Below are 57,671 nucleotides of genomic sequence, written 5' to 3'. Positions count from 1 at the left end.
ATTAAAGCGTGTCAATACTTCGGAAACGGATTCTTTGACCTTACTACGGCACCTGTAACTGATTACAGCCCGGTAGTGAAAAAGTTCTACCCTACTCAAGCAGATCTTATTGCAGGAACTAATGAAATTACAAATCCTACGAACTATTTCTCAGGTGCCGGGTTTGTTTATGTACGTGTAACTACAAGTGAAGGATGTATTGGTACAGCCAAAATTACTTTAGATTTCTACCCTGTTCCAATAGTAATTGATGCTACTTTAACAGAATGTTTCTTAGAAAATAATGAGACTAAAGGTGAATTTGATCTTACAAGTGCTGTAGTCAGCAATCAGACACCTATCACGAAGAAGTTTTACCCTACTTTCGTAGATGCAAGCAACGGAACCAACGAGATTGTGACAGCAGTAGATCAATACGTTTCATCAAACAGCATTTTATATGTGAGAGTTTACAGTGATTTAGGATGTTATGCTATTGCTAAAATTACTTTAAAAGTTACACCTCCAAAAAGATCACCTCTATTGGTAGACAAGTATATTTGTATTGATGACAGAACTGGTCTTGATGCAGGTCCTGGTTATCAGGCTTATACTTGGAGTACGGGTGCAACAACGCAAGCTGTCACAGGCTTACCTGTAGGAGATTATTGGGTGATTCTGAAAGACAACGGATGTTCTGTAAAGCAGTTTGTGAGCATCAAAAAATCGGTAACTCCTATCATTACTTCAATTGAAATTTCAAATACTACAGCAACTGTCATCGTAAGTGGAGGTAAAGCACCTTACAAATATGCAGTAGATGGTACAACGACATGGCAGGATTCTAATGTATTCACAGGTCTTTCCAGAGGGCAACATATTTTCTATGTAAAGGATGCCTACAATTGTACTCCTGTAGCAGTTGAAATCACAGTTCCGAATCTGATCAACGCAATCACTCCAAATGGTGATAATGTGAATGATTATATTGATTACAGCGAACTGAAATACAAAGGTGACCTTAGCTTCGTGATCTACGACAGATACGGTAACAAAATTTTTACAGGAGATAAATTCAACAACTATAAATGGGATGGTAAATTCTTTGACAAAAGTATCGTAACGGGAACGTACTGGTATCACATCAATTGGACTGAGCCAAACGCCCAGAAGACACCAATCAAATACACAGGTTGGATTTTAGTTAAAAACAGAGAATAAAAAATCTCAGAAATATTAAATGCCGTGATTGTGAATCACGGCATTTTTAATTATTAAAGATTTAATATTGAACTTAAACTGATTATATGAATTAATTTTAAAACTAAATTAACTAAAAACAGTTACAGCTGAGTTCGTTTGGAAATATCATTTTTAGTTTAATTTTTATTTCTTCGATGATGTTTTTTATAATTATATGAAATAATTTATATTTTAATCTTAACATATTTAAAATTAAAACCTTATCATTACGAAAAATTCATTATTTTTGCGAAAATCCTAATTCTGCTTATGAAAAAATTTCTACTAATTCTACTACTAATGATCTCGTCGGCCAATCTATTTGCCCAGCGGGATACAGAGCACTGGATTGCACCTTATTATGCATCCACATCCGTTACAGCACAGTCACTTTATCTTTCTACAGATTCTGTAACGCCCGTTGTAGTAACGGTAAACAGCAACAATGCTGTTTTGGGAACAGTGACAATCAGCAAAAACAATCCTCAGACCTATATAGTACCTGGAGGAAATATTGCAGCTACAGTTGCTGGAGAAGCCTTTACTGTTATCAACAAAGGCTTATATCTGAATGGCACAAAGCCTTTCTATTGTACCTTGAGAATGGTCAACAGCACACAGCATGCTGAAGTTTTGACAAGCAAAGGTAAAGCAGGTATCGGAACAGAGTTTTTTGTTGCGAACACTCCATCTGTTACAAGCCGTCCCGCTGACAATTTTACAGCAGGAGTTTTAGCCACAGAAGATAACACAACAGTTACCGCCACCTGGAGTGCAATTACTCCGATTACTTTTCTGGGAGCAACACCTACGACCAATACACATACTTTTACTTTGAACAAGGGACAGTCTTTTGTTTTTGCAGGAACTATTGGTCCAGCAGCACCATTTATGGGAGCAAAAATCGTTGCCAGCAAGCCTATCACTCTTACAAACGGAAACGTGACAGGAAATTTTGGTGCCACAACTTCTTCTGGTACTGATATTATCTTAGACCAGTCTGTTCCACTTAGCAGATTAGGGAATGAATTTGCTATGGTAAAGACAAGATCAACTACTGCGCAGGAACTTGAAGGAGGAATCGTGATTGCTACAGAAAATAATACTGAAGTATACCTGAACGGATCTGCTACTCCTGCAGCGACTTTAAATGCCGGTCAATGGCACAGAATTTCAGGAAGCAGTTATATAACGCAACCTGGAGGGCACCCGAACATGTACATCAGCGCAACTAAAAATATTTATTTGTACCAACTTGTATCGGTAAATAATGACAATGCCACTTGTGGTTTTAATTACATTCCACCATTGAACTGCTTTTTACCAAGAAAAATTGATGAGATTGGTAAAGTAGGTGAGATGCCGACGGGCACAAATGGCGCAAGTACTGTACCAAGTGGTACAATTGTAAAACTGAATATCCTTACAGAAGTAGGAGCTACCGTAACTTATACCGTAAATGGAGGTGCACCTTTAACTCCTACAGCCGCACAGGGACCTTTTCCTTTAACAGGAAACAGCAACTGGGTAACGTACGCTATTCAGCCAATCAACGGAAACATCGCAATACAGTCTAACAAAGCTGTAACTGCAGGGATTAACGGAGGTCACAGTACTTCAGGTTATGGAGGATATTTTGCAGGTTTCTCATCAATTCCATTAATCGCTAAACAGACGGGTGACTGTATTCCGGGACTTGTTTTGGAAGTGGATGATGGTTATGATACTTATCAGTGGTTTAGAAACGACGTTGCGATTCCTGGTGCGAATTCGTATTCTTACACACCAACAATTGCAGGAAATTATACGGTAAGAATTACAGTAGGATCATGTGTACCTGCTACTACTCCGGCGTATAAAGTTTTCACTTGTCTAAAAGTTTCCACAGATGCAAAAACAGTTTGCGAGGGTTACTACAACGTTGTACCTCTATTTACAAATTCTGCACAAACCTATGTTCCTTCTACTGTTACAATTATAACACCTCCAGCGAACGGAACAGCAATCATTAACCCGACTACTGGTGTAATAGGATATACTCCAAATTTCGGATATGTAGGTACAGATACAATCACGTATAAATTCTGTGGAAACGATCCAGAATTTGTAGACTGTGAGCAAATTACGCTTACTTTCACGATTTCAGAAAGCCCAACGGTTACTAATGCTACTTTGAGATCTTGCTTCCTGACAAGCAATGTTTCTACAGGATTATTTGATCTTACATCAGCAAACGTAACTCTTCAGACAGGTACTACTAAGAAGTACTACCCTTCTTTGACGGATGCTCAGAATCAGACTAACGAAATTACAGTTCCCGATACTTACATTGCTCCAAATGGAGTTGTTTATGTGAGGGTAAGCAACGCAAACGGATGTTACAGAGTCGCAGTAATTACATTAATTGTACTACCTCCTGTTCATTCTACAGTTTTGGTTGATAAAGAAATTTGTATTGAAGACAGAACTACTTTGGATGCTGGAGCAGGATTCGATGCATACACATGGAGCAACGGAGATACTACGCAAACAATAAATAATGTAACCGTTGGCAATTATTGGGTTGATTTGACAACTGGGAACTGTACTACAAGACAAAACGTAACTGTTTACCCTACACAACAGCCGGTAATTTCTAATATTGAGGTGTCTAATACAACAATTACTGTAAACGTTGTTGGAGGAACAGCTCCTTATCAATATTCGACGGATAATATCAACTGGCAGGATTCTAATATCTTCCCTGATTTAACAAGAGGTGATATAACTGTATATGTGAGAGACAGTTTCAACTGTGTACCTCAACAGGTGAATGTTACGATACCAAATATCATCAACGTAATTACTCCAAACAATGACGGTGTAAATGATGTTTTGGATTACTCTTCACTGGCAAACAAGCCTAATCTTACCTTCTCTATCTTCGACCGTTACGGCGTGAAAATCTTTGAAGGGAACAAAGACAAAGGGTACAAATGGGACGGAACTGTAGTCGGCAAGAGAATCTCTACCGGAAATTACTGGTTCAGCATCTCATGGAACGAAAACAACAGAACTCAAACTCCTGTGAAATTCTCAGGATGGGTTCTTGTCAAAAACAGAGAATAATACTTAATTTTCATCAATAATTCAAAACCACAGTCTTTTGGCTGTGGTTTTTTATGTTATTTTAAACATTTAATATAAATTAATTATTAAATTTGTAGAAACCGTATCACCGATGAAGAAAATTCTATCCTTTTTTCTTTTAATCTTCATATATTCCGTTTCGCTTGCACAGCTTGACCGTGAACACTGGTTTGCGCCAATGGTAGACCGTACCGGAAATCCAAATCCTTATCAGACATTATATCTTTCTACAAGCAGAACAACACCGTTTCCCGTTACCATTTACAATAACAATACAGTAATTGGTACAGTAATCATCAGTAAAAATAATCCTCAAAAATTTGATGTTTTAAGGAATTACATCATCACAACAGTTCAATCTGAATTATTCACAACTTCTACAAAAGGTTTATATTTAAAAGCAGAATTTCCGTTTTATGCCAATTTAAGGTTTTCTGTATTTAATCACGGAGAAATTATTACCTCAAAAGGAATTCCCTCTACCGGAAACACGTTTCATGTGGCTTCAGCTCCTATTACCGTAAGCAACGGCATTCTCAACTTTATGACGAGTGTTTTGGCTACAGAAGACAATACACAGGTTACAATTTCGGGGTATAAAAGTACCGTTCAGTTCTCTAATGGAACAACCGGACTTACCAACCCAACTTTAAGTTTCACTTTAAATAAAGGTCAGTCTTACATCCTCGACGGAAACGGAAGCATTGCAGGAAACTGGGATGGCTTTATCGGAGCCAAAATACAATCGAACAAACCCGTTAACGTCACCAACGGAAACTTCAACGGTCAGTATGCAGGAAACATTCCGCTGAGCTCGGATATTCTGATGGATCAGTCTGTTCCGGTCAACCGTCTGGGAAGTGAGTTCGCCCTTGTAAAAGGAAATGGAAGCATTACCTCTAATATGGAAGGTGCGCTGGTAATTGCCACGGAAAACAATACTTTGGTTTATGTAAATAATGAAATCCCACCTGTTGCGACACTGAACATCGGACAATACTATATTGTGCCAAGCTCTAAATATATTTTGCAAGGCTCGGGACACTATAATTTATATTTAAAAACAAGCAAAAACGCTTATGTCTATCAAATGCTAGCCGGAAATTCTTCGGCTGCAGATGAAGTGGCTACCGGAGGTTTCAATTTTATACCGGCACTCAACTGTTATCTTCCGAAACAGATCAATGAGCTTGGATTTATCAATGAAAATTTTGTTCATACCGGAGTCAATCCTTCAGGAATTTTAAATATTCCAACCAAATTAAATTTAATAACAGAAAGAGATGCCGTTGTAACCATCAACGGAGCCCCACCGCCAGCAGGAACAGGCCCTTTCACCATGACCGGAACTACAAATTGGGTAACCTATGGAATTCCAAACGTCACTGGAACACTTACCATTCTTTCTACCAAAGCAATCACAGCGGGAATTAATGCCGGAAGTGACGCAGTAGGTTATGGTGGATTCTTTGCAGGATTCCCTACGCAACCTGTTATTTTAAAAGCTGGAACATGCATTCCCGGAGTTGCGCTTACAGTAGATCCAATAATTTACGATACTTATCAATGGTATAGAAACGGTAACATAATTCCTGGAGCTAACGGAACTTCTTACACCCCAGTTCAGTCTGGAAATTATACCGTTTCGGTGACGATGGGAAGTTGTGCTCCTTTAGTTTCAGTAGCAGTTCCTGTACAAAACTGTACGAAACTGACCAGCGAAAGCTATAATATCTGTACTACAAAAACATTCACGCCGGCATTTTCAAGTTCAGCTCAAACACCTGTTCCATCAACGGTTTCAATTGTAACCAATCCTTCGCTTGGAACGGCTGTACTTAACACTACTACCGGAGCAATCAATTATACCGTTACTAATCCTAATGCTTCAGGAACCGATACTTTCTCGTACACTTTCTGCGGAAATGATTCCAATTTCCCTGATTGCGAAACAGTGACAGTAACTTTAAATATTGCACCCGTGACGGTGAACAACACTACGCTCACAGCTTGCAGTGTAAACGGAATCGGTACTTTTAATCTTACAACAGCTAACGTTACAAACAACAACCCGATTGTAAAAACTTATTACACAAGCTTTACAGCAGCCCAAACAGAAAATGCGGCAGGATTAATTACTGTTCCTACAAGCTATCCTGCAGCTGCGGGAACAATTGTTTATGTACTTGTAAAAAACAACACCGGATGCAGCAATATTGCACAAATTACGCTTAATCATTTTCCTACTATCAATATTTTACCCAATCACAACAATGCACTCTGTGACGAAAATTTAGACGGAACAGTAAATGTTGTTTTATCCGACATCACTCCGATCATCCTTACCAATTCTGCATATTTTACCAACGTTAGTTATTATGCAAATCTTGCAGATGCGATGAACGGTAACAACAATATTTTACCAAACAACTGGAGCTATACTACCAACACAACAATATATGTAAGGGTGACATCTCCTGATGGTTGTGGTTCTGTGGTACAATGGGTATCCTTCAGTGTGGGAACTAAACTTTCTTTACTAAAAACATCCGCTGCCCAAAACTATTGTGATGATGATTTGGATGGCACAAAACAATTGAATCTATCACAATTTGTAAATCAGTTTACTGCCGACCCTTTGGTTGCTGTAAGTTATCACGCAACGTTGGCTGATGCTCAAAATGATGTGGCTCCTATCAGTAGCACCGTGAATCTTACAGGAACGCAAACCTATTTTTTAAGATTTAAAAAGAGTGGATTCTGTTCAAATGTTGCGTCTATTACGCTTACTTTAAAAATTCCAAAAAAATCTGATATCCTTACCGACAAAGTAATTTGTCCGAAAGCGACAACTACATTAGACGCAGGTTCAGGTTTCACGTCATACAACTGGAGCACAGGAGCAACTACACCAAGCATTTCAAATGTTTCTGCAGGAAATTACTGGGTAGATCTTACTTTTGATGGATGTACATACAGACAATTTGTAACTGTATCAGATTCTTCGCCGCTCGTAATAACTTCTATTGACATCAACGGAACTAAAGTAACCATTGGTGTAAGTGGTGGAAAACCTCCTTATGAATTCTCATTGGATGGATTCAACTGGCAGGCTTCAAACGTCTTCACTGATGTTGCAACTGGAAATCACACCGTTTATGTAAGAGATTCTGAGCAGTGTGAAGTGGTGCAACAGACGTTCGTCATGATCAATCTTATCAACACAATTACCCCTAACGGTGATACTTTGAACGACGTGATTGATTATTCTGCATTAATGAATAAAGATAATCTTGTTTTCAGAATATTCGACAGATATGGAGCAGAGCAGTTCCGTGGAACACCACAAAACAGATTTATCTGGGACGGAATGGTGAAAGGGAGACATGTCTCTACAGCCACATACTGGTATTTTATTTCATGGACAGAAAATAAAATTATCAACGTAAAATACACGAGTTGGCTGCTGGTGAAAAACCGTAACGACAGTCTTTGGGACAAGTAAAATACAGTTTAATAACAATAATTAACAGTTTGTCTTTAAGTTTAATATAACTTTAACCCGTTTTCAAGCTTTAGAAAGCAAAAAATAAATATAATGTTATGTAATTTTGCATCATTATATGAAGAAGTTTATTACTCTTTTGTTTTTGGGTTTTATCGCTCAAATCAATGCGCAACTCTATTCCGGTGAAGTTTTTTTAAGAGACAATTCGCAGATGTATCTTAATCAGGTTTATGTGACCAATCTCAAGACCATGCAGACTGTATTGGCCAATTATAATGGTAATTTTCAGTTAAATGCCAGCGCAGGAGACGTTATCAGATTCACAAGTATTGTTACTGAAAGAAAAGATGTAAAAATTACTCCCAATATGCTTTCGGGAAATAATCTTGTAGAATTGATGATTGCCTATTACGACATTCAGGAAGTTGTCATCAGCAGGTTCAGACCAACCGGAAATCTTCGGTTTGACGTAAATTCTATCCGAAAAGAAGACAAAAAATATGCACTGAAAAAAGTAATCGGACTTCCCGAGCCTAAAGGAGACGGAACATCACCGCAACTTCCTATCGCTGGCTTCCGTGATGGCGGACTTACATTCAGTATCGAAAGTATTTTTGATGTACTTTCCGGAGAAAGGAAGAAAAAACAACGTTACGTAGCTTACGAGAGAATGAGTTCTTCGGTCACTCAAATAAAAGATGTACTGGGTGTAGACTATTTCACAAAACTAAAAATCCCTGAAAATTTAATAGATAATTTTCTACATTTCGTTTATACTTCAGAAAACGTAGAAGTTTATGTACAGACCGGAAATTTTGATGCTGTAAAAATGCCAATTGAAAAGTATCTGCCAATATACCAGAGAAGATTAAAAAACTCTCATTTACAGGATATTATCAAGAATTAAAATTAGTCTTAATTTTAACATTTCTCTCTTTTAAAAATCAAAAACAGTAAAAACCGAAAAAAAATTATCTGAAAATAAAATTTTAGATCACAAAATATTGATTAACAAACCTTAAGGTTAAATTTAAATATTACTTAACCCTGTTACCACAAGTCTATAACTTTTAAAATCCTTATTTTTGACAAAATTTTAAGCAATAAATCATTCAAAACATGAAAAACCTTTTAATTTTTCTTTTGACCTTATCTTTCGCAGGATTATCGGCACAAAAAAAAGGAAAAGACTACAGCAATATTCTGAAGAGTAAAAATATTTACGAAATCAATGCTTTTTTGAGAGACGCTCACCCCGATGATCCTAAAAGAGTAATCCTCAAACCCAGAGTGATGGAAATGATGAGAGAATACATCAGCAGTGCTGCCGATCCTAATGACAAACGGGTAAAAGAGATGCAGGAAGATTTGGCAATGCTGAAGAGAAAACCTTCTACAAAAATCAGTTTTGAAGAGTTTAATCAGAAAATTAAAGACAAGCAAATTGCAAAGTACCGTGCAATTTTGGCTACCAATAAAGTTCCGGTAAATTACACTAAAAGTAACCGTCAGAATGTTTATGTAACTGCTACTCCCGCCAACGCAAAAGCACCAGTAATTGCAGATACTGAAGCAGATGAATTCAACATGCTGATGGGAATGAGCTCAGCTGAGCATAAAGATAAAACAGTAAAAATCCTGAACTCTCTTTTCGATAACGACCCGAATTCTAAAGAGGCGATTGTGATGATTGAAAATAAATCAGACTGCAACATTATCGTAAGAATGGAAGGCATCGGCAACACAAAATACAGACTTGCAGTACCCGCTCATGACGACAACTCTGTAGTAATCGCAAAAGGAAATTATCTGTTTACCAGCATCGTTTGTGGAGCACAATACGCATCACAGAAAACCATTCAAAAGCCAATTATGGTGGCATTGGGAAGTTCAAAATAATTATTTTACCATCTTAATATCAACTAAAAGAGACGCTTGCTGTCTCTTTTTTTGTATTTTTGCACCTTTGAAAATTGAAATATGGGTAAAAATAAATTAGCAAGATTTGCAGAAAACAAAACACTTCCAAACGTCGTTCAACCCACGAGAGAGGAAGCTTTAAACGGTTTTCCGCTGAAAGGAAACTGGAATAAAGATTTCTTTAAAAATGATAATCCGATTGTACTTGAATTAGGTTGTGGAAAAGGCGAATACTCTGTAGGTCTGGCAAAAACTTTTACCGATAAGAATTTTATAGGAATTGACATTAAAGGTGCAAGATTCTGGTTCGGAGCCAAGGAGGCGGTAGAAAACAACATGCATAATGTTGGTTTTCTGAGAAGTCAAATTGAATTGGTAGAACATTATTTTGCCGAAAACGAAGTAGATGAAATCTGGATTACTTTCCCGGATCCACAGATAAAATACCGCAGAACCAAACACAGACTTACCCACCCGGATTTTCTGGAACGTTATAAAAAATTTCTCAAACCTGGTGGAATTATCCATCTGAAAACAGATTCTGAGTTTTTGCATGGCTATACTTTAGGGTATCTGCAAGGTGCAGGGCACGAGATTATTTCTGCTCATCATGATATCTACGGAGCCACAGAATTTGACCCGAATACCCCTCATTTACGGGACATCAAAACCTATTACGAGGAACTATTTTCCGCGAAAGGTAAGACGATTACTTATATAAAATTTAGAATTAAAGAATAATTTCCAAAAAACACAATTCGATGAAGAAAACATTGTTTCCTCTTGTTTTCTTTAGTCTCATCATTCAGTCTTGCGCTTCTAACGAGCACAAAGACAACATTTTAAACAGTACAAACATTGCTGAGATTGAAGATTACATTTCTAAAGCACACCCCGAAGACCCCAAAAGACGGGTTTTAAAGCAACGCGTTGTAGCTCTTAAAAATGCAGATTGGGTAAAGGGCAGAAAAGATGCTAAACCAATGGCTGCCAGACCCGTATTTTTAGACTTACCATCAAAAAATGCTTTCAGAAAAAACTCTCCGGAATCTGAAGCCGTTTTCAAACAGCTTTTAGCCGAAACTCCGGAAGAACACAAACAGAAAACAACGAAACTTCTGAATGCTATTTTCAATCAGGATATTTCAAGCAATGAGGTGATTTTACTTCTGAAAAATAATTCAGACTGCAATCTTGTACTGGAAATTTCGGGTAAGAAATTTTATAATCTTCCCGTTCCTGCCAAAAGTGAAAACTCTTTGGTTTTAGACAAAGACACCTACACTTTATCCGGAAGCGTTTGCGATATACCTTACAAAAGCGTGAAGGAATTCAGTAAAGGAGCGGTTATTATTTTGAGCAATCCAGAAACAGTTAAAAAAGAATCTTTAGAGAAAGAAATACAGAAAACAACTGTTTCTAAGAAAAAGAAAATTTCTCCCAAGGCAAAAAAGAAAAAATAAACCTCTCCAGACTAATTTAGGTTTAGAAAAAATTACTACCTCTACCCTTTCGTAATGCTTATTGCGAAAGGTTTTTTTGTTTTTCATTTTATCAAATTGATATTGTAATTTAAATTAATGTCAATTTATCTTAATAAAATATTAAATTTGATGAAAATTTCATACAGCCATGCCAAGCCTTTTACCCAAAACGACCGCCTTGGGATTTTCGAATGCGTATCATCTTTTGAGACGTACTACGTATAATTTAACCAAAGCAAAAATTATTGAATTTTCTACGAAGACACCGCAAGAAGCCATCACGGCACTCTTGACTTTTACGGCTCCGAGTCCACCTTCTCCGTTAAACAATATTGGAGAAACTATTGTTCCTACAGTTGCAAATCCTACGATCACAGATACTCAGGCAACGGCAAACAGTGTGAGGAACGATCTGTACTGGTGGTTGCACAGCGCGTTGAAAGACCAGTCGGCTCAGCATAAAATTGCTTTTTTTCTGCATCTTCTTTTTGTAACTGATGATGATACATCATTTTGGACGAATTATGATTATAAAGAACTTTTGAGATATCACGTGAACGGAAGCCTGAAAGATTTAGCTGTGAGGGTGACTCAAAATCCGAGGATGCTGATTTACCTGAATAATAATGTTAATCAGAATACAAGCCCAAATCAAAACTATGCCCGTGAATTCCTGGAGCTTTTCACTATTTTAAAAGGGCCACAGATAGCAACTGGAAACTATACAAATTATACAGAAACCGATGTACAACAAGCTGCAAAAGTACTTACAGGTTTTTCAGTTACATCAGCTATTCATTTAGATAAAACGGCAAGGCTAACTTCGCTGGATCCTGCAACTAACCTTACGAGAGGTGAAATAAAATTGAATAAGCACGATACAGGAACCAAAATTTTTTCATCCGCATTTGGAGGCCAGACTATCACCGGAGGAACTACCGAGGCAACCATCAGAGCAGAATTGCAGAATTTCGTGAATATGATTTTTGATAAGGATGAGACAGCAAAAGCATATTGCAGAAGAATGTACCGCTATTTTGTAGGAAGAGAAATTACTACTGAAATCGAAAATGATATTATCGTTCCGCTCGCCGTAGGTTTAAAGGCGGATAACTACAATATTCTCCCCACGCTTACTACTCTTCTGAAAAGTAAACATTTTTATGACGAAGAAGATGCTATCATCGGCGATAAAATAATAGGAAGTTTGGTAAGAAGTCCTTTGGAGCTCTATCTGCACATGTTTTCACTGTTAAATTTATCATTGCCGCTTTACACTGTAAATCCTTCGGCAATCCACAGTTTAATGAATGTGGTTTACACCTATTCCAATAATGCGGGAATGCCGATTTTCAGGCCACAGTCTGTGAATGGATATTCGGGATACTCCAGCAGTCCGCATTACGATAAAAACTGGATCACAACTTCATCTTTAAGAATCAGATATAACAATACAATTGATTATATTATCAATGGTCTAACATATAACGGTTTTAGTTTTAAACTGAATAATGCAGCTTTCGTAAAAGACAGTGGTTATTTTTCAAACCCCGGAAATGCAGATATCTTGGTTACCGAGTTTCTTCAGATGATGATGGTAGAAGTTCCGGACGGCGACCGTTACGTTTATTTTAAAACGGTTTTTCTGAATAATTTAAGCACAACCAACTGGCTTAATGAATGGACAAATTATGTCAATACCGGCGTTGCAACCAATGTAAAAATCCCTATTGACAGACTCGTAAAAGCTATTATCAAATCTCCGGAATTCCAAATAATTTAAAATCATGAACAGAAAAGACTTTCTAAAATTAGTTTCTTTGGCAGGTATAGGAACTCCGTTTTATCTAAATGGAATGCCTTCAAGGTTTATGAATCAGTTTATGGATCTGCAGATGAATTGCGATACTGTAAACGACAGAGTTTTGGTCATTCTGAGACTTGCCGGAGCCAATGATGGATTAAATACCGTAATTCCCGTAAGCCAATACAGTACTTATGCTGCTTTAAGACCTAATATTAAAATTAATAATACGGGAACAGGAAGTTATATTCCTTTGGACAGTACTGTTCCCTCAGGAAAATTAGTGGGCTTAAATCCTTCTATGACAGGTTTTAAAGACCTTTATGATTCAGGTAAACTTTTGTTGATGAACGGCGTAGGCTATCCGAATCCGAATTATTCGCATTTCAGATCAGAAAATTTGATGTTTTCAGGAAAAGACGGTTCTACAAGTGCTGATCTTCTGGATGGTATGTTTGGAAGATATTTAGGCGCACTTTATCCGGGTCTGGCTGGGAATCCTACCACTTTGAGTCCGGATCCGTTGGCCATTCAGATGGGAAACCTAAATCCATGTCTGTTTTACGAGCATACGACAGAGAAAAATATTGAATACAATCTATCGGGTTTTCAGAATCAGATGTTTACGAATTTAAATCTTATCAATTCTGAATATCAGGATCTGCTAACTTACATCAGAGGCGTTGCAACAAGTATGGATGCTTATTACAACCGTGTGATGTCAGTTTTCAATACAGGTGTAAATTCTACCACAACCTACCCGAACTCTTCTTTGGGAAAACAACTGAAAACCGTTGCAAGAATGATTCAGGGAGGAAGCAAAACGAAGATTTTTCAGGTGAATATCAGTGGCTTTGATACCCACGTGAGTCAGGTACAGACCGGAAGCACACATTTGGGAACTCATGCCAATCTTTTGGGTGATATTTCCAATTCAATTGCGGCATTTCAGGCGGACATTCAGCAGCTTGGAATTGCCAATAAAATCATGACCGTTACCTTCAGCGAGTTTGGAAGACAGGTTCGTGAAAATGGAAGTGTAGGAACAGATCACGGTGATCTCGCCCCATTTTTCGTTGTCGGAAACGGCGCTGCAGCAGGAATTTTAGGTGATCACCCTGTATTTACCAATGCAACCAGCTATTATTACAATCAAAACCAAAGAAGATATGATTACCGACAGATTTTCGCTTCACTTCTGCAGGATTGGTTGGGTGCAAGTACAAGTTTAATGGTAACTTCAGAACTCGATTATTATGTAACGGGAGCACAAAAAGTAAACATTATTAAAGATACCCAAAAAGCAGATGTGGTCTGTGCAACGCTCGGAACTACGGATATAAAAGCTCAAAATGGAATTAAAGTTTATCCCGTGCCGGCAAACCAATATGTTTATGTTGAGTTTGAAAACAGAAGACAAACCGATGTAAACTATCAGATTTTAGATATGAGCGGAAGAATTGTCATTCAAAAATCTGAGCACGTAGTTTCAAACCGTTTGGAGATTAATGTATCGTCAATTTCTGAAGGAACGTACATGTTGAGAGTAAAAAGCAGTTCTGACGAATTGACCAAAAAGATTATAATTTCACATTAAATATAAGGTAAAACGAATTAAATTATTTAGCTTTAAATCTTTATTTAATTCAATGAAGAATCTTTTTGCTGTATTAATTTTACTTTCAATCATAGGATGTGAAAAAAGGCATTCTGTTCAGAAAACAGTCCGGACAAATTCTACAAAAACATCTGCGCCTGTGGTTATCAGGCAGACTGAAACAGAATTTGAGCAGCTCATGAAAACCCATAAACCTGAAACTGCAAAAGTGTTGGAAGACTTATTGAATGGCTCGGATGGAAACCAAAACACATCCATCAGTGTCGAAAATAAATCGGCCTGCAATATGGTTTTAACAGTGAGCGGCCCCAATTTTTTCAAAAAAATCCCAATTCCGGCAGGTAAAATAGGAAGTACAATGGTTCCGAAAAATCAGAAATACAATTTATCTGGAATGGTTTGCAAGGCGGTGTATCAGAATACGAAGTTTGTGAGCACGTCGTATTCTATAACGATCTCGAATTAATTTTTATCACATTAGATTCGGATCAAAGATAACGTTCATTCGGAACGCACCTTTTGCACGAACGCTTTTTTCTACACAGATTTTGCTCCGATGGAGCCTTAGCAATGCAGCTTTAAGTTTAAATATATTTCATTAATTTTGATTTAAATTAAGCCCAAATGAACTTACAGTATATACAAGATGCAAAAGGCAAAACAACTGGCATTTATATTCCGATTGAGGAGTGGCAATTGCTCAAAGAGAAATATAATGATTTAGAGCAGCTGGAGCCTGATATGATAGACATTCCGGACTGGCATAAGAAGATCTTGGATGAAAGATTAGAAGATTACAAAAAAGATCCAGCCAATAATGCCGATTTTGAAGCTACACTTAATGAGATCAGATCGAAATACGGTTTATGAATCTTGTTTTTAAAAACAGACCCCGCGTTTATGATGATATAACAGAAGCTGTAGAATATTATCTCAACATCAGCCCTAAACTGGCATCGCAGTTTCTTGACAGGATTGAAGAGGCAAAATAAAGAATATTAAAGTCGCGCCCAAAGGCTTTCAGATAAAGCATCCAGAAAATGTCAGGACAGTCTTATTAAAGCAATTTGACTATCACATTTACTATATTCTGGAATAAAATCAAATTGTAATTCTTGCTATACTTCACGCTCACAGTGGCGAAGAGAAAATTGGCAAAGTTTAGAAAATAAGACTTCCTGCATAAAAAATTACTGATCAAAAAAAACCGCAGACAAAATCTGCGGTTCTAATATTTTAAAGATAATCTTCAATTATTCAGCGTCGAAGTCTGCATCTTTATCAGCAGAAACTACATCACCTTCTTCTTTAGATTTTTCTTTATCAGCTTTTCTCTGAGTCTGACCTTCTTTGATAGATTCTGAAACTACGCTCAAAATCATATCGATAGACTTAGAAGCATCATCGTTTCCTGGGATAACGAAGTCAACTTTTCTTGGGTCAGAGTTTGTATCAACAATACCGAAAACTGGAATACCTAATTTCTTAGCTTCAGTTACAGCGATGTGTTCTCTCATGATATCTACAACGAAGATTGCAGAAGGAAGACGCACCATGTCTGAGATAGAACCTAAGTTTTTCTCTAAGTTAGCTCTTTGTCTGTCAACCTGTAATCTTTCTTTTTTAGATAAAGTTTCGAACGTACCGTCTTTTTTCATTTTGTCGATATGGTTCATTTTCTTTACCGCCTTTCTGATAGTAACGAAGTTCGTCAACATACCTCCTGGCCATCTTTCAGTAATATAAGGCATATTAAGTTCAGCAGCATGCTTAGCAACTACTTCTTTCGCTTGCTTCTTAGTAGCTACGAAAAGAACTTTTTTACCTGCAGAAGTTAATTTCTCTAAAGCGCTACAAGCTTCATCCAATTTAACAGCTGTTTTATGTAAGTCTACGATGTGAATACCGTTTTTCTCCATAAAAATGTATGGAGCCATATTTGGGTTCCACTTTCTAGTCATGTGACCGAAGTGTACGCCAGCCTCTAGAAGGTCTTTTACATTTGCTTTTGCCATGTTTTTGTTTTTTGTTAGTTTACTTTCCGCTTTTTAAACAATCAACGCATTCTTTAGATGGGAGAAGCGTTTGGATGCTAAACATAACGGGCAATTGGCGTTTGGCTTTTTGCTTTTGGCAATTGGCTTTTCGCCGGGATTAAGTTTAAATAAAATTTAATAAATTCCTGTAGCCAATAGCCAGAAGCCATTCGCCAGCAGCAAATCTTAACGTTTTGAGAACTGGAATCTCTTTCTTGCTTTTTTCTGACCTGGTTTCTTTCTTTCCACCATTCTTGCGTCTCTTGTAAGTAAACCAGCTGGCTTTAAAGCTAATCTGAATTCAGCATTGATTTCGCATAGAGCTCTGGAAATACCCAATCTGATAGCTTCTGCCTGACCTGTATTACCACCACCGAAAACATTTACGGTAACGTCGTACTGACCAACAGTTTCAGAAAGGATGAACGGCTGGTTTAATTTGTAAACCATCACGTCTGTAGAGAAATAAGTTGCAGCCTCTTTACCGTTTACTGTAATCACACCAGTTCCTGGCTTTACGTAAACTCTTGCTACAGAAGTTTTTCTTCTTCCGATTTTGTGAACTATAGACATAATTTAATTATTTAAATTCGTTAACATTAATTGTTTTCGGCTGTTGAGCTTCGTGCTTGTGCTCAGTTCCCTCATATAAATAAAGGTTTTTAAGCAATGCAGATCCTAATCTGTTTTTTGGAAGCATACCTTTTACAGATTTTTCCAATACTTTTAAAGAATCTTTTTTCTGAAGTTCAAGAGCTGTCATAGACTTCTGTCCACCAGGGTAACCTGTATGCCAGATGTAAGTCTTATCGTTCCACTTGTTTCCGGAAAGAGTAACTTTCCCAGCATTCAAAACGATTACATTATCACCACAATCTACGTGAGGTGTGTAATTCGTTTTGTGCTTACCTCTCAAAATCTTTGCAACCGTAGAAGCTAGTCTTCCTAACGGCTGTCCTTCAGCGTCTACCACAACCCATTCTTTATTTGCAGTAGCTTTGTTCGCTGAAACAGTTTTGTAACTTAATGTATTCACACGTTTTAGTTAAAGATTAAACATAATTTTCCCTTAAAAGGGTGTGCAAAGGTACACTTTATTTTTTGAACAGAAAAATATTATTTAAAATGTCTTGAGAATATCTTTCATCTTCATTTTCACCTCTTTACTTTCAGGAAGCTCTGTTTGATCTGAAACTTGCAATAAAATAATAAGCAACAAAGACCGTAGAAAATTTCAGAATAGACGGAATGGCAAGTTCAACATTAAAGATCAAAACACCCACAACAACCAAAATAATCATCGCTAAAAACGAGAAACTCATTTTCTGAACCAGTTTAAAATCACCCATATCAAGATAATAGGCCAATCCCCAGGCGACCCCGAATGATAATGCATAATAAACTTCCAACCCCAGATCTTTGGTCTCTGTGAAAAAATAATTAATCAGGAAACTGACAACCGTTCCAAGAGCGAAATACAATAATGATTTTTTCATACCTTATATAATGGTGCAAAAATAAAGTTTTTTTCAAAGAATAAATTTTAAACTAAATAATCTGTGCCCCGAACTATCAAATATTAGGCTTTAAGTGAAATCTCAATTTGACAAATTAAATTAAATGACTCAAAATCAATTAAATATATTATTAAATTCAATTTTTATTAAATTGTTATATTTGAAAACTTAGAAATTTTCTACAAACAATATGGAAACCCAAAAATATACTCCAACAAACAAAGTAAGAATTGTAACCGCAGCTTCCCTATTCGACGGGCACGATGCAGCCATCAATATTATGCGTCGTGTGATCCAGGGAACAGGATGCGAAGTTATCCACCTTGGCCACGACAAATCTGCTGAAGAAGTGGTGAATACAGCCATTCAGGAAGATGCCAATGCCATTGCATTAACTTCTTATCAAGGCGGTCACAACGAATATTTCAAATACATCTACGACCTTTTAAGAGAGAAAAACTCACCGCAAATCAAAATTTTTGGCGGCGGCGGTGGTGTAATTCTGCCGGAAGAAATCGAAGATATTATGTCTTACGGAATCGACAGAATTTATTCTCCGGACGACGGCCGTGAACTTGGTTTACAGGGAATGATCGATGATTTGGTGAAAAGATCAGACTTTGCAACAGGAAAAGAAGTAACTGCTGAAGATTTAAATAATATCAGTTTTGAAAACTCGACCAGCATTGCAAAAATCATCTCTGCGGTTGAAAACTTTTCAGAAGAAAAACCTGATTTGGTAAAAGCCATTGACGAAAAATCAAAAGATTTAAACATTCCAATCATCGGTATCACAGGTACAGGTGGAGCAGGAAAATCTTCTTTGACAGACGAATTGGTAAGACGTTTCTTACGTTCGAACACTGATAAAAAAATTGCGATCATCTCAATCGACCCTTCGAAAAAGAAAACTGGCGGTGCATTATTAGGAGACAGAATTCGTATGAATGCGATCAATGATCCGCGAGTTTATATGCGTTCGATGGCAACGAGAGAGAACAACGTTTCTGTTTCTCCGTTCATCCATTCAGCATTAAATGTTCTGAAATTGGCTCATCCTGATGTTATCATTCTGGAAACTTCGGGCATCGGACAATCGGGTTCAGAAGTTTCGGATTTTGCTGATGTTTCAATGTACGTAATGACGCCTGAATACGGAGCTTCAACGCAGTTGGAAAAAATTGACATGTTGGATTACGCAGATTTAGTTGCTTTAAATAAATCTGACAAACGTGGTGCGTTAGATGCACTTCAAGCCGTAAGAAAGCAGTTCCAAAGAAACCATTTGTTGTGGGAAAGTCCGTTGGATGATATGCCGGTTTATGCGACAAAAGCATCTCAGTTCAACGACCACGGAACGACTGATTTATATAATAGATTAATTGAAAAAGTTAATGAAACCCTTCGACAAGCTCAGGGTGACAATGCTCCAAAATTTCAAGGTTTTGTTGAACAGGAAGTTTCAGAAGACATCACAATTATTCCTCCAAAAAGAGTTCGTTATCTATCAGAAATTGTTGAAAACAATAGACAATATGATGCTAATGTTGAAAAACAGGCAGAATTAGCAAGAAAAATGTATCATATTGAAGGCGTGAAAAAATTCCTTTCCAATGAAACTTTAGATACTGAATATCAAAAAGCCGAAAAAGATCTTCAACAGGAAAATATCGATTTCCTGAAAAATTGGGACGATACGAAAGAGGCTTTCAAAGCTGAATTTTATTCTTATTTTGTTCGTGGAAAAGAAATTAAAGTAGAAACCTCAACAGAATCTTTATCTCATTTAAAAATTCCAAAAATTTCTCTTCCAAAATATACAGATTGGGGTGATTTGATTAAATGGAAAGGTCAGGAAAATCTTCCGGGCGGATTTCCTTACACCGCCGGAATTTATCCTTTCAAAAGAACAGGAGAAGATCCTACAAGGATGTTTGCCGGAGAAGGCGGACCGGAGAGAACCAACAGAAGATTCCACTATGTTTCTGCGGAAATGGATGCAAAACGTTTGTCAACAGCGTTTGACTCTGTGACTTTGTATGGACAGGACCCTGCATTACCACCGGACATTTATGGTAAAATCGGAAATGCGGGAGTTTCTATTGCAACATTGGATGATGCGAAAAAACTGTATTCAGGTTTTGATTTGGTGAATGCAATGACTTCCGTTTCAATGACGATCAACGGACCTGCGCCGATGTTGCTGGCTTTCTTTATGAATGCTGCGATTGACCAAAATGTTGAAAAATATATCGCTGAACACAATCTTGAAGCGAATGTTGAGAAAGCTTTAAAAGCAAAATTCGACGACAAAGGTTTGGAAAGACCAAAATATAACGGAGAATTACCTCCATCAAACAATGGTTTAGGATTAAAATTATTAGGACTTACCGGAGACGAAGTAATTCCTGCAGAAGTTTATGCTGAAATTAAGGCCAAAACTATCGCGACAGTTCGTGGTACCGTTCAGGCTGATATTTTAAAAGAAGATCAGGCTCAAAACACTTGTATTTTCTCTACTGAATTTGCTTTGAGATTAATGGGTGACGTTCAGGAATATTTTATCACAGAAAAAGTGAGAAATTTCTACTCTGTTTCAATTTCCGGTTATCACATTGCAGAAGCGGGTGCAAATCCGGTTTCTCAGTTGGCATTTACCTTGGCAAACGGTTTCACTTATGTGGAATATTATCTGTCAAGAGGAATGGATATTAATGATTTTGCACCAAATTTATCATTCTTCTTCTCCAACGGTATCGACCCTGAATATTCGGTAATCGGACGTGTGGCGAGAAGAATCTGGGCAAAGGCAATGAAACTGAAATACGGCGCAGACGAGAGAAGCCAGATGTTGAAATACCACATTCAAACTTCAGGTCGTTCGCTTCACGCTCAGGAAATTGATTTTAACGATATCAGAACGACGCTTCAGGCGCTTTACGCAATCTATGACAACTGTAATTCACTTCACACGAATGCTTATGACGAGGCGATTACAACTCCGACTGAGCAATCTGTAAGAAGAGCGATGGCAATTCAGTTGATTATTAATAAAGAATTAGGATTGGCTAAAAACGAAAATCCGCTTCAGGGTTCATTTATCATTGAAGAACTGACCGATTTGGTGGAAGAAGCTGTGTATGCAGAATTCGACAGAATTACAGAAAGAGGTGGCGTTTTGGGTGCAATGGAAACCATGTACCAACGTTCGAAAATTCAGGAAGAATCGATGCATTATGAATGGTTGAAGCACACAGGAGAATATCCAATCATCGGGGTAAATACTTTCTTAGGAAAAGATGGTTCGCCGACGGTTCGTCCGGGAGAAGTGATCCGTTCGACTGAGGAGGAGAAGCAGGTTCAGATAGAAACGCTTCATAATTTCCAAAAATCGAATGAGGATAAATCCGAAGCCGCATTGAAAACTTTGCAACACGCAGCAATTAATCAGCAGAATTTATTCAACGTGATGATAGATGCTGTGAAATACTGTTCGCTTGGGCAGATTACCAATGCTTTGTTTGAAGTGGGTGGTAAATACCGAAGAAATATGTAGTCCGTAGCCGGACTTGCAATTTTTACGGCTAACTGTTTTAAAAATTATAAATCAAACCTCAAGGATTTTCTTTGAGGTTTTTTGTACTTTTGAATTATCTTTATTTTAAATTTAATTCTCCTTAAAGAAACTATGAAAAAATCTTTTCTGACAACTCTTACCATTTTTGCTTTACTATTTTTAAAAAGCTGCAACTCATATCCGATGGACAATAAAAACACAAGTGATATGAACAGAAATACTGAAGAATTACAAAAAAGACAAGAAGCTGAAAGAAGCAAGATTGAACCCAGCGCTCTAAATAATTTTGGAAAGCCGGATAATAAATAAAATATCACAAAAGAAGAATTATAAAAGCGTTATCGGGCAGACAGTTTTGACTACCAACTTTTAAATACAAAGCAAACCTCAAGAATTTTCTTTGAGGTTTTTTTGTATTTTTACTATTCCAACAATACCAAATGCTACAAAAAACTTCTCTACTGTCTATAATTTTAATCAGCATCTTTCCACTGGCTCAAAATATGAAAGCGTCAATGCAGATAACCTATCAGATGAATCTAATTTCTGATTCGCTACACAGAGAGAAAGTTAAAACTGCAGAGTTTATCTTACTTTCTAATACAATAGAATCTATATTTTATACACAGGAAGCGAAAGATTATTATAATAATGAATCAGGAAAAAAAAGTAATTCTGCATTGAATTTAATTAATTCCAGTGTAGGTGGTATTCCTAGATTTCCAAAACATCGTGAAAGTGTTCACAGAAATGAAGGGAAAACTATAATATACAGTGATGTCGGCAAATACATTTTTGCTTACGAAGAACCAGATTTAAAATGGGAAATCCTCAGTCAGAAGAAAGATATTTTAGGCTATACCTGCAGACTGGCGTCAGCAATGACTGATACAAACGACACCTTTTTTGTGTGGTTTGCTGAGGATATTTCTATACCTGACGGACCGTTTAGATTTAAAGGCCTGTCGGGCCTAGTGCTTGAAGTTTACAATAAAAACAGAACGATAGAATTTTTGGCTTCAGAAATAAAAAAGTCTGATGAAATAATCGAACCTTTAGCTTACACAAATCCTGTCAAAACCAAAAATAAGCAGCAGTACCTTGATGCCAGAAAAAACTATCTTGCAAATCCGTCTGCGTACAATGGAAACATAAGAATTTTTGATGCATCCGGCAAAGAGACAACATACAGAATGCACGAAAGACTAAAAAAGATTAATGTTTTTCTGGACTGACCTATGAAACCAAAAGCCATCTTCAACTGGAGCAGCGGAAAAGATTCTGCTTTAGCTTTATATAAAATTTTAAAAGAAGACCAATTTGAAGTTACTACTCTACTGACAAGCATCAATAAAGAGTTTCAGAGAATTTCCATGCATGGCGTTCACGTTTCTTTGCTCGAAAAACAGGCTGAAAATGTAGGATTTCCATTAATGAAAATGGAAATTCCTAAAGAGCCTTCGATGGAAGAATATCAGGAAATCATGTCTAAAACCATGAATGAAATAAAGTCGCAAGGCGTTACACATTCAGTTTTCGGAGATATTTTTCTGGAAGATCTACGGAACTACCGAGAGGAGCAACTCGAAAAAATTGGAATGAAAGGCGTATTTCCACTATGGAAAATTGACACTACACAAATTATCAACGAATTTCTTAGTTTAGGCTTTAAAACCATTGTCACCTGTGTCAACGAAACTTATTTAGATAAAAGTTTTGCAGGAAGAATTATTGATAGAGATTTCATTAAAGATTTACCTGAAAACGTTGACCCCTGCGGAGAAAACGGCGAGTTTCATACATTCACTTTTGATGGACCAATTTTTAAAAATAAAATTGAATTTGAAATCGGAGAAATCGTGATGAAAACCTATCCCAAACCAAAAACTGACGAAAGCGACGGCGGAGAGTATGTTTTTTGGTTTTGTGATTTGATTTTGAAATAAAAATTGCCAATTTTTCAGTTAAAATTTTAAACTGAGAAAGCCAATGAATAATTTTATACGAAGATGAAAATAGCTATTATCATCTTGAAATTCCAAAAGAAATTCTAAAGTGTGAAAGTCTACTGGAATTTTCTCCACAGGATATCTACCACAGTACGAAACTCGAAATTGTTACCATTGAAAATCTTGGAAAGAAAAAAACAGTCAAACTGGAAAATAATGGATGGGGCAATTATTACGGTGTGATCGAATCTCCTTTGGCGGGAAAAAATTCGCTTGTATTGACTGATGGCAAAATTTTAGATAGCAAAACGTTCACCAGGAGCTACTCACTATTTCCTCACAAATATATTGTCCAATATATTCCTAAAGAATTTGTAAGATTTTTCACAAACAAAAATGATTACGAGGATGTTTATCCTGTTTTCATAAAACCATAATCCTACGTAAAAAACTCTGAAATTTACATTCCTTTTAAATGAGCGTATTAATCAATCGATTAAAAACGTTAATTAACCGTTTTCTCTTTTCAATTTTATCAATATTCTTCACTGATATTACAAATCACACAATCAAGACTTTAAAATTTAATTATGTATATTTGCAACCATATTTATTAAAAATAGATATTTTATACATGTATAACATATTATATTAATAATATTTAAATGCAAAACAGAATACTGATGAAAATAAACAATGCTCAAAATACAAAGAAGAGCCTTTTCATTTTTCTACTAACGAATTTTATTGTATCAAATGCTCAGGTGGGCATTAATACAACTAATCCACAAACGATTTTCCATGTAGATGGTGCTGGTGACAATCCTCCGACGACTGCTCCCAATGCACAGCAGAAAAGCAATGATATTTTTATTTTGCCTACAGGCCAGTTAGCTCTCGGCAGCGACACGCCACGTACTAAGGTAGACACAAGAAACTCAAGCAATCAGGGATTTATCGCCGTGGGCAGTACAAACCAAACAGCTACAGATGCTGGTGAAGGTGCGATACAATATACCCCAGAAGCAGGTGGAAAAATTCTTTTTTCTAAAGACAACAGTTGGTTTGAAATATCTTCAATTCCAAAAAAAATATACATCCGAGCTTCCAGTACATTCACCGGTAATTTTAATAATAACGCAACTACAAACATAGCTACCTGGAATCTCTCCTCAGACTTTCAGGCTTATTACACAAAAGCAGGTATTTATGCAAATCCAGGATTTTTCAATGCCAGTACAGGTGTTTTCACAGCACCCAAGGCAGGAAGTTACTCAGTAAATATTTTTATCGTGTTTTCCAGCAGTACACTTTCTTTAGGAAGTGCCACAGCGGTTTTCAGACATGTGAATCCTATATCTGGCGAACAGCTTCATCAATGTCTGAGAGAAACCGGGGGAAGCAGCTCTGGCAGCTTATTCGGAATATCTTGTAATGTTCAGATTACCATGGAGAGAGGCGACACTTTAAGACCCGCAATTACAAACAATACTGGCTCTGTCAAAAATCTACTTAATGATGGCTCTGCAAACATCATGTCGATTGTTGAACTTTAAAATTTTTAAAAGATATGAAACTTAAAATAAGATTTTTATTATTTGTTCTTGTATTCAGTCAGACTTTGCATTCTCAAGTAGGTATCAACACCAACTATCCTCTCGGAACTTTCCATGTAGATGGAGCGAAAGATAATGGTACAGCTACTTCGACATCCATTACAAATACCCAGCAGTCTAATGATTTTATTGTACTTCCATCAGGAAACGTGGGTATAGGTATGGTAAATCCTAAAGTAAAATTTGACCTCAGATCTCCAGGTTCGACCCAAAACGCCATCGGAATTGGCACCAACACACTTACTGCAAGTGCTGCGGAAGAAGGAGCGATACGTTACGAAGCCGGTTTAATGCAATACTCAAACGGACTGGAATGGGTAAACCTAAACTCTACAAGCCAGCCTGAAAAAATGACATTGGCAGTCACCAACAACAGCACAGCTACCACACTGAATAACAACACCTCAACAGTGCTCACCAACTGGCCTACCGTAGTAAGCAATACCTTGGGCAGCGGAAGTTTCTCTAATGGCGTCTTTACCTCTCCGAAAGATTCTGTCTATATGATTAACGGATCTTTTTTGTTTGCAAGCAGCTCTGTAGTCGCAGGCTCTTACGTACATATTAATTTTCAAATCCTAGACGCTTCGAATAACGTGATTAATGAAAACAAATGCACAACAAGCTTCCCAACAGCAGGATCTTCTGTTTTTGCAGGTGATAACTGTACAATAAACTACTATCTGCAGACGGGTCAAAAAGTGAGAATGGCTGTTTTCCACAATTTAGGTTCAAATAAAACCCTTCACGTAGGAACCGTCAGTTCTCAAGGTTTTCAAAATTTTTCGGTTAAAGAAAACTAAAATTATAAACATATACAATGAAAAAAAACCTTCTTTCACTTACGATAATAATATATTTAATATCTTCAATCGGTTGCAATGTAGCAGCGCAATTGGGCATCAATACAGAGAAACCACTTTCTCTTATGCACATCGACGTAGCAGCAAATAATGGAACAAACACTGTTTTAGATCCTGTGTTATCTTCCGATGATGTAATTTTTACCAACGAAGGAAAAACGGCCGCGGGCAAAACTACAGCTATCGCCAATCTGGATATCAGAGCAAACTCTGGAAATTCAGCTATAGGCATTGGAAACACCACTCAAACGGCAGCTCAAGCCGGTGCTGGAGCCGTGCGATACAACACCTCCACAAAATGCTTGGAATATTCAGACGGTAGCGTTTGGTCTTGTATGCCATCTGTAGCAAGAAAACTACAGGTTTTAGCTCAGAAAAATGTGGCTCAGAGTATTTCTGTAAGCACACTTACTACCGTAAGCAATTGGGCAACCATAAAAGACAATACAGAAGGAGCATACAACTCCACTACCGGTATTTTTACTGCTCCCAGAACAGGAAGATATGCCGTTTCTTTCATTTACTCTTTTAATTCAGGCGCCATTAATGCCAATACACAGATTGAAGCTCAAATAGAATACAACTCACTGTTTATTAAATATTTAAAAGCTTTCCCCACAGCCATCACCTCAACGTCAACAGCCTATATTTCCGGAATCGTATCTTTAAATGCAGGACAACAGCTTTCACCAAAAATCTGGCAGACTACAGGCTCCGCCAAAACAATTTCCACCACCGGAAATACCAGATTTTCTATTGTGGAACTTTAAAAAAATCTAAAAATTCTTTTAATTCAGTTTTATATTTTTCATTATATTTAATGGTATTTTAAACCAAATAATGAAAAAAGTCTTTGCCATTTTCAGCTTCTTATTTTTATTACACTCGTGTAATAAACCCAATACTGTTCAAAAAACTAACCCAAAAACCATCGCAGATTCAGCGGTTTTGGATTATCAAAAAAAACTGATTTCAGCACAGCTCGATTCCATTTTTTCTGAAACCGAATTCAACGCTTCTGTAGGAATTTTTAAAGACAGTATTGAACTGTACAGAAAAAATCAAGGTTTTGCGAATTTTGATGATTCCACTGAAATAAATAACCAAACCATCTTTTCTATTGCTTCCATCAGCAAACAGTTTACGGCAGTTTTAATTTTGAAATGGGTAGAAAATGGAAAACTTAGCCTTGATGATAAAGCTTCAAAATACGTAAAAGAACTTCAGAAAAAAGAGTACGAAAACATTACAGTACATCAATTGTTAAATCATTCATCCGGTTTAAACAATTTTGGCGAAAAACTGGTATTTAAAAACGGTATTGGTTTCAATTATTCAAATGACGGCTTTAATGCTTTAGGTAAAATCGTAGAAAATATTTCAGGGAAATCTTTTGATGAAAATATTTCAGCTTTGTTTGAAAAAGCAGGCATGAAAAATTCCTCAACAGGAACGGCGTTTGAAGGACAAAATTTCGCCCAAACTTATGTGGGAACACTGAAAAAGCCTCAGAAAATAAACCACATGCCAAAACGGTTGAGCAACAAAGAAATAGGAATTCCCGCCGGCGGAATTTTATCAACCATCGATGATTTGCATACCTGGAATAACGCTTTATACAACGGAAAAATCATTAAAACAGAAACACTCAAAAAGTTTTTAACCAAAAGTTCAGAAAGACAGCATCCCGTTTTCGGAAAAATGGATTACGGCTACGGCATCATGATGAATACCGAAAAACCTCTCACCTACTTTCATTCCGGATATGTGAAAGGTGCGCCATCGCTCAATATTTATTATCCCGAAACTAAAACCTCTGTGATTATTCTATCCAATTTTGCAGATGAGGAAAAAGGTAAGAATGCAGCTTTTAAACCTCATCAGGAAATTAAAAAATTTTTAGATTTAATCGAATCAATTAAGTAGAAACATTAAAATTTCTTTTAAACATGAATACCTCACAAACTCATCCATAATTTTTTATGTATTAAAATAAATTTTAAAAACTTAATTTCATCTTATGAAAAAAATGTACTTCATTGCCATTTATCCTAATCAGGAAACTATAGATGAGATTAGAATTTTTAAAGAAGATTTGGCTTTAAATTTTGGCAATTCTAAAGCTTTAACCAATGATGCTCACATCACTTTACTACCGCCTTTTGAAAGGGAATTTGAACTGGAAGAAGACATTCACATTGCTTTTCAGAAAATCAACACCGACATTTCTCCTTTTGAAATTACACTGAATGGATTTGGAAGTTTTCCCAATCCGAAAAATCCGGTTTTATTTGTACAACCAGAAGAAAATGAAAAACTGAAACAGCTTTATTTGAATGTAAAAGAAAAATTTAGTTTTGGCAAATATTCTTTTCATCCACACATGACGGTTGGTTACAGAAATTTAACTTTTGAAAATTATCTCAAAGTCTGGGAAATTTACAAAGACAAAATCTATAAAACTAAATTTACCGTTGATAAAATTCTTCTCCTCAGACACGATGGTAAATGGGTTCCGTTAAATGAAAAGAAATTATCTAAAGAGTAAATTAAAATCTAAAATAAATGATCTCATCATTGCATAAAAAAACAACACAGAAATGCTGTGCTGTTTTTATTTTAGCTTTTATTTCTAACTAGAAAGACTCCAGCAAAGAAGTCGTTAACGTCGTTTGAGACATCGCAGCATTAAGTGTATTGGTATCTACAGCTCTTCCGATTCCTAAGTTCGCAACCGTTGGCGGAGTTGAAGTATTGCTACCAAGATTCCTGTTACTACATGCCGCTCTTACAATGTAACTTCCCTGTGCAAGAGCATCCAGTGTGATGTTGAGATTATAAATCTTGTACGATCCGGATACTCCTCTTAATACATCATTTCTCACAGCTTTTAGCTTGAATGGAGGATTCGGACTTCCGTCTGTAGATTGTTTCTGAAGAAAAATTCCACAGGCATAACTTGCTGACCCGATACCGTTTGTCCACGTAGATGAAGCGGGTTTTGCAATCTGAACAGTAGTTTGAAAAGAGAGAATTGCCTTAGACTTATTATCTGATTTTGTTACTGTAAATTTATCCTGAGCATTTTCCACATACACCCAGTTAGGTGTCGTGGTACCTGTAGATGTGGTCTGATCTGAATCCAATGTATAAATACCCGTGTATCCTCCTGCTGTAAAACCCAAACCAATATCGTCTTTCACTGTATTGAGAAAATACAGTGCTAAACTCCCCTGGCCATTGGCAATCTGAACCGTCTTCCAGGAATCACCTAATGTATTTCCACTTTCTACCACCCCGAAAAGCTGACCCGAAGTACCAGCAGAACCAGCGGTTCTTATTTCTTTTCGTACACTTAATGTACCATTTACATCCAGCATTTTCGCAGGAGCAGAACTATTAATTCCTACCTGAGCATGGAAGGTAAAAGAAAGACAAATCATTACTGATGAAAATATACATTTCATTTTTTAAGGTATAATTACAGGTGAAAAAAATTGTGGAATTTCATAAATATCAACTTTCAAAGAAGATTGTGTCATAAAATTATTGAGATTTGTTACTGCTGTTGCGGCGGGAACACCTATCCCCAGAGAAATCCCGGCATTTGTAGTTGAAAGTCTTGCACAGGCAACACCCACCGTATGAGTTCCCAAAGTGAGATTCTCTACTCCCCCTATCTGCGTATGGGTAATGAAAGTAAAATTGGCGGTTGTACTTCTTGGCAGAACATTAAGCCTGATACTTTTGAGCGAACCATCTACAAATATTCCGCATGCAAATTTAATATCTGAAGTAACTGTAGTTGTATTATTTTGCTGTACTACGGTTTCAAATGTAAAATAGGAACTGCTGATTGTACTGCTCACTGTAAAATTTTGCGTAAGTCTGTTAATTGATTTAAAACCTTTTGTAAGTAAGCTAGCAAGAGGTGCATTTACAATAAAATCAGTTGCAGGAATCACCGTGGTGGCCGTTTCGTTATCTGCAAATGTTACGCCTTGCCCTGTCTTTCCGGACGGCCCTACAAGCGGCGGCACAGTGGCGTCCGGGTCTGTATTAAGGTCACTGTAAGAATCATTAAAGATTACATAATATTTATCTGTGAGATACTCTGGAATTCTGAGGGTTTTCCAGGCCGGTGGCTTCCCCGGACCCTGCGAAACAAGAAACTGCCCTGCCTGTCCTGCAAGCAAACCTCCTGACCCATTATCCAAAAATACTTTATTTCGTATATTCAAATCACCATTTATATCAAGATTCTTCTTCGGACTGGCAGTAGCGATACCAATATTTCCCTGCGCCTGAACTAAAACTGCAAGCAAGAAATTGAATATTATAAAAGTCTTTTTCATATTAATTGGTATAGATTACAAGTTCGGCAACATCGATTTTGAATAATGACCTCAGCGCAAAAGGAGTAGAAGAAGTATTCAGTGTGAGAGGATTTGGTCCGTATGATGCGTTGTTGATTCCCACTCTGAAATAATTATTCGTATTATCCGTAGAGCCGGTCTTGCGACATGCCACGCTATACACATAAGTACCTACAGCAGCATTTACTTCTGTGTAATTTAAAGTAAACATACCCTGAACAGGGCTCGCATCCACAGTGGTAATTACATCCGGACGCAATGCTACAAGCACAGGAACAGGTTGTGGAGGTGTTACCAGCTTAGGCGCTTTGAATATACCACAGATATAATTTACAGAAGATCCTGCTCCTACGGACTTATTTACTAATTCCACACCAGACTGAAGCTGATATGTAACTTTATTCTTCGCAGCTTTAATTTCAATTTCGGTAGTAAGACCGTCAATTTTCAGCCATCTTGAATCGAAAGCTTCGCCAATTACACTTACATTGGGCGCAGAAACTGTAGGATTCTGGATACCTAAATCATCTCTCTGAAGATAGGTATTAATCAGCTTGTACTGTTCATTTTCCAGGAAAGATACTTTAGCCGTTTTCCAAAGCGCTGTGTTACCTACGCCTTGGGAGACCAAAAGTTGATTGGCAACACCTTCATTTCCATTGGCAACATTGGTGACTTCCAGGTTCAAGGCATTTCGCATAGCCATATCACCATTAACATCCAAAGTTGATTGTGGTGTTGCTGTATTGATGCCCACTTGTCCAAAAAAGATGGATGACATCAAAAGCGTTCCGAAAATGACTGCTTTGATCTGAAAACTCTGCATAAATCAGTATTAATTATCTTGCAAAAATAAAAATTCATTTTTGAAAACAATAATTATTTTATGTTAATGAATTAACAATAAAATTAATAATGCCAAAGTAATTATTTAATTAAAACGTTTTATAATTAAACAATATAAAACATATAAAATACACCAAAATAAATTATTTATTGAAAAATTTACACAATTGAAACAACGTCTGTGTATCTCGACTTCAGTTAATACCTCTATATAAACGATTATTTTTAACTAAAAAACTTAACTTATCTTTGCAACAATGATTTCAGCAGAGAAAATAATATTAGGAATTGACCCCGGAACAGCCGTGATGGGATTTGGTTTAATCTCGGTAAAAAAAGGGAAGATGGAAATGATTTCTATTCACGAATTAATTTTGAAAAAATACCCGAACCACGAAACAAAGCTCAAATATATTTTCGACAAAACTTTAGCCTTAATCGATGAATTTCATCCGGACGAAGTGGCTTTGGAAGCGCCTTTCTTCGGAAAAAACGTACAGTCAATGCTTAAATTGGGCAGAGCTCAAGGAGTAGCGATGGCGGCGAGCCTTCACAGAAACATTCCAATCACGGAATATTCTCCAAAAAAAATAAAAATGGCAATCACCGGAAACGGTAATGCAAGCAAGGAACAGGTTGCAGGAATGCTGAAAAATCTTTTAAATCTAAAAGAATTTCCAACAAAATATTTGGATGCCTCAGATGGTTTGGCGGTAGCGGTTTGTCATCATTTTAATTCCGGAACTCTTTCTGACACCAAATCTTACTCTGGTTGGGAAAGTTTTCTAAAGCAAAATCCGGATCGTTTAAAATAGACCCGGAGTTTTTAAATTTATTTATAATCTTCGGGTGACACCGAAAAATCTGCGGTTACTTTTCCGTTTTTGTCATAATAAATATAATCAAATTTTATTTTATTATTCTTCAAATCAGCCATATCTGCTGATGATTTCAGACTTTTCTTTGCCGCTTCTTTAGCTTCATCTTTAAAAGATTTTATTTCTTCTGCCGTTACATTTTCTTTCACATCTTCTGTCAGCGTATAATTATATTTTAAGCTTAAATGTCCTGCAGAAACACTGTCTAGCCTTATTCCATCGCTTAAAACCTGAGGCGTCATTTTATTCATGCTCAGTGCAGCATCTTTCAACTCTATATCTACAGGATCTTCGTTTTTACAAGAAGCAGTTAGAAAAACCAACGAAAGGAGTGAGATTTTAATAGCGTTTTTCATAAAATATTTTTTATTGTTGGGATACAAAATGCAATTATTATGCAATTTAAAAACATTAATTTAAAATTACTTGGTAAAACATATTACTATTTGTAACAATGGTATGAATTTTAATACTAATTTTGTATAAAATTTTGTAATGAAAAACACACAAACAACTATATATCAGACGAATCACAGAATCAACTGGTTTCAGAAATTCCTTTTGATTTGTTCGGGAGGAAACATTCACATCTTAAGAAAAACGCCCAGCGAATGGAATAAATTTGCAGGAATCGGTGGAATCGTTTTGTTTACCGCAGTTTTCGCAACATTATCTGCGGCTTACGCTATGTACACTATTTTTGATGACATTTGGGCTTCCGTAGGTTTCGGGATTCTTTGGGGACTGATGATTTTTAATCTTGACAGGTACATCGTTTCATCCATTAAAAAAACAGGAACCTGGTGGAATCAGATTTTGATGTCGATTCCAAGATTAATTTTGGCAACATTTTTAGGAATTATTATTTCTAAACCTTTAGAGCTTAAAATTTTTGAGAAAGAAGTCAACAAGCAACTCAACACAATTATTCAAAGGAACAAAACCGAACTTCAAAAACAACTGAACGGAAGAATCCTTCAGCAAAGCGGACCTTTTGAAAAAGAAAAAGAGCAAATAGCCGAAAAAACTGCTCAATATCAAAAATCATATGATTCTGCAGCAGTGGAATTGGAAAAGGAAATTCTGGGTAAACAATCAAATCTCACCAGCGGAAAAGTTGGTTTTGGAACGAATGCCAAGAGAAAACAAGAACTGAAAGAGCAACGAAGACAGGATTTGGAAAACTACCAGAAGCAAGTCGCACCAATATTGGAATATTTAGATAAGGAAATATCCAAAGTCTACACCAATCTTGAAACGGAAAGAAAATCTACTGAAACCTTTGAAGATAAATTCAACGGATTCGCAGCAAGACTGCAGGCTTTGGATGAATTAGGAAAAAACTCAGCTATTATTGCCACTGCAGCAGCTTTCATTATGTGCCTTTTTATCTGTCTTGAAATTTCTCCTGTTTTGGTTAAACTAATTTCCTCGGTGGGACCGTATGATTATCTTTTGGAGAAAACCGAAAATGACTTCAGGCTTTATTCAAAGGAAAAAATCGAGAAAGGAAATGCACAAACCGATTTCAGAATTGATGATTTCAAGGAAGATTTAAAAAGGAAAGTTTAAATTTAAACATCTCAAAACACTGCCTTTCAGTTAATCCTGAAAGGTTTTTTTGTTTTATTTGAAAAATATTACAAAAGAAATCTTAACTTAGTAAGACAAAATTTAAAACTAATTCATCATGAAAAAATTAGCATTTGCAGGTGCCCTACTTTTGGGCGCCCTATCATCACCGCTTGTAAAAGCTCAGTATCAACCATATTTAGGACAAATTATGTTTGCTCCTTACACCAACACTCCAAATGGTTGGGCAGAATGCAACGGTCAGATTCTTTCTATAGCACAAAACACTGCATTGTTTTCACTTCTCGGAACTACTTTTGGCGGTAATGGGCAGACCACCTTTGCTTTGCCAGACATGAGAGGCAGATCATTGGTACATCCGGGAACGGGAACAGGTCTTAGCCCGGTTGTACTAGGACAAACGGGAGGTGTAGAATCTGTAACACTTACCACAGCACAAATGCCTTCACACAGCCATACCGTGGCTGCTGTTTCTACGGAAGGAAATCAAAACTCACCCACCAACAATCTTCCTGCAGACACAAAGGCACTTGATAAAGAATATTCTGATGCAAACAGCAATACTCAAATGAAAACTACAATGATTGCTCCAACGGGAGGAAGTCAGCCACACGAAAACAGACCTCCGTATCTTGCGGTGAAATGTTTTATCGCATTGCAAGGTGTATTCCCATCATTTAATTAATAAAATGAAGGTTTTATATGTATTAGCTCTGGCAATCGGAAGCTCAGCTTTCGCCCAGACGATAACTTTCAAAGGATGCTATAATCTTTTTGACAGCAGCAATACTTTTACTTTCACAAAAACAGGAGTAGATTCTTTCGGTAAAAATATTTACATCACCATCCCTGTCAACGGAGATCAGGATTGTGGAGGACTTGGAACTTGTGAATTTAAACTACAATGGAACAATACGCTCAGCAGATGGGAATTTTTAGCCGATGAAGGAAACGGAACTTTTACCAACCCTTATTTAATTTATTACAATTCTACAGGTAATAATAATGTAGCCAATCCACCAGCCAATAACTTTGGAACGTGGGTTGAAAACACCGCTGTAACTTCGGGAGCATGTGGCGGAAGCCTATCTGCCGCCAACTCTACCATGAGTGGCGATGTGCATACTTCATTTCTTGCGACCGCTGAAAGTGTGAAAAATGCCCAAATTCAGTTATTCCCAAATCCTGTTTCAGATTTTATAAAAATTTCAGGTATTACGAATGCTGAATTTGTAGAAATCTATAACATGTCTGGACAGCTTGTAAGAAAAGAAAATTTTAAAGATAGATTGAATGTCTCTGATTTAAGCGCAGGAACTTTTATGCTCAGAATAAAAGATGCTGATGGTAAAAATTATGAATTTAAATTTATCAAGAAATAATACATTGCTGTTTATAAAAAAAACGGTGGTCACATTTTGCGACCACCGTTTCTGTTTATTTTAATCTTAAAGCAATCGGCAATAAGCCAAAAGCAGTTACAAAGAATAATTCGGAGCTTCTGAAGTGATAATCACATCGTGTGGATGAGATTCTTTCAAGCCGCTTCCAGTAATCATTACCATTTTGGTTTCAGTTTGTAAAGCTGTGATATCTTTTGCTCCACAATATCCCATTCCGGCTCTAAGACCTCCTGTTAACTGGAAAATTACGTCTTCTAATTTACCTTTACTTGGAACTCTTCCTTCAATTCCTTCCGGAACGAATTTTTTAGCTTCACTCTGGAAATATCTTTCTTTTCCGCCTCTCTTCATCGCAGAAAGACTTCCCATTCCCTGATACGTTTTAAATTTTCTTCCCTGGAAAAGAATTTCTTCACCTGGTGCTTCATCTGTTCCAGCAAGAAGTGACCCCAGCATTACCGCTCCTGCCCCACTTGCAATTGCTTTTACGATATCACCGGAAAGTTTAATTCCACCATCGGCAATTACAGCAACATTTTTAGACTGAGCATATTCGTAAACGTTATAAATCGCAGATAACTGTGGAACTCCAACTCCAGCGACAACTCTTGTTGTACAGATAGAACCTGGGCCAACACCTACTTTCAATACGTTTGCACCAGCTTTGATCAAATCTTCAGCAGCTTCAGCAGTAACGATATTCCCACCAACGATATCAAGGTCAGGATATTTGCTTCTGATTTCAGAAATTTTATCTAAAACACCTTTTGAATGACCGTGTGCAGAATCGATACCAATAATATCAACTCCGGCTTTTACCAAAGCTTCAATTCTGTCTAAAGTATCTTCGCCAACTCCAACTCCGGCACCAACAATCAAACGGCCTTTCTGGTCTTTATTTGAATTGGGATACTCAAGTTGATTATCGATATCTTTAATCGTAATTAAACCAACCAATTTATTGTTATCATCTACAATCGGAAGCTTTTCAACACGACTTTTCAAAAGAATTTCTTTTGCTTTTTCGAGATTTGTATTTTTATCAGAAGTGATCAGATTTTTTTTGGTCATAATCTCTTCCACCTTCAGATCAAGGTTTTCCTGATACTTTACATCTCTGTTGGTTATAATTCCAATTAAAGTATTTTCAGCATCAACTACCGGAAGACCGGAAATTTTATATTTCGCCATCGTTTCTTTAGCCTCAGCCAAAGTATGATCTTTTGAAAGTGTTACAGGATCAGAGATCATTCCGTTTTCAGAACGCTTTACTCTGTTGACCTGAGCAGCCTGCTCTTCGATGGTCATGTTTTTATGAATGAAACCCAAACCACCAACTCTTGCCAGTGCAATCGCCAAATCAGCCTCTGTCACCGTATCCATCGCAGCGGAAACGATAGGAACATTGAGCGTAATTTTATCGGTAAGTCTTGATTTTAATGAAACCTGATTAGGTAAAACTTCAGAATAAGCAGGGACTAGAAGCACGTCATCGAAAGTGATGGCTGTCTCTACAATTTTGTTATGAATAGACATCTTTACTTTCTTGCAAAATTAAGACTTTTTAGCGGAATATGAAAATGCTTTTAAATAGTTTAAATAAAACTTAATAATACATGAATTAAATCGAAAATAACCGCCCAAGAAGACGGTTATTAATGTTAAATATGAAATATATGTGAAATTATTTGTCTGTTGCCGCATTGATTATTTTCGAAATATCCTCTGCTGTAAAGCTCCCTTTTACGTCTACGAAAACCATTTCTGTCTTAGAATTTATAGTAATCAACATGTTTTTAATCGTTTCTCCACTCTGTTTCACTCTGATATTTACGTTGTCGCCATCGTGTTTTATGGTTGCCCAATCTTCGTAATTTTCATTTTTAAGATATTGTGCGTAATCTTTCAGCATTTTTTCATTAGCGTTAGCTACAGTCATCAACTTAATCTTAGAAACTTTTTTGATCATTTTAATAGTTTCTAAATTTTCACCTTCTTCCCTCAGAGCTTTTTTTATCGCTGGTTTTGCCAGAAAAAGAGGAACATTAAAACTTGCAAACTGCGCATCTTCAAAATCATAATTTTTATCTGAGAAGAAAGCAATATTCGGTTTATCTGAAACAATACATGATTGCAGGAAAAACAGAGTGCAAAAAATCAGTAAGGTATTTTTTAAGATTCTCATGACTTGGATTTTATTTGATTTGCTGAAGACTTCCGCCAGACATTTTACTTATTTTAGACTGAATCTCCGGATTCCCTCTGTATCTGATGATTCCTCCTGAAGAAGCTGTAGCATTAAGCAACGTAACAACATGAGCCGAAAGCACAGAACCTGAACTCGCTTCCGCCTGTAAGCCATTTACCTTTAAACCTTCTCCATTACAAACCGCTCCACTACTCATATCAATAAGACCTGTTTCGGTATTTCCGCTGATGTTAATGGCTGAACCGCTTGATCCTTTAACCGAAAGATCTCTTGAGTTGATTTTCGAATTAATCACAGAACCTGAACTCGTCTCTACTTTACATACTGACACATTAAAACTTGCATTGACCACAGAACCCGATGAAGCATCAACAGTCATTATATCTTCGTTCACGTCACTTGCTGCATTAAAAATTGCTCCGGAAGAGGTTTTGATCATTTCGATTTTAGGCGAAGAGACATTTACCGTAAGAGATTTGAAGTTGAGATTCTTTTTAGACCTGTTCTCAACATAGATTTTCAAAACTCCGTTTTCCACTTTTGTGATAACATTCTGAAGCTTATCAGCATCCGCAAAAACCTTTACCAAACTTGTATTTTCCTGTGTGAAATTTACCTTTACACCCTTACTTACATCCAGTTTAGAAAAATTCCCTACATGTCTTACCTCATTGGTTTCGTAAGAATCTTTATAAGTATTTTCTTTTGTATTTTTTTCAGGTTTTCTTGCAGATGGCACCACGAGTTCATCGGAATTGATAATTCTGTTGACATCTTCCATTTTCATTTTCCCATTGAGCATGAAAATAGCGATCTCATCCTTAGAATCTACATTAAAAATAAGATTTTCGAGAATTCCGTCTTTGGCATTTTCCGCTAAAAATTTCATAGAAACATCATTGCTTTTCATCGACATCAACTCATTAAAATTCAATGTAGAAAGTAGTTTACTTACACGCTCGCTTTTTTCTTCATTCATTTTAATTTGCCCTAGATTTTCCGATTTTAAATGATCCGGAAATGTAGCTTTAGAAAAAACCAAAAGCTTCAAACCGTTTACATCACGCATAATGGGTTTGATTTTGCCAATGTATTCGTCGCTTATTTCAATTCGGTCCAGAAGATCAAACATCGGTTTTTTGATGTCAATAGATGTTACTCCACTTTTATTTTCAAATGATTGGAAAAACTGATCCAACTTCTCGGTCTGCGCAGTGCAAGTCATAAAACTTCCCGCAAAAATCATGATGAGTATAAATATATTTTTCATATGTTTATATTATTGTCTTTTAAAGGTCATGGAATCGCCATTGCCTGTTATAAATTTTGTTTCGTCACCAAATCGTGGCGATTTCATGGTTTTAAAGTCTTAATATTCGGTTGTGTAATCTTCATTCTTATGAGAACTCGCCACAGTTTTATTAAATTCACGCCCCATTTTCATAAAGGAAAAAGTGGTAACATCTAAAGCTTCCTGCTTGTTGGTAATTTTTTTACCGTTTACAATCACATAAGAATCCTGATATTCTGTTGAATCTTTGGCCAAAGAATTCTGAACATATCTCGGTTTAATATCTTTTTTAATTCTGCTTTTTTTAGAGAGAATTTCATCCAAAACATCTCTTTCGGCAATAGAATTTTCTACAAAAATAGAATCCTGCTTCGCTCCGACCACTGAATCTACAGTATGAACAGCCATTTGCGTCTGATGCTCGTGATTTTCTGCTATAAAATCGTTTTTCTGTTTTAAAATTTCGTTTTTCACTAAATTCCCTTTGTCTGAAATTTCATTTTTACTAAAATTAAAGCCGAAAACCAAACCAAACAGAACTACAACACTCGCAGCCATCCAAAACCATTTTGGAAAAGTCGGTTTCTGTTTTTTGTTGATTGAAATGATGGGAGTTTCATCCGAAGAAGAATCGTCATTTCCTTCAGCTTTTTTAAGGAAATCCTCAAAATCCCAGTTCATTTTTTCTTCCTTTAAACTTTGGAAGACTTCGTTATATTTATCTTGAAATTTGTCGTTGCTCATAGCTCATCAATTGTGAGATTTGTTCTTTTACTTTTTGTCTAGCTCGCATCAGATTTACTCTTACTGCGTTTTCTTCCATTTCCAGCATTTCGGAAATTTCAGACACATCATACTCTTCCACGTCTTTCAAATGAATGACCATCTTTTGTTTCTCCGGAAGCTGATTTATAAAACCGATTATTTGCTCCTTCATATTATTCACGTCCATATTGTACAATTCTGAACGGTGGAGTTGCAAATCTGCAAAACCCAATTTTACATCATGATGCTTCAATCGGTTCAGACATTCATTTTTTACAGATTTTAAAGCATAGGATTTAAAATTTCCAAACTGTGCCAACTCGTCTTTTTTCTGCCAGAATTTGATCATTAAATCCTGCACTACATCTTCGGCTTCATCGCTGCTCATCACAAACCTTTTCGCAAAACGATACATCTCATCTCTGAGAATAAATACCGTATTCCTAAAAGTTTCATGGGTCATAAATTTGTTTCTATTAGTAAGACAATTAAAATTAAAGTTTTATTACATCAAAATTAAAAAAATGAAATTTTCCACAGTCTCTTATACTCTTTTTAATTTATTGATTAATTATTTTCAACAACATATATATTAACTTTTTTTAACTCTGATTTTGCGTTATTAAATTTTTATCAACTATTTCATAATCGGTAAGAAAGATATATTTTTGCTTATAAATATAAACTTGGTGAATTATTATAATGTTTATGTATTGAAATTAAAGTCTAAAATTAATTCGTCAATTTTTTTTTTAAAGACACAAACTATATTTAAACAACATTGTTCATCTCCTAAAATCAGATAGAAACAGTTTTTGTTTATATAAAAAATTAATCTTGATCTTGAATTTTTTTTTCATTTTCTAATGGAGTTCAGAAACCATCCAAACGAAGCGAAACCGAAAAGCTAAACGAGTAGGGAAAATATTATAAAAATATAGAATATGAAAAAAAAATTATGCTTTCTATTTATTTTAATGATAATGAATAGTTTCTATTTTGGACAGTGCTTTCAGCAAATCAGTGCCGGAGGCTATCATTCATTAGCCATAAAAAGCGATGGAACACTTTGGGGATGGGGAACCAATTCGAGTGGAGAATTAGGTACCGGAACCATGACAAATAGTCCTATTCCAATTCAAATAGGAACAGATTCTGATTGGCAAAGTGTTCATGCCAGTGGTGATTTTTCTTCAGCAATAAAAACAAATGGAACTCTTTGGACGTGGGGATTTAATTCTTTTGGGCAATTAGGTGATGGAACGAATATCCTCGTTAGAAACACCCCTACACAGGTAGGAACATCAACGAATTGGCAAAGTGTATCAGCCGGTGCGGATAATACTTTTGCTCTAAAAACAGACGGCACACTATGGGCTTGGGGGTATAATGGTGAAGGAAGATTAGGAGATGGCACAACAATTAGTAGAAATACTCCAACACAAATTGGAACAGCTGCCAATTGGCAAAGTATTAGTATAGGAGGTGCTTTTTCGTTAGCAATAAAAACAGATGGTACACTTTGGGCTTGGGGAACCAATTTTTATGGACAATTGGGAGATAATGGAACAAGCAGTACTAAATCTACTCCAAGACAAATAGGAACAGATACTAATTGGCAAAGTATTGATGCTGGCAACACACACTCTACAGGAATAAAAACAGATGGAACTCTTTGGGCATGGGGAAATAATCTGAATGGGCAAATCGGAGACGGAACGATAACCGAAAGACGTGCACCTGTACAAGTCGGGACAGCTAATAACTGGGAAAAAGTATCCGCTGGCAATAATTTTACTCTTGCAACTAAAACAGATAAAACACTATGGGCATGGGGTTCCAATGGCTTTGGCCAACTAGGTAACGGAATCTTGTACACGAGCGTACTAACACCAGCACAAACCGGAACCGAAACAGACTGGCAAAGTATATCAGCAGGCTCAGCCCATACTTTTACTATGAAAACAAATGGGCAAACCTGGCTATGTGGACATAATGGGAATGGGCAAATCGGAGATGGAACAAGCATTAACAGAATTACGCTAATTCCTACAGCCTGCCCGACAACAAGTACACTAGCAATTGATGAAACTTCACCAGTATCTGATAATCTAAAAGTCTTCCTAAATCAGGGACATGATCATCTAACGGTTTCGTTCGACCAAAAGATTCTTTCAGTAGCAATTTACAATATGGCAGGACAACAAGCGCTTACTAAAGTTATCAATGATAATAAAGGAGTAATTGATGTTTCTACTTTAATATCAGGAGCTTATTTGGTCAAAGTAAATATTGCTAACAGCACAGTAAAAACTGTAAAAATAATCAAACGATAAATAGCTCTAACAACGAGAGTTTAAATAATTCAAAATCAGCGTGTACGACTATTCGTACACGCTGATTTTATATAGCCGTTCTTTAAAAAACAAAAATAGTTTCGAGCTGTGCTGACAGATTTAATAAGTTTCAAAAATATGCTTCAAAATCGCTTTATCATCATCCGACAAAGATATTTTTCTTCGCGCCAATACCTTTTCAGCAACTTCGTAGGCTTTATCCAGTTTAAATCTTTCATCATCTTTAAAACCTCCCCAAGAAAAGTTCTCAATCAGATTCGGAGGGAAGCCTTCTTTGAAAATATTTGAAGCAACTCCAATTACCGTTCCTGTATTTAACTGAGTATTGATCGCTGTTTTGGAATGATCTCCCATAATTACGCCGGCAAACTGCAATCCTGTATCCTGAAAATCTTTGGTTCTGTAATTCCACAATTTTACATTACCGTAATTGTTTTTTAAGTTGGAAGAATTAGTATCTGCACCAAGATTACACCATTCTCCAATCACAGAATTCCCAACAAATCCGTCATGACCTTTATTTGAATATCCAAAAATGATAATATTACTCACTTCACCGCCAACTTTAGAATGAGGACCAACCGTTGTAGCACCATAGATTTTTGCTCCGAGATTAAATTTCGAACTTTCACAAAGTGCAATCGGACCTCGGAGATTACAGCCTTCCATCACTTCGGCATTTTTTCCGATGTAAATTTTTCCGGTCTTGGTATTGACGGTTGAAAATTCAACTTCCGCACCTTCTTCAATAAACAAATCTTCTCTTTTTCCCAAAAAACCGTTGGTGGAAGATAATTCCTGTGAAGTTTTTCCTTTAGTCAATAATTCAAAATCAAAATCGATGGCTTCTTTATTATAAGTAAAAAGATCGGTTGGTTTTTTAAAGAAAACGAGTTCTTCTTTAATATCAGTCATTTTCTCGATTTGATTTAAAGAAAAACCATCCATATTGATTTTTGCGGCAACCAGTTCATCTTCATAAACCAAAGCTTCACCTTGCTTTAAATCTTTAATTTGCTGAATTACATTTTCTGTCGGTAAAAAATTGGGAACCAAAAACAGACTTTCTTTTTTCTCAGGCTCTCTGAATTTCTGCTGAAGATACATTTCCGTAAACCAGGAAATTTCAGTCGAGTCTAAAATTTTCTGCCATCTTTCGGAAAAAGTAAGAATTCCACAACGCATTTCTGCGACAGGACGGGTAAAAGTAAGCGGAAGAAAATCTTCCCAATATTGTGCATCGGAGAATACGAGTTGCATTTCTATAAAAGTTTATTAGGTTGGAAGCTGGATGATGGAAGCTGGAAGTTTACCATCACTCTGCTTTTTTACAAAAATACAAATACTCAATTAATTCTTACTATTTAGATTTTAATTGTGATTAATGTGCATAAAAAAAGTCTCCCGAAAATCGGAAGACTTTAAAATATTGTAAAACCAAAAAATTACTTAGCGAATTTTTTGTATTTGTTCATAAACTTGTCTACTCTACCTGCAGTATCAACCAATTTAGTTTTTCCTGTGTAGAAAGGGTGAGAAGTTGAAGAGATTTCCATTTTGATCAATGGGTACTCAGTACCTTCAAACTCGATAGTGTCTTTTGTGTCTGCTGTAGACTTACATAAAAATACCTCGTCGTTACTCATATCTTTGAAAACAACAAGTCTATAATTTTCTGGGTGAATTCCGTTTTTCATAATAAATTTTTAAAAAATTAAAGTTTGCTTTCGAAATAGTAATGGTATTTCTTCTGCTAAATTTTAGGTTGCAAAAATACAATAATTTTTAAAATATACAAACACCTTGAACATTATTTTTCTGAAATAAGAAAATTGAAGTATTTTTCGTTAAATTTGGAATTCTTAAACATGAATTTCAATGAAATTTAAAATCATCCTTCTAAGCGCTTTCTGGATACTTTTACTTACAGTTTCCTGCAACAGAGACGAAATTTCTTTCGATGCTCCTTCTCAGGAACTCAGTTTCAACCGTGATACAATATTTTGTGATACAGTTTATCATCAGGTAAGATCTGAAACGTATGCCGTGAAAGTGTACAACAATGAAGATAAAGATGTTCTGATTCCAAGAATTCATCTTGAAAAAGGCGCAGCTTCTTTATACAAAATCAATGTTGATGGGAAGCCTGGTTACGATTTTAAGGATGTTCCTCTAAGAAAGAAAGACAGTCTTTATATCTTTGTAGAAATCGCTCCTACAGCTACGGGACCGGAAGCGATTGCTGAAGACAGAATATTGTTTACCAGCCCCGCAGGACAGCAACATGTGAATTTATTTTCTGTAGTTCAGGACGCAGAATTTTTTATTCAAACCCCTACCAATCCTAATGTGATTGATGCCAATACCAACTGGACGAACTCTAAAGCCAAAATCATTTATGGGAATCTTACTCTAGATGACGGAATTGCCCTTAATGTACAAGCAGGAACGAAAATTTATTTCCACAAAAACAGCGGAATGAAAATTTCCAACGGTGCATCTTTAAATTTAAACGGTACTCAAACCGAACAGATCATTATGCGTGGCGACAGAAACGACACCTATTATGATACGATTCCAAACAACTGGAATTCTGTAAAAATGGAAGCCGGATCGATCATCAATATGAATCATACAAGGCTTTTCGGAGGAATCAATGGTCTTGATATGAAACAGGCAACAGCCAATATCAACAATTCATTCATTCATAATTTTTTGGATAACGGAATTTATGCAGTGGCTTCAACTGTAAATGCAACCAATTTGGTAATGAATAATTGTGGAGATGCCGCCATTTCAATATTTAAAGGTGGAAGTCATTCTTATGTACACTCTACGATTGCTAACTATTCTGATCTTCTGTCATCAAGAAACAGAATCGGAATTTTCGCCACCAACGAATGGAAAAACGAAAGCGGACAAACAGAACAGGGCGCTTTACAACAATTAAACATCTGGAATTCGATTGTTTATTCTGACAGAGACAATGCTGTAAATTTTGAGCAGACACCGGGACAGCAGTTTAATTTTCTGATCAGAAATTCATTATTGAAATATTCCGGAACTTCCGAAGCAGGTTTTCCTTTTGACAACAACCCGACAGTCGTAATTCAAAGTTTAAAAAACGAAGATCCTAAATTTATAAATTTCTTTGCTGCACAAATGAACCTTCGGGTAAAAGCAGATTCTCCGGCAAGAAATAAAGGCAACGCAACCATCGCAGCATCAGTTCCTACAGATATTGTCGGCGTTTCAAGAACATCAAATATAACTTTGGGAGCATATCAGTAAATTTGATATTTGATATTTGATATTTGATATTTGATATTTGATATTAAACTAATTTTTTAACTAAACTCTCTCACTTGGCTCTTTTTACTTTTGCCTTGACTCTTTAAACATGGAAATTACTACGCTTCAAACACAGGTGGACGAATGGATTAAAACCATTGGTGTCCGGTATTTTAATGAACTGACTAACATGGCAATGCTAACGGAAGAAGTGGGCGAAGTTGCCAGAATTATCGCAAGAAGATACGGTGAACAAAGCGAAAAAGAAAGCGATAAAAGTAAAGATTTAGGCGAGGAATTAGCCGATGTTTTGTTTGTAACTATATGTTTAGCCAATCAAACCGGAGTTAATCTGCAGGAAGCTTTTGATGAAAAAATGAAGATAAAAACTGATCGCGATAAAGACAGACATCAGAATAATGAAAAACTGAAGTAATTCAAATAAAATTTAATCTTCATGCGTAACTTTTTCAAGATATTTTCAGTATTTCTATTTTCAGTATTTAATTTTTCATATTCTCAAATCACTGTTCCTTACCGTGTTGGAGACAAGTTTGGAATTTCAGACGAAAACGGTAAAATGATTTTTCCTGCAATCTACGATCATATAGACATCAATTCAAATCCCGGAAATTTCATTGCTACAAAGGGTAACTCCGAAAAGAATTTCACTACAGACTTTATCTATAAAAACAAAATTATTATCAAAGATTCTCATTATAACTATTTTAATGTAGATGATATTTTTGTAAAAGCCGTAAATATTTTAGATTTAGAACGTTTTTACGGTTATAATGGAGAAACGAGACAGATGACCACTGATTTGTATACTTTATCCGGCAAAAATGTTTTTCATCAATCTTATCGTAATATTAGTCTGGAAGACAATATCCGAAACCCACAATTGAAAGATCAGTCTTTAATTTTACTTCAGGACACTTCACAAAAATACTCTTTGGTTTTACTTGATAAAAAAACGCTGAAAGTAACCCAAACTTTTTTTGAAAATGCAGAAGATGTTGATGTGGACTTCAGAAATAAACCATCTGTTTACAGCATTACTTATTCGGGAGCTTATCATCCAGCAAAGAAACTCACAATTAATTTTGAAAACGGAAAGATGAAAAATAGCTCAACAGAAAAAATCCCCACCGAAGAATACAATGATTCTTACCCCAGACCATCATATGCACCGCCACCACCAGGCATGGGGAAACCTTATTCCGGAGAAAGTGAACCCAAACCAAAAATCACACAGATTTATACCTCTAAAAGATACACAGAACCATTTTCTACAGAAGTTTTAACATCGAGGGAACAGGAACTTTATCAGGCTATGATAAAAGAAGTTGAGGGTAAAAAAGGATATTTCAGTATCAAAAAAGATGAATGGATCATTCCTGCAGAATATAATGATATTGTGCTGTCAGATTCACCTTGTTCAGATTGTGGAGTATATGTTCTGAAGCAAAATAACGATTACAGAATTTTGATTAATGAAAAGGAAAAGCAGAATATCTTTAAAGGTAAATTTGAACTTAAGCCATATTTATACAAAATGAACTATGGAAAAGACGGATTCCACCTCATAAAACTGTTTGATAAAAACGGAAATCTTTTTGCTTACGCCAATCAGGATGGCAAAATATACTACAAACAATGAAGATTACAAAAATGAAGAAGTTAGAAAAATCAAAATTACAGGAAAACAAAACCATACAAATCAGCGGTTCGAAAAGTATTTCGAATCGTTTATTGATTTTGGAAAGTTTATTTTCAAACATAAAAATCGGGAATTTATCTAATTCTCAGGACACACAGTTACTTCAAAAAGCTTTATCGGAAAACTCCGACACTGTAGACATTCATCATGCAGGAACAGCAATGCGTTTTTTAACATCCTTTTATTCGATTCAGGAAGGAAGGACAACCGTACTCACGGGTTCAGGAAGGATGAAGGAAAGACCTATAAAAAATCTGGTTACGGCTTTGCAGAATCTTGGTGTAGAAATCGAATATTTAGAAAATGAAGGGTTTCCGCCTTTGAAAATTAAAGGCAGAAAAATTACACAGAGAAGTGTTGATGTTCCGGCTAATATTTCAAGTCAGTTCATCACTTCCCTTCTTTTAATTGCCGGAAAACTCGAAAACGGTCTGGAGATTAATTTGATTGGCGAAGTTACATCAAGGTCTTATATCGAAATGACTTTGAGTATTTTAACTAAATTTGGAATTAGAAACAGCTTCATTGGTAATACCATTAAAGTTGAATCATTCATCAATCATCAACCATCAATCATCAGTTACGAAGTTGAAAGTGACTGGAGTTCTGCATCTTATTTTTATTCATTTGCTGCGATTGGAAGAGAAACCATTCATCTGAAAAGTTTTTACAAAAATTCTACTCAGGGAGATGCTGCGATTTCAAAAATTTATGAAGATTTTTTCGGAATTAAAACCATCTTCACTGAAGAAGAACATCAATTGACACTCCAACCTATTAAGGATTTTAAGTTTCCGGAAAAGATTGTTTTGAACATGAATAACTGTCCGGACATAGCACAAACTCTGTGTGTCACAGCTGCAGCTATGAAGATTCCGTTTGAAATTTCCGGTTTGGGAACTTTAAAAGTGAAAGAAACAGACCGTCTGCTGGCTTTACATCAAGAATTGAAAAAATTAGGTTGCGAAACTGAAATTACAGATTTAACGATAAAATCTACCGGTTTTTCTGAACCTGAAGAGAATATTACCATCAAAACTTATCAGGATCACAGGATGGCAATGAGTTTTGCGCCGTTTTGCCTGATTAAGGAATTGAATATTGAAGATGAAAATGTGGTAGAGAAATCATATCCGATGTTTTGGGAGGATTTATCCGAATTGCTAATTTCAAAATGATTAATTTTGTTTAGTAAGGAGTTTAATTAAAATTCAAACCAATGGAAATCACAAGTCTCAGCCAACTCGATATGAATGCAACGTACACGTATGCAGACTATCTTATGTGGAGACTCAAGGAAAGAGTAGAACTTTTCAAGGGAAAAATTTTAAAAATGAGCCCTGCTCCGTCTCCGGTTCATCAAAAAATCTCATTTAGATTTAGTGGAATTTTTTACAACTTTTTTAAAAACAATACCTGCGAAGTCTTTTCAGCTCCATTTGATGTGAGATTTCCATCTAAAAACGGGGATTCAAAAAATGTTTTCCAGCCGGATTTATGTGTCATCTGCGACCCAAGTAAAATTGACGATAAAGGATGTGTTGGTGCGCCAGATTTAATTATAGAAATCATTTCCCCGGGAAATTCAAAGAAAGAATTAAGCCTGAAATACAGTATCTATGAAGAATTCGGTGTTTTAGAATATTGGGTTGTGCATCCAATTGAGAAAACGATACAGATATTCGTTTTGGAAAACGGAATTTTCATTGGAAAAAAACCCATTACAGAAGATGAAGTAATGAAGTCTTACCTATTTCAAGATTTGGTTTTTCCGGCATCTGAAATTTTTGAAAATATTTAAAATGAAACCTATGGAAATTACAAGTCTCAGCCAACTCGATATGAATGCAACGTATACGTACGCAGACTATCTTATGTGGAGACTCAAGGAAAGAGTAGAACTTTTCAAGGGTAAAATTTTGAAAATGAGCCCTGCTCCATCGCCGATTCATCAGAAAATATCAAGAAAAATAAGTGATGTATTAAGTCCTTTTTTCAATGCAAATCAGTGCGAAATGTTTTACGCTCCTTTCGATGTTCGTTTACCAAGTAAAAACGGAGAAATTATCACTGTTGTACAACCTGATTTGTGTGTGATTTGTGACAGAAATAAAATCGATGATAAAGGTTGTCTTGGAGCTCCTGACTTGGTAGTTGAAATTTTATCTCCAGGAAATTCCAAAAAGGAAATGAATTTAAAATTCAGCTTGTATGAGGAAGCGGGAGTTTCAGAATACTGGGTTGTAGATCCGAGTGAGAAATTTATTTTGATTTTCAGTTTAGAAAATGGTGAATACATCAGCAGAAAACCAGTCGCAGATGGAGAAATACTACAATCTATAAATTTTAAAGATTTAAAATTTTCGACTCAAGATTTGTATGAATTTTAGTTAAAAACATTTTAATAAAAAATAACCTCAAAGACTTTGTCAATTTTACTGACAAAGTCTTGTTTTGAAAACACATCATTTTAAAATTATAAATGAATAAAACAATCATCATCACCGGAACATCCTCAGGAATAGGTTTCGTGCTCGCTGAATATTTCGGAAAAAAAGGCCATCGCGTTTATGGACTGAGCCGGAAATTTACTGAAAGTCAGTATTTTAAATCAATTCCAACAGACATTACAGATAACGAAGCTGTTCAAAATGCAATTGCTGAAGTTTTAAAAACAGAAACTAAAATCGACGTTCTCATCAACAACGCCGGAATGGGAATGGTGGGTGCTATAGAAGATTCTTCGAAAGAAGATATTTTAAAATTATTCAATCTGAATCTTGTTGGAGCCGTACAGATGATGACTGCAGTAATGCCAAAAATGCGTGAACATAAATTCGGGCAAATTATTAACGTTTCGAGTATTGGTAGTGAAATGGGATTGCCTTTCCGAGGGTTTTATTCGGCTTCGAAATCGGCTTTAGATAAAGTAACAGAGGCCATGAGATATGAAGTTTTTCAATGGAACGTGAATGTCTGTTCGCTTCATTTAGGTGATATAAAAACCAATATCGCCGAAAATCGTGTAAAAACGAAAGTAACGGAACCTTACAAAAATGTATTCGATAAAGTATACGATCTGATGAATTCCCACGTTGGCGATGGAACAGAACCTCTTGAAGTTGCAGAATATATTGACCAACTTTTATCTAAAAAGAAGTGGAAAGCTCATTATTATTTTGGTAAATTCGGGCAGAAAATCGGTGTACCTTTGAAATGGATTCTTCCACAGGAAACTTATGAGAATTTGATGAAGAAATACAATAAAATGTGAGATTTGAAGTTTGAGATTTGAGATTGAAACTGTTTTTAAAAATATTTTTTGTGTTGTTTTGCGTTTTTGTACAAGCGCAGAAGAAACAGTATTTTCTGATTGATACAGAAACCAAGGTCAAGAAAAAAGTTAAAGATTCTGCAACAGCAGTAAAATTTCTTGATTCTCTGGCTCAAAGCAACTATTTTTTCACTGAATTGAAAGAAGTTAAAATAAAAGGTGACAGCACTGAAATTTTCTATGATAAAGGAAAAAATTATAATATAACATACGTTTCTCTTTCAGATTCTATTGTCAAAAAACTGAAGACTGAAAAAGAGTTTTTTACCAAAAATTTAGATTCCACCAAAGCGAGAATCAACAAAGTTTACATTGATGATGGTTTTGCATTCAGCCGGTTAAAATCAACTGTAAAGACCAAGAAAAATGGTTATCCGGTAGTTGAATTAGACATTAATAAAAACGATAAACGTACAATTGATGGCTTTGTAATGAAAGGCTACACGAGAGTTCCGAAGCGTTTTGTGAAAAATTTAAACAAAGAATTTAAAGGTAAAACGTACGACGACAAAAATTTGATTGCCGTCAATAAACAGTTTCAGGGGCATCCATTTTTATCGCTTGAAAGGCAGCCTCAGACACTTTTCACCAAAGATTCTACTCAGATTTACCTTTTTATTGAAAAGAAAAAAACGAATACTTTTGATGGAGTCATCGGTTTCGGAAACGATAAAACAGAAAAGTTTACGCTGAACGGAACTTTGAATGTGAATTTCAAAAACATGTTTAACGGGTTTGAAACCATCAATCTTTATTGGCAGCGAAACCCTGATAAAGGCCAGAATTTTGATCTTCAGACTGATATTCCTTATCTGTTTAATTCTAATGTAGGGATGAATATGAAAGTGAATATTTTCCGGCAGGATTCTACTTTTGCCAATGTGAAAGCGTTACCTGCATTTTATTATCACATCAACAACCGGCAAAAAATCGGTTTAAGAGGAACTTTTGAAAATTCAACTATTATCGACAGCCTTTATGTGCAGGGAAAAGATTATAATAAGAAAGGAATCGGGGTTTATTTTGATATGACCGAGCCAAGCGATATTGATCTTTTTCTGTATAAAACAAAAATAAATTTCGGGTACGATTATCTTACAACAACATACACCAAAGAAAACATAAAGTCTCCACAAAATCAGTTTTACTTTTTTGGTGAGCACAATTATCACATCAACGGCAATCACTTTCTAAACATCAAAGCAGAAGGCGCAATGCTCGATTCTAAAATAGATTTTACCGCCAATGAATTGTATCGTTTTGGCGGATGGAATTCTTTGCGTGGCTTTAACGAAAACTCTCTGACCGCTGATTTTTTCTATTATGGAAGCTTAGAATACCGTTATCTCATCGGAAATCAGGCATTTTTTGATGTTTTTGGACAGTATGGTCAGCTCAATAACAAATCTTTGGGAGTAAAACCTAAGCTATACAGCGTTGGGCTTGGTTTCAACTTTTTTATTCCTATCGGATTGATGAGTTTCCAGCTTTCTAACGGAAATGAATTTGGTAATCCATTCAAATTTAATGACATCAAAATTCATTGGGGAATTCTGAGCAGATTCTAAAATTTTCCACTATTTAGAATTATTATAAATTCAATTTTTTCAAACATAATTATTTATGTTTAGCTATTCGTCAATTTCTATAAAAAGCCACTGAATTTAAACCCAATCAAAACCTTATCAAAATAAATTTAATACCAAAATATATTTGTGGTTGAAAATATTTTTTAAGCCAATTGTAAAAAACAGTAACATACTGATTATTAAGCGGTAGCAATGATAAAAATCAACTTTAAAAATTCATTCAATGTTGAATTTTTTATAATTTTGCAGAAAAAAATAATATAAACCTAAAAACATGAATAAGATTACACTACCTATTCTATCTTTTGCTTTCACTGCATTATCTATAACTATCAATGCTCAGGTTGACACAAAGACAGACAGCCACACTATCGGAGTCGGCATTCCTGAAGTTGCACTATTAGACATCGAACCATCTGCGACCAAAAACATTACAATGACTTTTGTAGCACCTACAGAAGCGGGTTTACCAATAACACCACCTGCAGACAATACAAGTCTTTGGCTAAACTACTCTTCTATCAAAGCAGCTGCAGCTCCTGACAACGTTAGAGCAGTTTCTGTAAAGCTGAACGCAGTAATACCAGGTGTGGACATTAAAGTAACTGCTGCTGGAAATACAGGTGTTGGAGCAGGTGCATTTGGTCTTCCTACATCTCAGTTGACACTTAGCGCTTCAGATCAAAACATCATTACGGGTATTGGAAGTGCATATACAGGCACTGGCGCAAACAATGGTCACAATCTTACCTACAACGTTAATTACGGAAGTGCGGTAGGTTCTACAGCCAACTATGCAGATTTGGTAGCAAGCACAACATCTGCCACTGTAACTTACACAATTTCTGACAACTAGAGAATTACACACAAGGGAGAAACCGCTAGTTGGCTTCTCCTTTTTTTAATTCCTAAAACCTTTTACAAATGATAAAACAAATTCTTCTGTTTATCTTTTTTGCTATGCATTTACATTATGTAAAAGCAGGCATTGTAGTAATCAACGGGCTTACCCACACCTACAAAGTAGAAAAAGGACAAGTATACAAAGGTAATATTGAGATTGAAAATACCAGCAGCACTCCTCAGGATGTGAAAATATTTTTTCAGGATCTCAGCTATAATGCAGACGGGGATATATTTTATACCAGCCCGGCAACTGTAAAGCGGTCAAACTCATCGTGGATAAAAATTAACACTAATCTTCTTACCCTTAAAGGCAAAGAAAAAACCACTATCAGATACGAAATCACTGTTCCTAAAGATGTGGCAGAATCTGGAAGCTATTGGAGTGCAATTATGGTAGAGCCCATAGATAAGATCAATCCTCAAGACAATAAACCAGGTGTAAACATCAATTCTATTATTAGATATGCTATACAAATCATTACCGATTATGATTCTGAAAATGCAAAACCTGAACTGAAATTTGAAAGTGTAAAAGTAGACAATGAAGATGGACTCAAAATCCTTAAAATTGCTATTTCCAATAATGGTAATCAATACTGTAGGCCCAATGCAATGGTAGAATTCTATGCCAAAAATGGTGAAAAGATAGGCAACTTCACAAGCATGACCATGGGACTTTTACCAGGAACTTCCAAAATGTTTCATATTAATATCAGCAAAATAACTCCCGGAAAATATTCCGCTGTAATTCTGGCAACTGATGAAGACGAAAACGCATTCGCCCTCAATGTTGAGCTCGAAGTAAAAAATGAATAAAAATTGCTTTCTATATATTTTACTTTTATTCCCTGTAATTTTCTTTTCTCAGAACACTGAGAAAGAGTCTGTCTATAAAGATGAAATTTTGCAACCGGGAACCACAACTTCTGTATCATTTAAAATAGAAAACAATACTTTAGAGCAAAAAAACTATCAGCTTACCGTAGAAACCACAAATGAGAATATTAAACCCATTCTCAATCAAAACGAGATTACCATTTCCCCAGGGCAAAGCTATATTCACATTATTCCCATCAAAATTTCTTTTGATACGCCAAAAGGCTCCTATTCAATATATCTTCATATAAAAGATAGCTCCACCGGTAACCTCCTAACTAAAAATCTTCCATTAGTAATATCCGGAAAAAGAAAACTGTTATTAACCAAAGGAGATTCTCCAGAATATGTAAAAGCGGGAGAAACCATCAGATCGACTATCATTGCCAAAAACAATGGGAATATGTCTGAAAAACTCTTTCTCTCTACAGAAAGAAGCAGCATAATAGAAGGAGATTCTGTAATTGTACTATTGCCGGGAGAGACTAAAATTATTCCTTTAATCAACAACACTAATCCTGATTTGGGTGCCACTGCCTATCAGAATATTTACCTAAACGCCACTACAGAAAATTATCCCATTGAAAAATTAATGGTGTACAATAATGTGAAAATAATACCTGTAAAGCCTACTGATGAGGATGTGTATCATCGCCTGCCAATTATCGCATCTGTAAACTACATAGGGCAGAGCACCAGAGGAGATTACAGAAATGGTTTTCAGGGCGAGCTGTCTGGAACCGGAAGCTTGAGCAAAGATAATTCAGACGTTATACAATTTCATGCCATCACAAAAAATCCGATAGACTTTAACGCTTTTACACCTTACGAAGAGTACTTTATCAGTTACAAAAACAAAAAAATTTCAGCTCATTTGGGAGACAAAGCCTATTCTTCATCTTTACTTACCGAGTTTGCAAGATATGGAAGAGGTGCAGAACTTAATTATCGATTAAAAAAGATTACATTAGGCGGATTTTACAATCATCCAAGATTTTTTCGGGATATTAAAGATGAATACAACGTGTATTCTACTTATCACATCAATAATGAAAGCGAAGTCAAGGCCGGATATTTATACAAAATTCCCCGCACACAAAGAGAAGGTTTTAATACCCATCTACCTTACATTACAGGTAAAACTAAAATTTTAAAATTAATAGATGCTCAAGGGGAGATAGCCTATAGCAAAAATAATATCACCAGCGGTTTTGCATACATGGCTCAGGCACAGGGAAATTTCAATAAAATTACGGCAGGACTAATTTATTTGAAAGCTTCATCAGATTTTTCAGGATATTTTACCAATACCAATTCTCTCACGGCAAACCTTCAGTACCGGGTTTTGGAAAGGCTTACCATCATGGGAAATTACAGACAGGATGCTACTAATTTCAAAAGAGATACTTTATTTGGTGTTGCTCCTTATCAGAAATACCTTCAGGCAGGAGTGGAATTTAAATATTCTAAGAAAGGAAAATTACAGCTGTTAGGCGGTTTTCAAAGGTATCAGGATCGCATGGAAATGAAAAGATTTGATTATAAAGAATCTTTTATAAGAGCTAATATCAATCAGCAATTAGGAATATTTAATATGGGTACAGAAGTTCAGTTTGGGCAAACCGAGAATTATTTAAATGGAATTTCAGGTCAATCAAGATTATATTCCATCAACTTAGGTTTCGAAAAATTTAAAACTTCATTCAATTTTTATGGAAGCTACGCAGAAAACACACGTTATCTTGAGCAAAATCAAAATCAATTCTATTATGGTGCGAGAATTATCAGCAGATTTTCATCAACCAACAGTTTAAGTATTTTTTATCAAAACAATTATATCCCAGAAGATTACTATACAGACCCGAATCTTTTTGAAATCGTGTATCATCAGCAAATATTCAAAAGCAATTCTATAGATTTCTCTGGTCGTTATACATTACAGCGTGGTCAAACTGGTAATAAAGATTTTATAGTTTCATTAAAATATTCTGTCAATATTAATGCGCCGCTAAAAAAGACAGCAGAATACGTAACTTTATCGGGAAATATCTCCAATTTGGGAGTAGAGAAAGTTGATGGGATACGATTATTTCTGGGAAATTATATCTCAATAAGTGATAAAGATGGTAATTACATCTTCAAAAATGTTGCACCTAAATATTACACCCTCGAAATTGACAGATCTACACTTGGTTTAAATAATATTACTGATGTACGCATGCCAGCCGAAGTAGATCTTGTTAACAAAGAGAATATTCTCAATTTCGGAATAACAAATGCGGCTTTAATTCAAGGCGAAGTAATTCTTCATGATGAGGAAAAGCAAAGCAATTTAAGTTTTGTACAGGTTACTGCAAAAAAAGGAAGAAAAAAACAGGAAAGTGTAATCGTTGAAGCTTCACAAGGAGAGCAGGTATTTAGAAAAATTGTTTCAATAAACGAAAAATTTGATTTCACCTATCTCCGTCCCGGAGACTGGAAAGTAAAGATCTACCACGACGGAATGGACAAAAGGTACAAAATTACTCAGGATACTTTTGAATTTACCCTAAAGCCTGAAGAAACAAAAAACATATCTGTAAATATCACAAAAAAGCAAAGAGAAATCAAATACCAACAAGAGCCTATCAAAGTAAGTTACAACGATAATAAAACGAGAAAATGAAATTTAGTTTAAAAATAATAATCTTCATTTTACTGAATTTAAGTTATAGCTTATTTTCCCAGAGTAGAGCCGTGAGTATTACATTACCCACAGTTGCATTACTGGATATTGAGCCAGCAGGAGTCAATATAAATCTAATTTTCGCAGCTCCTACCGAAGCAGGAAATGCTATTACTCCACCAGCGGCAAACACTACCAAATGGCTCAACTATACATCCGCAGTCACTCCCACAGGTACAAGCAGAACAGTAACAGCATTTATAAGCCAAACGGTTCCCGGAATTGATATCAAGTTATCTGTTGCAAATGCTTCCGGAACTGGCTCTGGAGTTTTAGGAACTTCAACTGCATTGTCAGCAGTTACACTTACTAGCAATCCCACAATAATTATTTCAGGAATTAGAGGTGCTTTTACAGGAAACGGAATAAATAACGGGCACAGGTTAACGATTTCTGCAGTTACAGGAACCTATGCCAATATTACCTCAAGCAGTCCTTCTTTAGTAGTAACTTATACAATCAGTGATTAAAAAGGAAAACATGAAAGAAAACAAAACTTTTACACTCACAAAAACAGCCTTTCTTTTATTGAATTTGATTTGTCTCTATACTTATGCCCAAACTATTACTGTAGGTGGCAGTGACTGGACTGTACCTGGCACTACACTAACCGAAGCTGGGACAGATTACTCAGGAACAACAGAAAGTATCAACACCAGCCAGATTACCATCACCGGAACAATACCTATCGGTCTTTTGACCAGTTCATCAAGAGTTTCAGTAAGTCAAACCAATGTCAACTGGAACAGCGCCCTGAATCTTGCAGTTCGCAGAACTGGTCCTGGCATACCTTGCAATAACTGTACAATAGAAGAAAATACACTCAATGCTTATACAGCAATTAATCAGGCTGGATCCACAAGTTTTATGGTTTTGCGGATAAACGGTTTATTGGCAAGTGGCACTTATTCAAACATTCCAGTCCAGGTACGTATTTCAGGCATATCAGTTAAAGTACCGGCAGCAGCATATCAAGCAAATATTGTATTTACAATTGCTGCAAATTAAGATTTACATTCAAAAATTCCTTTATCTAACATTCAAAGAATAAAAAATTGAATTCTCTTTTCAGGAGCTTATTCCGGCTATCCGCTCATACTCCTCGCACCAAAGCTCCCACCCGCATAACCCGTCAGCTTTCCAACGCCTGCTGTGGGGTATCCGCTGCTATCCGGGCTAGTCACAAGTGAGATAAGAAGGAGTATTTTACATTGGTAAAAGCTGAGATTCGCCAAAAAATAACTGCAAACCGGTAATAACATAAAAC

The 57,671-nt window shown here is 36.0% G+C and carries 54 protein-coding genes (1 of these 54 running past the window's edge); 39 read left to right on the top strand and 15 right to left on the bottom strand.

The window, feature by feature from the left end; genetic code table 11:
* The 12 genes from AC2A1G_RS03360 to AC2A1G_RS03305 form a co-directional block, all read left to right on the top strand.
* A protein-coding gene (locus AC2A1G_RS03360) for a T9SS type B sorting domain-containing protein (RefSeq protein ID WP_484045545.1) crosses the window boundary here: on the top strand, positions 1 to 1,200 show its final stretch. 1,875 nt of this gene lie to the left of the window's left edge; the window shows 1,200 of its 3,075 coding nt (coding positions 1,876-3,075); the start codon falls outside the window, past its left edge; it ends in the stop codon at positions 1,198 to 1,200.
* A gap of 291 nt (positions 1,201 to 1,491) precedes the next feature.
* Entirely contained in the window at positions 1,492 to 4,329 is a 2,838-nt protein-coding gene (locus AC2A1G_RS03355) for a T9SS type B sorting domain-containing protein (RefSeq protein WP_484045544.1), read from the top strand.
* Between the two features lie 112 nt (positions 4,330 to 4,441).
* On the top strand, positions 4,442 to 7,855 hold the full coding sequence (locus tag AC2A1G_RS03350) for a T9SS type B sorting domain-containing protein (RefSeq protein ID WP_484045543.1): 3,414 nt from the start codon (positions 4,442 to 4,444) through the stop codon (positions 7,853 to 7,855).
* A gap of 118 nt (positions 7,856 to 7,973) precedes the next feature.
* On the top strand, positions 7,974 to 8,765 hold the full coding sequence (locus tag AC2A1G_RS03345) for a hypothetical protein (protein WP_484045542.1): 792 nt from the start codon (positions 7,974 to 7,976) through the stop codon (positions 8,763 to 8,765).
* 212 nt (positions 8,766 to 8,977) lie between these two features.
* A complete protein-coding gene (locus AC2A1G_RS03340) occupies positions 8,978 to 9,757 on the top strand; it encodes a DUF6759 domain-containing protein (RefSeq protein ID WP_484045541.1) in 780 nt (259 codons plus the stop codon).
* Positions 9,758 to 9,838: 81 nt separating this feature from the next.
* The gene (gene trmB / locus AC2A1G_RS03335; protein WP_484045540.1) at positions 9,839 to 10,519 is read left to right on the top strand and encodes a tRNA (guanosine(46)-N7)-methyltransferase TrmB; all 681 of its coding nucleotides are present in this window, start codon (positions 9,839 to 9,841) and stop codon (positions 10,517 to 10,519) included.
* Between the two features lie 20 nt (positions 10,520 to 10,539).
* Entirely contained in the window at positions 10,540 to 11,241 is a 702-nt protein-coding gene (locus AC2A1G_RS03330) for a DUF6759 domain-containing protein (protein ID WP_484045539.1), read from the top strand.
* 169 nt (positions 11,242 to 11,410) lie between these two features.
* Entirely contained in the window at positions 11,411 to 13,045 is a 1,635-nt protein-coding gene (locus AC2A1G_RS03325) for a DUF1800 family protein (RefSeq protein ID WP_484045538.1), read from the top strand.
* Positions 13,046 to 13,049: 4 nt separating this feature from the next.
* Positions 13,050 to 14,663, top strand: coding sequence for a T9SS type A sorting domain-containing protein (locus AC2A1G_RS03320; RefSeq protein ID WP_484045537.1), 1,614 nt, complete (start codon positions 13,050 to 13,052; stop codon positions 14,661 to 14,663).
* A 52-nt stretch (positions 14,664 to 14,715) separates the two neighbouring features.
* Positions 14,716 to 15,150 carry a DUF6759 domain-containing protein gene (locus tag AC2A1G_RS03315; protein WP_484045536.1) on the top strand — a complete coding sequence of 145 codons (435 nt, stop codon included), beginning with the start codon at positions 14,716 to 14,718 and terminating at the stop codon, positions 15,148 to 15,150.
* A 158-nt stretch (positions 15,151 to 15,308) separates the two neighbouring features.
* Positions 15,309 to 15,554 (top strand): addiction module protein, encoded by a 246-nt coding sequence (locus AC2A1G_RS03310; protein WP_484045535.1) that lies wholly within the window; start codon positions 15,309 to 15,311, stop codon positions 15,552 to 15,554.
* Complete coding sequence (locus AC2A1G_RS03305) at positions 15,551 to 15,676, top strand: hypothetical protein (RefSeq protein ID WP_484045534.1); 126 nt, start codon at positions 15,551 to 15,553, stop codon at positions 15,674 to 15,676. The genes AC2A1G_RS03310 and AC2A1G_RS03305 overlap by 4 nt, the downstream gene beginning before the upstream one ends.
* Positions 15,677 to 15,937: 261 nt before the next feature.
* Here the strand turns inward: AC2A1G_RS03305 and rpsB are convergent, their stop codons facing one another.
* The 4 genes from rpsB to AC2A1G_RS03285 all read right to left on the bottom strand — a co-directional run bounded on the left by rpsB (position 15,938) and on the right by AC2A1G_RS03285 (position 18,216).
* On the bottom strand, positions 15,938 to 16,699 hold the full coding sequence (gene rpsB / locus AC2A1G_RS03300) for a 30S ribosomal protein S2 (RefSeq protein ID WP_484045533.1): 762 nt from the start codon (positions 16,697 to 16,699) through the stop codon (positions 15,938 to 15,940).
* A gap of 207 nt (positions 16,700 to 16,906) precedes the next feature.
* Positions 16,907 to 17,293, bottom strand: coding sequence for a 30S ribosomal protein S9 (gene rpsI, locus AC2A1G_RS03295; RefSeq protein WP_056028995.1), 387 nt, complete (start codon positions 17,291 to 17,293; stop codon positions 16,907 to 16,909).
* Positions 17,294 to 17,300: 7 nt separating this feature from the next.
* Complete coding sequence (gene rplM / locus AC2A1G_RS03290; RefSeq protein ID WP_056075141.1) at positions 17,301 to 17,756, bottom strand: 50S ribosomal protein L13; 456 nt, start codon at positions 17,754 to 17,756, stop codon at positions 17,301 to 17,303.
* A gap of 133 nt (positions 17,757 to 17,889) precedes the next feature.
* Complete coding sequence (locus AC2A1G_RS03285; protein WP_484045532.1) at positions 17,890 to 18,216, bottom strand: hypothetical protein; 327 nt, start codon at positions 18,214 to 18,216, stop codon at positions 17,890 to 17,892.
* A 211-nt stretch (positions 18,217 to 18,427) separates the two neighbouring features.
* On the opposite strand from AC2A1G_RS03285, the gene AC2A1G_RS03280 reads away from it, so the two are divergent.
* The 9 genes from AC2A1G_RS03280 (at position 18,428) to AC2A1G_RS03240 (ending at position 28,790) form a co-directional block, all read left to right on the top strand.
* Complete coding sequence (locus AC2A1G_RS03280; RefSeq protein WP_484045531.1) at positions 18,428 to 21,793, top strand: methylmalonyl-CoA mutase family protein; 3,366 nt, start codon at positions 18,428 to 18,430, stop codon at positions 21,791 to 21,793.
* 132 nt (positions 21,794 to 21,925) lie between these two features.
* Entirely contained in the window at positions 21,926 to 22,123 is a 198-nt protein-coding gene (locus AC2A1G_RS03275; RefSeq protein WP_484045530.1) for a hypothetical protein, read from the top strand.
* 131 nt (positions 22,124 to 22,254) lie between these two features.
* A complete protein-coding gene (locus AC2A1G_RS03270; RefSeq protein ID WP_484045529.1) occupies positions 22,255 to 23,049 on the top strand; it encodes a GLPGLI family protein in 795 nt (264 codons plus the stop codon).
* Positions 23,050 to 23,052: 3 nt separating this feature from the next.
* Positions 23,053 to 23,760 carry a Dph6-related ATP pyrophosphatase gene (locus AC2A1G_RS03265; RefSeq protein WP_484045528.1) on the top strand — a complete coding sequence of 236 codons (708 nt, stop codon included), beginning with the start codon at positions 23,053 to 23,055 and terminating at the stop codon, positions 23,758 to 23,760.
* Positions 23,761 to 24,446: 686 nt separating this feature from the next.
* Positions 24,447 to 25,319: a hypothetical protein gene (locus AC2A1G_RS03260; protein ID WP_484045527.1), complete on the top strand. Its 873-nt coding sequence runs from the start codon at positions 24,447 to 24,449 to the stop codon at positions 25,317 to 25,319.
* A 14-nt stretch (positions 25,320 to 25,333) separates the two neighbouring features.
* Positions 25,334 to 26,182, top strand: coding sequence for a hypothetical protein (locus tag AC2A1G_RS03255; protein ID WP_484045526.1), 849 nt, complete (start codon positions 25,334 to 25,336; stop codon positions 26,180 to 26,182).
* A gap of 17 nt (positions 26,183 to 26,199) precedes the next feature.
* Positions 26,200 to 27,012: a hypothetical protein gene (locus AC2A1G_RS03250; RefSeq protein WP_484045525.1), complete on the top strand. Its 813-nt coding sequence runs from the start codon at positions 26,200 to 26,202 to the stop codon at positions 27,010 to 27,012.
* Between the two features lie 70 nt (positions 27,013 to 27,082).
* Positions 27,083 to 28,168, top strand: coding sequence for a serine hydrolase domain-containing protein (locus tag AC2A1G_RS03245; protein WP_484045524.1), 1,086 nt, complete (start codon positions 27,083 to 27,085; stop codon positions 28,166 to 28,168).
* 94 nt (positions 28,169 to 28,262) lie between these two features.
* On the top strand, positions 28,263 to 28,790 hold the full coding sequence (locus AC2A1G_RS03240; protein WP_484045523.1) for a 2'-5' RNA ligase family protein: 528 nt from the start codon (positions 28,263 to 28,265) through the stop codon (positions 28,788 to 28,790).
* Positions 28,791 to 28,878: 88 nt separating this feature from the next.
* Here the strand turns inward: AC2A1G_RS03240 and AC2A1G_RS03235 are convergent, their stop codons facing one another.
* The 3 genes from AC2A1G_RS03235 to AC2A1G_RS03225 are packed head-to-tail and all read right to left on the bottom strand — an operon-like array spanning position 28,879 to position 31,444.
* On the bottom strand, positions 28,879 to 29,709 hold the full coding sequence (locus AC2A1G_RS03235) for a hypothetical protein (protein WP_484045522.1): 831 nt from the start codon (positions 29,707 to 29,709) through the stop codon (positions 28,879 to 28,881).
* Between the two features lie 3 nt (positions 29,710 to 29,712).
* Positions 29,713 to 30,597, bottom strand: a complete 885-nt coding sequence (locus AC2A1G_RS03230; protein WP_484045521.1) for a hypothetical protein — start codon at positions 30,595 to 30,597, stop codon at positions 29,713 to 29,715.
* Between the two features lies 1 nt (position 30,598).
* Positions 30,599 to 31,444, bottom strand: coding sequence for a hypothetical protein (locus AC2A1G_RS03225; protein WP_484045520.1), 846 nt, complete (start codon positions 31,442 to 31,444; stop codon positions 30,599 to 30,601).
* Between the two features lie 280 nt (positions 31,445 to 31,724).
* On the opposite strand from AC2A1G_RS03225, the gene ruvC reads away from it, so the two are divergent.
* On the top strand, positions 31,725 to 32,279 hold the full coding sequence (gene ruvC, locus AC2A1G_RS03220) for a crossover junction endodeoxyribonuclease RuvC (protein ID WP_484046034.1): 555 nt from the start codon (positions 31,725 to 31,727) through the stop codon (positions 32,277 to 32,279).
* 17 nt (positions 32,280 to 32,296) lie between these two features.
* Here the strand turns inward: ruvC and AC2A1G_RS03215 are convergent, their stop codons facing one another.
* Positions 32,297 to 32,698, bottom strand: coding sequence for a hypothetical protein (locus tag AC2A1G_RS03215; RefSeq protein ID WP_484045519.1), 402 nt, complete (start codon positions 32,696 to 32,698; stop codon positions 32,297 to 32,299).
* Between the two features lie 139 nt (positions 32,699 to 32,837).
* Here AC2A1G_RS03215 and AC2A1G_RS03210 point away from each other — a divergent pair, with 139 nt between their 5' ends.
* From AC2A1G_RS03210 to AC2A1G_RS03200, 3 genes are all read left to right on the top strand, one after another.
* Positions 32,838 to 33,914, top strand: a complete 1,077-nt coding sequence (locus tag AC2A1G_RS03210; RefSeq protein WP_484045518.1) for a DUF4407 domain-containing protein — start codon at positions 32,838 to 32,840, stop codon at positions 33,912 to 33,914.
* 118 nt (positions 33,915 to 34,032) lie between these two features.
* Positions 34,033 to 34,620, top strand: a complete 588-nt coding sequence (locus AC2A1G_RS03205) for a phage tail protein (RefSeq protein ID WP_484045517.1) — start codon at positions 34,033 to 34,035, stop codon at positions 34,618 to 34,620.
* Between the two features lie 4 nt (positions 34,621 to 34,624).
* Complete coding sequence (locus AC2A1G_RS03200; RefSeq protein ID WP_484045516.1) at positions 34,625 to 35,317, top strand: T9SS type A sorting domain-containing protein; 693 nt, start codon at positions 34,625 to 34,627, stop codon at positions 35,315 to 35,317.
* Positions 35,318 to 35,413: 96 nt separating this feature from the next.
* Here the strand turns inward: AC2A1G_RS03200 and guaB are convergent, their stop codons facing one another.
* The 5 genes from guaB to AC2A1G_RS03175 all read right to left on the bottom strand — a co-directional run bounded on the left by guaB (position 35,414) and on the right by AC2A1G_RS03175 (position 40,066).
* Positions 35,414 to 36,874 (bottom strand): IMP dehydrogenase, encoded by a 1,461-nt coding sequence (gene guaB, locus AC2A1G_RS03195; protein ID WP_484045515.1) that lies wholly within the window; start codon positions 36,872 to 36,874, stop codon positions 35,414 to 35,416.
* Positions 36,875 to 37,022: 148 nt separating this feature from the next.
* Positions 37,023 to 37,523: a DUF4252 domain-containing protein gene (locus tag AC2A1G_RS03190; protein WP_484045514.1), complete on the bottom strand. Its 501-nt coding sequence runs from the start codon at positions 37,521 to 37,523 to the stop codon at positions 37,023 to 37,025.
* 10 nt (positions 37,524 to 37,533) lie between these two features.
* Positions 37,534 to 38,817: a DUF4252 domain-containing protein gene (locus AC2A1G_RS03185; RefSeq protein ID WP_484045513.1), complete on the bottom strand. Its 1,284-nt coding sequence runs from the start codon at positions 38,815 to 38,817 to the stop codon at positions 37,534 to 37,536.
* A 99-nt stretch (positions 38,818 to 38,916) separates the two neighbouring features.
* On the bottom strand, positions 38,917 to 39,582 hold the full coding sequence (locus AC2A1G_RS03180) for a hypothetical protein (RefSeq protein WP_484045512.1): 666 nt from the start codon (positions 39,580 to 39,582) through the stop codon (positions 38,917 to 38,919).
* On the bottom strand, positions 39,557 to 40,066 hold the full coding sequence (locus tag AC2A1G_RS03175; protein ID WP_484045511.1) for an RNA polymerase sigma factor: 510 nt from the start codon (positions 40,064 to 40,066) through the stop codon (positions 39,557 to 39,559). The genes AC2A1G_RS03180 and AC2A1G_RS03175 overlap by 26 nt, the downstream gene beginning before the upstream one ends.
* A gap of 481 nt (positions 40,067 to 40,547) precedes the next feature.
* On the opposite strand from AC2A1G_RS03175, the gene AC2A1G_RS03170 reads away from it, so the two are divergent.
* On the top strand, positions 40,548 to 41,939 hold the full coding sequence (locus tag AC2A1G_RS03170) for a T9SS type A sorting domain-containing protein (RefSeq protein WP_484045510.1): 1,392 nt from the start codon (positions 40,548 to 40,550) through the stop codon (positions 41,937 to 41,939).
* A gap of 120 nt (positions 41,940 to 42,059) precedes the next feature.
* On the opposite strand, the gene AC2A1G_RS03165 is transcribed toward AC2A1G_RS03170, so the two are convergent.
* Both AC2A1G_RS03165 and AC2A1G_RS03160 read right to left on the bottom strand, forming a co-directional pair.
* A complete protein-coding gene (locus tag AC2A1G_RS03165; RefSeq protein ID WP_484045509.1) occupies positions 42,060 to 43,220 on the bottom strand; it encodes a GlmU family protein in 1,161 nt (386 codons plus the stop codon).
* A 185-nt stretch (positions 43,221 to 43,405) separates the two neighbouring features.
* Positions 43,406 to 43,657 carry a type B 50S ribosomal protein L31 gene (locus AC2A1G_RS03160; RefSeq protein WP_034678914.1) on the bottom strand — a complete coding sequence of 84 codons (252 nt, stop codon included), beginning with the start codon at positions 43,655 to 43,657 and terminating at the stop codon, positions 43,406 to 43,408.
* Positions 43,658 to 43,838: 181 nt separating this feature from the next.
* Between AC2A1G_RS03160 and AC2A1G_RS03155 the strand changes: the two genes are divergently transcribed.
* The 13 genes from AC2A1G_RS03155 (at position 43,839) to AC2A1G_RS03095 (ending at position 57,412) form a co-directional block, all read left to right on the top strand.
* Positions 43,839 to 45,251, top strand: coding sequence for a hypothetical protein (locus AC2A1G_RS03155; RefSeq protein WP_484045508.1), 1,413 nt, complete (start codon positions 43,839 to 43,841; stop codon positions 45,249 to 45,251).
* 109 nt (positions 45,252 to 45,360) lie between these two features.
* Positions 45,361 to 45,687 carry a nucleotide pyrophosphohydrolase gene (locus tag AC2A1G_RS03150; protein ID WP_484045507.1) on the top strand — a complete coding sequence of 109 codons (327 nt, stop codon included), beginning with the start codon at positions 45,361 to 45,363 and terminating at the stop codon, positions 45,685 to 45,687.
* Between the two features lie 21 nt (positions 45,688 to 45,708).
* Complete coding sequence (locus tag AC2A1G_RS03145) at positions 45,709 to 46,914, top strand: hypothetical protein (RefSeq protein WP_484045506.1); 1,206 nt, start codon at positions 45,709 to 45,711, stop codon at positions 46,912 to 46,914.
* Positions 46,915 to 46,925: 11 nt separating this feature from the next.
* A complete protein-coding gene (locus tag AC2A1G_RS03140) occupies positions 46,926 to 48,152 on the top strand; it encodes a 3-phosphoshikimate 1-carboxyvinyltransferase (RefSeq protein WP_484045505.1) in 1,227 nt (408 codons plus the stop codon).
* A 41-nt stretch (positions 48,153 to 48,193) separates the two neighbouring features.
* Positions 48,194 to 48,775 (top strand): Uma2 family endonuclease, encoded by a 582-nt coding sequence (locus AC2A1G_RS03135; protein WP_484045504.1) that lies wholly within the window; start codon positions 48,194 to 48,196, stop codon positions 48,773 to 48,775.
* A gap of 10 nt (positions 48,776 to 48,785) precedes the next feature.
* A complete protein-coding gene (locus AC2A1G_RS03130; protein ID WP_484045503.1) occupies positions 48,786 to 49,364 on the top strand; it encodes a Uma2 family endonuclease in 579 nt (192 codons plus the stop codon).
* Between the two features lie 92 nt (positions 49,365 to 49,456).
* Positions 49,457 to 50,248 carry an SDR family oxidoreductase gene (locus AC2A1G_RS03125; protein ID WP_484045502.1) on the top strand — a complete coding sequence of 264 codons (792 nt, stop codon included), beginning with the start codon at positions 49,457 to 49,459 and terminating at the stop codon, positions 50,246 to 50,248.
* 50 nt (positions 50,249 to 50,298) lie between these two features.
* On the top strand, positions 50,299 to 51,876 hold the full coding sequence (locus AC2A1G_RS03120) for a BamA/TamA family outer membrane protein (protein ID WP_484045501.1): 1,578 nt from the start codon (positions 50,299 to 50,301) through the stop codon (positions 51,874 to 51,876).
* A gap of 295 nt (positions 51,877 to 52,171) precedes the next feature.
* On the top strand, positions 52,172 to 52,753 hold the full coding sequence (locus tag AC2A1G_RS03115; RefSeq protein WP_484045500.1) for a hypothetical protein: 582 nt from the start codon (positions 52,172 to 52,174) through the stop codon (positions 52,751 to 52,753).
* 68 nt (positions 52,754 to 52,821) lie between these two features.
* Entirely contained in the window at positions 52,822 to 53,619 is a 798-nt protein-coding gene (locus tag AC2A1G_RS03110; RefSeq protein ID WP_484045499.1) for a WxL protein host-binding domain-containing protein, read from the top strand.
* Positions 53,612 to 56,344: a COG1470 family protein gene (locus AC2A1G_RS03105; RefSeq protein WP_484045498.1), complete on the top strand. Its 2,733-nt coding sequence runs from the start codon at positions 53,612 to 53,614 to the stop codon at positions 56,342 to 56,344. The genes AC2A1G_RS03110 and AC2A1G_RS03105 overlap by 8 nt, the downstream gene beginning before the upstream one ends.
* The gene (locus AC2A1G_RS03100) at positions 56,341 to 56,874 is read left to right on the top strand and encodes a hypothetical protein (RefSeq protein ID WP_484045497.1); all 534 of its coding nucleotides are present in this window, start codon (positions 56,341 to 56,343) and stop codon (positions 56,872 to 56,874) included. The genes AC2A1G_RS03105 and AC2A1G_RS03100 overlap by 4 nt, the downstream gene beginning before the upstream one ends.
* 10 nt (positions 56,875 to 56,884) lie before the next feature.
* Positions 56,885 to 57,412 carry a hypothetical protein gene (locus AC2A1G_RS03095; protein WP_484045496.1) on the top strand — a complete coding sequence of 176 codons (528 nt, stop codon included), beginning with the start codon at positions 56,885 to 56,887 and terminating at the stop codon, positions 57,410 to 57,412.
* Positions 57,413 to 57,671 lie beyond the last annotated feature (259 nt).

The organism is Chryseobacterium sp. HNCC26DJ240 (assembly GCF_057180485.1).
Note: the sequence above shows the minus strand (reverse complement) of the source record. Positions and strands in the feature narration are given on the sequence as shown.

Bases quoted from the DNA above. Each gene is read 5' to 3' on its own strand.
- AC2A1G_RS03100 (WP_484045497.1), top strand. From the start codon at position 56,341: ATGAAATTTAGTTTAAAAATAATAATCTTCATTTTACTGAATTTAAGT.
- trmB (WP_484045540.1), top strand. From the start codon at position 9,839: ATGGGTAAAAATAAATTAGCAAGATTTGCAGAAAACAAAACACTTCCA.
- AC2A1G_RS03320 (WP_484045537.1), top strand. From the start codon at position 13,050: ATGAACAGAAAAGACTTTCTAAAATTAGTTTCTTTGGCAGGTATAGGA.
- AC2A1G_RS03190 (WP_484045514.1), bottom strand. From the start codon at position 37,523: ATGAGAATCTTAAAAAATACCTTACTGATTTTTTGCACTCTGTTTTTC.
- AC2A1G_RS03275 (WP_484045530.1), top strand. From the start codon at position 21,926: ATGAAAAAATCTTTTCTGACAACTCTTACCATTTTTGCTTTACTATTT.
- AC2A1G_RS03105 (WP_484045498.1), top strand. From the start codon at position 53,612: ATGAATAAAAATTGCTTTCTATATATTTTACTTTTATTCCCTGTAATT.
- rpsB (WP_484045533.1), bottom strand. From the start codon at position 16,699: ATGGCAAAAGCAAATGTAAAAGACCTTCTAGAGGCTGGCGTACACTTC.
- AC2A1G_RS03200 (WP_484045516.1), top strand. From the start codon at position 34,625: ATGAAGGTTTTATATGTATTAGCTCTGGCAATCGGAAGCTCAGCTTTC.
- AC2A1G_RS03215 (WP_484045519.1), bottom strand. From the start codon at position 32,698: ATGAAAAACGCTATTAAAATCTCACTCCTTTCGTTGGTTTTTCTAACT.
- AC2A1G_RS03110 (WP_484045499.1), top strand. From the start codon at position 52,822: ATGATAAAACAAATTCTTCTGTTTATCTTTTTTGCTATGCATTTACAT.
- AC2A1G_RS03095 (WP_484045496.1), top strand. From the start codon at position 56,885: ATGAAAGAAAACAAAACTTTTACACTCACAAAAACAGCCTTTCTTTTA.
- AC2A1G_RS03115 (WP_484045500.1), top strand. From the start codon at position 52,172: ATGAATAAGATTACACTACCTATTCTATCTTTTGCTTTCACTGCATTA.
- rpsI (WP_056028995.1), bottom strand. From the start codon at position 17,293: ATGTCTATAGTTCACAAAATCGGAAGAAGAAAAACTTCTGTAGCAAGA.
- AC2A1G_RS03325 (WP_484045538.1), top strand. From the start codon at position 11,411: ATGCCAAGCCTTTTACCCAAAACGACCGCCTTGGGATTTTCGAATGCG.
- AC2A1G_RS03270 (WP_484045529.1), top strand. From the start codon at position 22,255: ATGCTACAAAAAACTTCTCTACTGTCTATAATTTTAATCAGCATCTTT.
- AC2A1G_RS03315 (WP_484045536.1), top strand. From the start codon at position 14,716: ATGAAGAATCTTTTTGCTGTATTAATTTTACTTTCAATCATAGGATGT.
- AC2A1G_RS03345 (WP_484045542.1), top strand. From the start codon at position 7,974: ATGAAGAAGTTTATTACTCTTTTGTTTTTGGGTTTTATCGCTCAAATC.
- AC2A1G_RS03150 (WP_484045507.1), top strand. From the start codon at position 45,361: ATGGAAATTACTACGCTTCAAACACAGGTGGACGAATGGATTAAAACC.
- AC2A1G_RS03280 (WP_484045531.1), top strand. From the start codon at position 18,428: ATGGAAACCCAAAAATATACTCCAACAAACAAAGTAAGAATTGTAACC.
- AC2A1G_RS03145 (WP_484045506.1), top strand. From the start codon at position 45,709: ATGCGTAACTTTTTCAAGATATTTTCAGTATTTCTATTTTCAGTATTT.
- AC2A1G_RS03255 (WP_484045526.1), top strand. From the start codon at position 25,334: ATGAAACTTAAAATAAGATTTTTATTATTTGTTCTTGTATTCAGTCAG.
- AC2A1G_RS03260 (WP_484045527.1), top strand. From the start codon at position 24,447: ATGAAAATAAACAATGCTCAAAATACAAAGAAGAGCCTTTTCATTTTT.
- AC2A1G_RS03180 (WP_484045512.1), bottom strand. From the start codon at position 39,582: ATGAGCAACGACAAATTTCAAGATAAATATAACGAAGTCTTCCAAAGT.
- AC2A1G_RS03170 (WP_484045510.1), top strand. From the start codon at position 40,548: ATGAAAAAAAAATTATGCTTTCTATTTATTTTAATGATAATGAATAGT.
- AC2A1G_RS03340 (WP_484045541.1), top strand. From the start codon at position 8,978: ATGAAAAACCTTTTAATTTTTCTTTTGACCTTATCTTTCGCAGGATTA.
- AC2A1G_RS03245 (WP_484045524.1), top strand. From the start codon at position 27,083: ATGAAAAAAGTCTTTGCCATTTTCAGCTTCTTATTTTTATTACACTCG.
- AC2A1G_RS03305 (WP_484045534.1), top strand. From the start codon at position 15,551: ATGAATCTTGTTTTTAAAAACAGACCCCGCGTTTATGATGATATAACA.
- AC2A1G_RS03155 (WP_484045508.1), top strand. From the start codon at position 43,839: ATGAAATTTAAAATCATCCTTCTAAGCGCTTTCTGGATACTTTTACTT.
- AC2A1G_RS03175 (WP_484045511.1), bottom strand. From the start codon at position 40,066: ATGACCCATGAAACTTTTAGGAATACGGTATTTATTCTCAGAGATGAG.
- AC2A1G_RS03310 (WP_484045535.1), top strand. From the start codon at position 15,309: ATGAACTTACAGTATATACAAGATGCAAAAGGCAAAACAACTGGCATT.
- AC2A1G_RS03140 (WP_484045505.1), top strand. From the start codon at position 46,926: ATGAAGAAGTTAGAAAAATCAAAATTACAGGAAAACAAAACCATACAA.
- AC2A1G_RS03330 (WP_484045539.1), top strand. From the start codon at position 10,540: ATGAAGAAAACATTGTTTCCTCTTGTTTTCTTTAGTCTCATCATTCAG.
- AC2A1G_RS03230 (WP_484045521.1), bottom strand. From the start codon at position 30,597: ATGAAAAAGACTTTTATAATATTCAATTTCTTGCTTGCAGTTTTAGTT.
- AC2A1G_RS03355 (WP_484045544.1), top strand. From the start codon at position 1,492: ATGAAAAAATTTCTACTAATTCTACTACTAATGATCTCGTCGGCCAAT.
- AC2A1G_RS03160 (WP_034678914.1), bottom strand. From the start codon at position 43,657: ATGAAAAACGGAATTCACCCAGAAAATTATAGACTTGTTGTTTTCAAA.
- AC2A1G_RS03165 (WP_484045509.1), bottom strand. From the start codon at position 43,220: ATGCAACTCGTATTCTCCGATGCACAATATTGGGAAGATTTTCTTCCG.
- guaB (WP_484045515.1), bottom strand. From the start codon at position 36,874: ATGTCTATTCATAACAAAATTGTAGAGACAGCCATCACTTTCGATGAC.
- AC2A1G_RS03125 (WP_484045502.1), top strand. From the start codon at position 49,457: ATGAATAAAACAATCATCATCACCGGAACATCCTCAGGAATAGGTTTC.
- AC2A1G_RS03205 (WP_484045517.1), top strand. From the start codon at position 34,033: ATGAAAAAATTAGCATTTGCAGGTGCCCTACTTTTGGGCGCCCTATCA.
- AC2A1G_RS03235 (WP_484045522.1), bottom strand. From the start codon at position 29,709: ATGAAATGTATATTTTCATCAGTAATGATTTGTCTTTCTTTTACCTTC.
- AC2A1G_RS03265 (WP_484045528.1), top strand. From the start codon at position 23,053: ATGAAACCAAAAGCCATCTTCAACTGGAGCAGCGGAAAAGATTCTGCT.
- AC2A1G_RS03285 (WP_484045532.1), bottom strand. From the start codon at position 18,216: ATGAAAAAATCATTATTGTATTTCGCTCTTGGAACGGTTGTCAGTTTC.
- AC2A1G_RS03135 (WP_484045504.1), top strand. From the start codon at position 48,194: ATGGAAATCACAAGTCTCAGCCAACTCGATATGAATGCAACGTACACG.
- AC2A1G_RS03240 (WP_484045523.1), top strand. From the start codon at position 28,263: ATGAAAAAAATGTACTTCATTGCCATTTATCCTAATCAGGAAACTATA.
- AC2A1G_RS03250 (WP_484045525.1), top strand. From the start codon at position 26,200: ATGAAAAAAAACCTTCTTTCACTTACGATAATAATATATTTAATATCT.
- AC2A1G_RS03225 (WP_484045520.1), bottom strand. From the start codon at position 31,444: ATGCAGAGTTTTCAGATCAAAGCAGTCATTTTCGGAACGCTTTTGATG.
- AC2A1G_RS03350 (WP_484045543.1), top strand. From the start codon at position 4,442: ATGAAGAAAATTCTATCCTTTTTTCTTTTAATCTTCATATATTCCGTT.
- AC2A1G_RS03210 (WP_484045518.1), top strand. From the start codon at position 32,838: ATGAAAAACACACAAACAACTATATATCAGACGAATCACAGAATCAAC.
- AC2A1G_RS03185 (WP_484045513.1), bottom strand. From the start codon at position 38,817: ATGAAAAATATATTTATACTCATCATGATTTTTGCGGGAAGTTTTATG.
- AC2A1G_RS03130 (WP_484045503.1), top strand. From the start codon at position 48,786: ATGGAAATTACAAGTCTCAGCCAACTCGATATGAATGCAACGTATACG.